General features: G+C 66.3%; 49 protein-coding genes and 1 pseudogene (1 of these 50 cut by a window edge). 23 read left to right on the top strand and 27 right to left on the bottom strand.

All coding sequences use genetic code 11. The annotated features are described in order from the left end of the window. Positions 1 to 207 precede the first annotated feature (207 nt). Positions 208 to 1,365, bottom strand: coding sequence for an acyl-CoA desaturase (locus A5733_RS22480; protein WP_076241716.1), 1,158 nt, complete (start codon positions 1,363 to 1,365; stop codon positions 208 to 210). Between the two features lie 14 nt (positions 1,366 to 1,379). Beyond that, positions 1,380 to 2,462: a ferredoxin reductase gene (locus A5733_RS22475; protein ID WP_076241715.1), complete on the bottom strand. Its 1,083-nt coding sequence runs from the start codon at positions 2,460 to 2,462 to the stop codon at positions 1,380 to 1,382. Positions 2,463 to 2,533: 71 nt separating this feature from the next. Here A5733_RS22475 and A5733_RS22470 point away from each other — a divergent pair, with 71 nt between their 5' ends. Further along, on the top strand, positions 2,534 to 3,199 hold the full coding sequence (locus A5733_RS22470; RefSeq protein WP_067769647.1) for a TetR family transcriptional regulator: 666 nt from the start codon (positions 2,534 to 2,536) through the stop codon (positions 3,197 to 3,199). A 9-nt stretch (positions 3,200 to 3,208) separates the two neighbouring features. Further along, positions 3,209 to 4,006: an enoyl-CoA hydratase/isomerase family protein gene (locus A5733_RS22465; RefSeq protein WP_076241714.1), complete on the top strand. Its 798-nt coding sequence runs from the start codon at positions 3,209 to 3,211 to the stop codon at positions 4,004 to 4,006. Here A5733_RS22465 and A5733_RS22460 read toward each other — a convergent pair. Both A5733_RS22460 and A5733_RS22455 read right to left on the bottom strand, forming a co-directional pair. Further along, positions 3,975 to 4,091 (bottom strand): annotated as a pseudogene (locus A5733_RS22460) (SDR family oxidoreductase); the annotation flags it as partial. The gene A5733_RS22465 and the pseudogene A5733_RS22460 sit on opposite strands and share 32 nt — an antisense overlap. Before the next feature lie 231 nt (positions 4,092 to 4,322). Next, positions 4,323 to 5,738 carry an acyl-CoA synthetase gene (locus A5733_RS22455; protein WP_076241713.1) on the bottom strand — a complete coding sequence of 472 codons (1,416 nt, stop codon included), beginning with the start codon at positions 5,736 to 5,738 and terminating at the stop codon, positions 4,323 to 4,325. A 34-nt stretch (positions 5,739 to 5,772) separates the two neighbouring features. On the opposite strand from A5733_RS22455, the gene A5733_RS22450 reads away from it, so the two are divergent. Then, complete coding sequence (locus A5733_RS22450; RefSeq protein ID WP_076241712.1) at positions 5,773 to 6,321, top strand: NUDIX hydrolase; 549 nt, start codon at positions 5,773 to 5,775, stop codon at positions 6,319 to 6,321. A 7-nt stretch (positions 6,322 to 6,328) separates the two neighbouring features. Here A5733_RS22450 and A5733_RS22445 read toward each other — a convergent pair whose 3' ends face one another. Both A5733_RS22445 and pruA read right to left on the bottom strand, forming a co-directional pair. Beyond that, a complete protein-coding gene (locus tag A5733_RS22445; protein WP_076241711.1) occupies positions 6,329 to 7,312 on the bottom strand; it encodes a proline dehydrogenase family protein in 984 nt (327 codons plus the stop codon). A gap of 2 nt (positions 7,313 to 7,314) precedes the next feature. Further along, a complete protein-coding gene (gene pruA, locus A5733_RS22440) occupies positions 7,315 to 8,943 on the bottom strand; it encodes an L-glutamate gamma-semialdehyde dehydrogenase (RefSeq protein WP_076241710.1) in 1,629 nt (542 codons plus the stop codon). Between the two features lie 83 nt (positions 8,944 to 9,026). On the opposite strand from pruA, the gene A5733_RS22435 reads away from it, so the two are divergent. The 4 genes from A5733_RS22435 to A5733_RS22420 all read left to right on the top strand — a co-directional run bounded on the left by A5733_RS22435 (position 9,027) and on the right by A5733_RS22420 (position 14,039). Next, complete coding sequence (locus A5733_RS22435; RefSeq protein ID WP_076241709.1) at positions 9,027 to 10,625, top strand: CdaR family transcriptional regulator; 1,599 nt, start codon at positions 9,027 to 9,029, stop codon at positions 10,623 to 10,625. 85 nt (positions 10,626 to 10,710) lie between these two features. After that, positions 10,711 to 12,189, top strand: coding sequence for a carotenoid oxygenase family protein (locus A5733_RS22430; protein ID WP_067770282.1), 1,479 nt, complete (start codon positions 10,711 to 10,713; stop codon positions 12,187 to 12,189). A 9-nt stretch (positions 12,190 to 12,198) separates the two neighbouring features. Beyond that, the gene (locus A5733_RS22425) at positions 12,199 to 13,413 is read left to right on the top strand and encodes a sensor histidine kinase (protein WP_076241708.1); all 1,215 of its coding nucleotides are present in this window, start codon (positions 12,199 to 12,201) and stop codon (positions 13,411 to 13,413) included. An 8-nt stretch (positions 13,414 to 13,421) separates the two neighbouring features. After that, positions 13,422 to 14,039, top strand: a complete 618-nt coding sequence (locus A5733_RS22420; protein WP_142254166.1) for a response regulator transcription factor — start codon at positions 13,422 to 13,424, stop codon at positions 14,037 to 14,039. A gap of 71 nt (positions 14,040 to 14,110) precedes the next feature. Here A5733_RS22420 and dapC read toward each other — a convergent pair whose 3' ends face one another. Together dapC and fdxA (A5733_RS22410) are read right to left on the bottom strand one after the other, a co-directional pair. Further along, on the bottom strand, positions 14,111 to 15,214 hold the full coding sequence (gene dapC / locus A5733_RS22415) for a succinyldiaminopimelate transaminase (protein WP_076241727.1): 1,104 nt from the start codon (positions 15,212 to 15,214) through the stop codon (positions 14,111 to 14,113). A gap of 32 nt (positions 15,215 to 15,246) precedes the next feature. After that, on the bottom strand, positions 15,247 to 15,570 hold the full coding sequence (gene fdxA, locus A5733_RS22410; RefSeq protein ID WP_067770276.1) for a ferredoxin: 324 nt from the start codon (positions 15,568 to 15,570) through the stop codon (positions 15,247 to 15,249). Positions 15,571 to 15,832: 262 nt separating this feature from the next. Between fdxA (A5733_RS22410) and A5733_RS22405 the strand changes: the two genes are divergently transcribed. From A5733_RS22405 to A5733_RS22390, 4 genes are all read left to right on the top strand, one after another. Next, a complete protein-coding gene (locus A5733_RS22405) occupies positions 15,833 to 17,848 on the top strand; it encodes an NADPH-dependent 2,4-dienoyl-CoA reductase (protein WP_142254159.1) in 2,016 nt (671 codons plus the stop codon). Positions 17,849 to 18,032: 184 nt separating this feature from the next. Beyond that, positions 18,033 to 20,333 carry a nitric-oxide reductase large subunit gene (locus A5733_RS22400; RefSeq protein WP_067770274.1) on the top strand — a complete coding sequence of 767 codons (2,301 nt, stop codon included), beginning with the start codon at positions 18,033 to 18,035 and terminating at the stop codon, positions 20,331 to 20,333. Beyond that, complete coding sequence (locus A5733_RS22395; protein ID WP_076241706.1) at positions 20,330 to 20,956, top strand: hypothetical protein; 627 nt, start codon at positions 20,330 to 20,332, stop codon at positions 20,954 to 20,956. Before A5733_RS22400 ends, A5733_RS22395 begins: the two co-directional genes overlap by 4 nt. Further along, on the top strand, positions 20,953 to 21,753 hold the full coding sequence (locus tag A5733_RS22390; RefSeq protein WP_076241705.1) for a slipin family protein: 801 nt from the start codon (positions 20,953 to 20,955) through the stop codon (positions 21,751 to 21,753). The genes A5733_RS22395 and A5733_RS22390 overlap by 4 nt, the downstream gene beginning before the upstream one ends. Positions 21,754 to 21,756: 3 nt before the next feature. Here A5733_RS22390 and A5733_RS22385 read toward each other — a convergent pair whose 3' ends face one another. Both A5733_RS22385 and fdxA (A5733_RS22380) read right to left on the bottom strand, forming a co-directional pair. Next, positions 21,757 to 22,446, bottom strand: a complete 690-nt coding sequence (locus A5733_RS22385; RefSeq protein WP_067770267.1) for an ANTAR domain-containing protein — start codon at positions 22,444 to 22,446, stop codon at positions 21,757 to 21,759. Positions 22,447 to 22,613: 167 nt separating this feature from the next. Further along, a complete protein-coding gene (gene fdxA / locus A5733_RS22380; protein ID WP_076241726.1) occupies positions 22,614 to 22,955 on the bottom strand; it encodes a ferredoxin in 342 nt (113 codons plus the stop codon). A 58-nt stretch (positions 22,956 to 23,013) separates the two neighbouring features. Here fdxA (A5733_RS22380) and ctaD point away from each other — a divergent pair, with 58 nt between their 5' ends. Next, complete coding sequence (gene ctaD / locus A5733_RS22375) at positions 23,014 to 24,717, top strand: cytochrome c oxidase subunit I (RefSeq protein ID WP_076241725.1); 1,704 nt, start codon at positions 23,014 to 23,016, stop codon at positions 24,715 to 24,717. Positions 24,718 to 24,743: 26 nt separating this feature from the next. On the opposite strand, the gene A5733_RS22370 is transcribed toward ctaD, so the two are convergent. After that, positions 24,744 to 25,292, bottom strand: a complete 549-nt coding sequence (locus A5733_RS22370) for a YceI family protein (RefSeq protein ID WP_076241704.1) — start codon at positions 25,290 to 25,292, stop codon at positions 24,744 to 24,746. Positions 25,293 to 25,490: 198 nt separating this feature from the next. Then, complete coding sequence (locus A5733_RS22365) at positions 25,491 to 28,070, bottom strand: bifunctional FO biosynthesis protein CofGH (RefSeq protein WP_076241703.1); 2,580 nt, start codon at positions 28,068 to 28,070, stop codon at positions 25,491 to 25,493. 202 nt (positions 28,071 to 28,272) lie between these two features. Here A5733_RS22365 and A5733_RS22360 point away from each other — a divergent pair, with 202 nt between their 5' ends. Then, positions 28,273 to 29,595, top strand: coding sequence for a hypothetical protein (locus A5733_RS22360; RefSeq protein WP_142254158.1), 1,323 nt, complete (start codon positions 28,273 to 28,275; stop codon positions 29,593 to 29,595). A 1-nt stretch (position 29,596) separates the two neighbouring features. Here A5733_RS22360 and A5733_RS22355 read toward each other — a convergent pair whose 3' ends face one another. After that, positions 29,597 to 30,019, bottom strand: coding sequence for a hypothetical protein (locus tag A5733_RS22355; protein ID WP_067770257.1), 423 nt, complete (start codon positions 30,017 to 30,019; stop codon positions 29,597 to 29,599). 83 nt (positions 30,020 to 30,102) lie between these two features. Further along, the gene (gene mshB, locus A5733_RS22350; protein ID WP_067770255.1) at positions 30,103 to 30,999 is read right to left on the bottom strand and encodes an N-acetyl-1-D-myo-inositol-2-amino-2-deoxy-alpha-D-glucopyranoside deacetylase; all 897 of its coding nucleotides are present in this window, start codon (positions 30,997 to 30,999) and stop codon (positions 30,103 to 30,105) included. Positions 31,000 to 31,550: 551 nt separating this feature from the next. Here mshB and A5733_RS22345 point away from each other — a divergent pair. Both A5733_RS22345 and A5733_RS22340 read left to right on the top strand, forming a co-directional pair. Next, positions 31,551 to 32,888 carry a hypothetical protein gene (locus tag A5733_RS22345; protein ID WP_142254156.1) on the top strand — a complete coding sequence of 446 codons (1,338 nt, stop codon included), beginning with the start codon at positions 31,551 to 31,553 and terminating at the stop codon, positions 32,886 to 32,888. Positions 32,889 to 33,273: 385 nt separating this feature from the next. Then, entirely contained in the window at positions 33,274 to 34,533 is a 1,260-nt protein-coding gene (locus tag A5733_RS22340) for a hypothetical protein (protein ID WP_067770251.1), read from the top strand. A gap of 56 nt (positions 34,534 to 34,589) precedes the next feature. Here A5733_RS22340 and A5733_RS22335 read toward each other — a convergent pair whose 3' ends face one another. Then, complete coding sequence (locus A5733_RS22335; RefSeq protein WP_142254165.1) at positions 34,590 to 36,464, bottom strand: ABC transporter family substrate-binding protein; 1,875 nt, start codon at positions 36,462 to 36,464, stop codon at positions 34,590 to 34,592. Positions 36,465 to 37,082: 618 nt separating this feature from the next. Between A5733_RS22335 and A5733_RS22330 the strand changes: the two genes are divergently transcribed. Next, positions 37,083 to 38,378, top strand: a complete 1,296-nt coding sequence (locus tag A5733_RS22330) for a hypothetical protein (RefSeq protein WP_142254155.1) — start codon at positions 37,083 to 37,085, stop codon at positions 38,376 to 38,378. Positions 38,379 to 38,447: 69 nt separating this feature from the next. On the opposite strand, the gene typA is transcribed toward A5733_RS22330, so the two are convergent. Beyond that, positions 38,448 to 40,349: a translational GTPase TypA gene (gene typA / locus A5733_RS22325; protein ID WP_067770247.1), complete on the bottom strand. Its 1,902-nt coding sequence runs from the start codon at positions 40,347 to 40,349 to the stop codon at positions 38,448 to 38,450. Between typA and A5733_RS27770 the strand changes: the two genes are divergently transcribed. Together A5733_RS27770 and A5733_RS22315 are read left to right on the top strand one after the other, a co-directional pair. Continuing rightward, entirely contained in the window at positions 40,315 to 40,599 is a 285-nt protein-coding gene (locus tag A5733_RS27770; RefSeq protein ID WP_076241701.1) for a hypothetical protein, read from the top strand. The genes typA and A5733_RS27770 overlap by 35 nt on opposite strands. Before the next feature lie 74 nt (positions 40,600 to 40,673). Continuing rightward, complete coding sequence (locus tag A5733_RS22315; protein ID WP_067770245.1) at positions 40,674 to 40,940, top strand: hypothetical protein; 267 nt, start codon at positions 40,674 to 40,676, stop codon at positions 40,938 to 40,940. Here A5733_RS22315 and A5733_RS22310 read toward each other — a convergent pair. The 8 genes from A5733_RS22310 to A5733_RS22275 all read right to left on the bottom strand — a co-directional run bounded on the left by A5733_RS22310 (position 40,934) and on the right by A5733_RS22275 (position 51,348). Then, on the bottom strand, positions 40,934 to 41,386 hold the full coding sequence (locus A5733_RS22310) for a pyridoxamine 5'-phosphate oxidase family protein (RefSeq protein ID WP_067770327.1): 453 nt from the start codon (positions 41,384 to 41,386) through the stop codon (positions 40,934 to 40,936). The genes A5733_RS22315 and A5733_RS22310 overlap by 7 nt on opposite strands. Before the next feature lie 5 nt (positions 41,387 to 41,391). After that, the gene (locus tag A5733_RS22305; RefSeq protein ID WP_067770243.1) at positions 41,392 to 42,804 is read right to left on the bottom strand and encodes a wax ester/triacylglycerol synthase family O-acyltransferase; all 1,413 of its coding nucleotides are present in this window, start codon (positions 42,802 to 42,804) and stop codon (positions 41,392 to 41,394) included. A 57-nt stretch (positions 42,805 to 42,861) separates the two neighbouring features. Further along, positions 42,862 to 43,590, bottom strand: coding sequence for a respiratory nitrate reductase subunit gamma (gene narI / locus A5733_RS22300; protein ID WP_067770241.1), 729 nt, complete (start codon positions 43,588 to 43,590; stop codon positions 42,862 to 42,864). Beyond that, positions 43,590 to 44,171, bottom strand: coding sequence for a nitrate reductase molybdenum cofactor assembly chaperone (gene narJ / locus A5733_RS22295; RefSeq protein ID WP_082957712.1), 582 nt, complete (start codon positions 44,169 to 44,171; stop codon positions 43,590 to 43,592). Before narJ ends, narI begins: the two co-directional genes overlap by 1 nt. 81 nt (positions 44,172 to 44,252) lie before the next feature. Further along, a complete protein-coding gene (narH, locus tag A5733_RS22290; protein WP_076241700.1) occupies positions 44,253 to 45,896 on the bottom strand; it encodes a nitrate reductase subunit beta in 1,644 nt (547 codons plus the stop codon). Continuing rightward, positions 45,893 to 49,579 carry a nitrate reductase subunit alpha gene (locus A5733_RS22285; protein WP_076241699.1) on the bottom strand — a complete coding sequence of 1,229 codons (3,687 nt, stop codon included), beginning with the start codon at positions 49,577 to 49,579 and terminating at the stop codon, positions 45,893 to 45,895. The genes narH and A5733_RS22285 overlap by 4 nt, the downstream gene beginning before the upstream one ends. Then, positions 49,576 to 50,757: a NarK/NasA family nitrate transporter gene (locus A5733_RS22280; protein WP_197508291.1), complete on the bottom strand. Its 1,182-nt coding sequence runs from the start codon at positions 50,755 to 50,757 to the stop codon at positions 49,576 to 49,578. The genes A5733_RS22285 and A5733_RS22280 overlap by 4 nt, the downstream gene beginning before the upstream one ends. A 198-nt stretch (positions 50,758 to 50,955) precedes the next feature. After that, entirely contained in the window at positions 50,956 to 51,348 is a 393-nt protein-coding gene (locus A5733_RS22275) for a (deoxy)nucleoside triphosphate pyrophosphohydrolase (protein ID WP_076241724.1), read from the bottom strand. A 27-nt stretch (positions 51,349 to 51,375) separates the two neighbouring features. Here A5733_RS22275 and A5733_RS22270 point away from each other — a divergent pair, with 27 nt between their 5' ends. Further along, on the top strand, positions 51,376 to 51,669 hold the full coding sequence (locus A5733_RS22270) for a 4a-hydroxytetrahydrobiopterin dehydratase (RefSeq protein ID WP_067770235.1): 294 nt from the start codon (positions 51,376 to 51,378) through the stop codon (positions 51,667 to 51,669). On the opposite strand, the gene A5733_RS22265 is transcribed toward A5733_RS22270, so the two are convergent. After that, the gene (locus A5733_RS22265) at positions 51,638 to 52,909 is read right to left on the bottom strand and encodes a mannosyltransferase (protein ID WP_083666384.1); all 1,272 of its coding nucleotides are present in this window, start codon (positions 52,907 to 52,909) and stop codon (positions 51,638 to 51,640) included. The genes A5733_RS22270 and A5733_RS22265 overlap by 32 nt on opposite strands. A 126-nt stretch (positions 52,910 to 53,035) precedes the next feature. On the opposite strand from A5733_RS22265, the gene A5733_RS22260 reads away from it, so the two are divergent. Both A5733_RS22260 and A5733_RS22255 read left to right on the top strand, forming a co-directional pair. Then, positions 53,036 to 53,683 carry a hypothetical protein gene (locus A5733_RS22260; protein WP_076241697.1) on the top strand — a complete coding sequence of 216 codons (648 nt, stop codon included), beginning with the start codon at positions 53,036 to 53,038 and terminating at the stop codon, positions 53,681 to 53,683. A gap of 53 nt (positions 53,684 to 53,736) precedes the next feature. Beyond that, positions 53,737 to 54,735, top strand: coding sequence for a hypothetical protein (locus A5733_RS22255; protein ID WP_076241696.1), 999 nt, complete (start codon positions 53,737 to 53,739; stop codon positions 54,733 to 54,735). Positions 54,736 to 54,826: 91 nt separating this feature from the next. Here A5733_RS22255 and A5733_RS22250 read toward each other — a convergent pair whose 3' ends face one another. Beyond that, positions 54,827 to 54,976 carry a DUF1059 domain-containing protein gene (locus A5733_RS22250; protein WP_003882209.1) on the bottom strand — a complete coding sequence of 50 codons (150 nt, stop codon included), beginning with the start codon at positions 54,974 to 54,976 and terminating at the stop codon, positions 54,827 to 54,829. A 35-nt stretch (positions 54,977 to 55,011) separates the two neighbouring features. Between A5733_RS22250 and A5733_RS22245 the strand changes: the two genes are divergently transcribed. Next, positions 55,012 to 55,665, top strand: coding sequence for a nitroreductase family protein (locus A5733_RS22245; protein ID WP_076241695.1), 654 nt, complete (start codon positions 55,012 to 55,014; stop codon positions 55,663 to 55,665). A gap of 70 nt (positions 55,666 to 55,735) precedes the next feature. Here the strand turns inward: A5733_RS22245 and A5733_RS22240 are convergent, their stop codons facing one another. Beyond that, a complete protein-coding gene (locus A5733_RS22240) occupies positions 55,736 to 56,323 on the bottom strand; it encodes an HhH-GPD-type base excision DNA repair protein (protein ID WP_067770227.1) in 588 nt (195 codons plus the stop codon). A 91-nt stretch (positions 56,324 to 56,414) separates the two neighbouring features. Between A5733_RS22240 and A5733_RS22235 the strand changes: the two genes are divergently transcribed. Beyond that, positions 56,415 to 56,530: the 5' portion of a DUF732 domain-containing protein gene (locus A5733_RS22235; protein ID WP_076241694.1), read on the top strand. Its footprint extends 187 nt past the window's final position; only the first 116 of its 303 coding nucleotides appear in the window; its start codon is at positions 56,415 to 56,417; the stop codon falls past the right edge of the window.

The raw sequence follows: 56,530 nt of genomic DNA, 5'->3' as shown, positions 1-56,530 counted from the left end.
TTGGCCGAAATCAACAACGACCTCGACGTCGAACGCCAATACCAAATCTGGCTCGCCGAAGAATACGGACCACCCCCGCCGTTCTGAGAGTTTCGCGGTCAGCACCTCGGGCTTCCTCCTGCCACCTCGGAGCCCGGATGACCACTCGTGGTTCCGATATTGCCACGGGGTGGGCCAGGAGGGCCGGTGCCAAGGACCGGATTCAGATCAGCAATTGACGAGTTCAGGCTCGCAGATCGGCTGCGAAACCGGTTCGTGTGCAGACTCTTCGACGACAGGCTCTTCTACGGCCGGCTTCGGATCCTTCGGCTTACCGCCCCACGGGAAGGCCAGTCGCACGATCTTGCGCACCACTGACGCGAACTGCTTGTGGATCGGGCCCGTGTTGTACGGCAGACCGTAGCGCTGGCAGATCTCCTTCACCTCACCGGAGATCTCGGCATAGCGGTGTGCCGGGATATCCGGGAACAGGTGATGTTCGATCTGGAACGACAGATTGCCACTGAAGATATGGAACCACTTGCCGCCCGACAGGTTTGCCGAACCCAACAGCTGGCGGAAGTACCACTGCCCGCGCGTTTCGTTCTGGGTCTCCTCGATGGTGAACTCGTGGGTGCCCTCCGGGAAGTGGCCGCAGAAGATGATGGTGTAGGACCACACGTTGCGCATCAGATTGGCAGTCATGTTGCCGGCGAACACAAATGGCGCGAACGGTCCGGCCAGCAGCGGGAAGGCCACGTAGTCCTTGACGGTCTGCTTGCGGACCTTGGCCCACATCTCACGCAGCATGTCCTTCTTGTCCCGCAGCCGGATCTCACCGGAGCGAATGCGTTCGGTCTCCAACTCGTGCAGGGCCACGCCGTACTGGAAGAACACCATCAACAGGAAGGCATACAAGGGATTACCCAGGTAGTACGGGCTCCACTTCTGGTCCTCGCTCATGCGCAGGATGCCGTAGCCGATGTCGCGATCCATGTCGACGATGTTGGTGTAGGTGTGGTGCAAGTAGTTGTGCGAGTGCCGCCACTGATTGGACGGGCAGGCCGAATCCCATTCGAAGTTCTGGCCGCGCAGCGCGGGATCGCCCATCCAGTCGTACTGGCCGTGCATGACGTTGTGGCCGATCTCCATGTTGTCGAGGATCTTCGACAGGCCAAGCATCACCGTCCCGACCGGCCAGGCCGGCGGCAAGAACAACAGCGCTCGGCCGCCGACCTCGAGCTTGCGCTGCATCTTGATGATGTCGCGGATGTAGGTGGCGTCGCGCTCGCCGAGATCGGCCAGCGCGCGCTCGCGGATGGTGTCGAGTTCGCGACCGAACTCCTCGAACTGGTCGGGGGTCAGGGTGTAGGTCTTGTCGGACATGGCACGTCCTTTCGTCAGAGATCGATTTCGACGTCACCGACGGGCGCGGTGACGCAGATCTGGATGTCTTCGCAATCCGCGGTGGACACCGCGCCGGTGATCAAGTTGCGTACTGCGCCGCGGCTCTTGAGCCGGGTGCAGCTGTGGCAGATACCCATGCGGCATCCGCTCTCGGGCGTCAGACCGGCGGCCTCGGCCTGGGCGAGCAGGGTCTGGCCGTCGTCGGTGACGGTCACGGAGCTGTCGGTGAAGGTGACCGTGCCGCCGGACGCCTCCCCGGGCACTGTGAAGGTCGGGGGCACGAAGCTCTCCGAGTGGGCACCCGGGCAGTGTTCGCGGACGGTGTCGACGAGCGCGGGCGGACCGCAGACGAACACGGCGTCCGGCGTCGCGTCCGGGAAAGCAGCCGCCAGATGCGCCGGACCGAAATGGCCGTCCAAGTCGCCGCCGCCGTCGCGCGTGAACCCGTGCAGCACCCGCACGCCGAACATGCCCGCCAGCTCAGTGCGGTAGCAGGCCTCGTCGGCGCTGCGCGCGTAGTGCACGAACACGATCTCGCCGGTGAACGCCTGTGCACGCAAGGTGCGCAGCATCGACAACACCGGGGTGATCCCACTGCCGCCGGAAACGAACAAGATGCGCTGCGGCAGGACCTCCGGAAGCACGAAGTCGCCGCCGACCGAATCGAGACCGAGGACCATCCCCGGATACGCGTGGTCGCACAGGTAGTTCGAGACCAGCCCGCCGTCGTGACGGCCGATGGTCAATTCCAGGTGCCGCGCGCCTTCGGCGTTCGCCGGCGAATAGCACCGCGTGCGACGTCGGCCGTTGATCTCGACGGAGAGGTTGATGTGCTGACCAGCTCGAAACCCGGCGAACGCCGCATTGGGCTCCAGGGTCAGGGTGACGCTGCGCGACGTCTGTCGCCGCACCGCCACCACTTTGGCGCGGGCCTCGCCGCGGGTCCACGTCGGCTCGACCAGCTCGGTGTAACGATCCACGCCGTGCGGTCCGGTGAGCAAGTTCGCGAGCGCACTCAGCCGGGGGCCGGCCAGCAGCCGTCGACCAACGCCTTCAGCCATAGTTTGAGTGAACATGTGTACACAGTGCGCGTGCACAAGCGCATCTGTCAACGATAAAAATGCAGCAAGTGGTAGGGTTCACATCAGTGAACAGACGTACGCCCACTTCACGAACATCTAGCTCCCGCTCGCGGGACACGCTGTCCCGGGAAGAACGCAAGGAAGCCACCCGCCGCGCAATCATCGCCGCGGCGCTCACGCTGCTGAAAGACCGCAGCTTCAGTGCGCTGTCCCTGCGGGAGGTCACCCGCGAGGCCGGCATCGTGCCCGCCGCGTTCTACCGGCATTTCGACTCGATGGACGCGCTCGGACTCGTCCTCATCGACGAGTCATTTCGCTCTCTGCGCGACATGCTGCGCGGTGCGCGTGCCGGCAAGCTCGATCCGCACCACGTCATCGAATCCTCGGCCGAGATCCTGATCGGCAGTGTCAACGACCGGCGCGAGCACTGGCGGTTCATCGCCCGGGAACGCTCCAGCGGCGTGTCGGTACTGCGGTACGCAATCCGCACCGAGATCCGGCTGATCACTTCCGAACTCGCGATCGACCTGGCCCGATTCCCGGCCATGAAGGACTGGAGCAGCGAGGATCTCAACATCCTGGCGACCCTGTTCGTCAACGCGATGATCTCGACGGCAGAAGCGCTCGAAGACGCGGGCGATGCGTCAGCCGTCGAGGCCATCCACCGCACCGCGGTCAAACAACTACGGATGATCGCCGTTGGCGTCAACGGGTGGCACAGCACCGGCTAGTGTCCGCTCATGCCCCTCGCAGAGCCACTCGACCTGGCCTATCCGCGGCCCGACATCGCCGTCATCACACTCAATCGGCCGGACAAGCTCAACGCCTTGTCCTACGAGCTGGTCGAGGCCCTGCACGACACCCTCGGCGCGATCGCCGCGAACAACGAGTGCCGCGTCATCGTACTCACCGGCGCCGGACGCGGATTCTGCTCGGGCCTGGATCTGAGCAACCCCAATCCGCCCGAGGCCGGTGGCGGCACCGAGTTTCCCCGCTCGGGCATGCGCTGGCAGGAACGCATCGCCAACCTGACGGTCACACTGCACCGTCTGCGCCAGCCCGTCATCGCCGCGGTCAACGGCGCGGCCTACGGCGGCGGCTTCGCCCTGGCCGCGGCCAGTGACATCCGCATCGCCGGACCGGCGGCGAAGTTCTGCACGCAGTTCATCAAGCTGGGCATCGGCGGCTGTGACATCGGCGTGAGCTACACGCTGCCCCGAATCATCGGCGCGGGTCCGGCATTCGATCTGATCCTCACCGCCCGCGCCGTCGACGCGGCCGAGGCGCTGCGGCTCGGTTTGGTCACCCGCATCGTCGACGACACCGCCGACCTGCTCGACGCAGCCCTGGAAATCGCCGAAACCCTCTGTGGCTACGGCAAATTCGGTCTGGAATCGACCAAGCAGGTCCTGTGGGCCAACCTCGACGCCGGCTGCCTGGAGACGGCACTGCACGTGGAGAACCGCAGCCAGATCCTGTCGGTTGGCACCGGCAGTCTTGCCGATGTCACCGAGGCGTCCCGCCACCGTCGACGATGATCACCTGCCCGGTCATGTAGCTACCGGCGTCCGAACACATCAGCAGCGCCGCGCCGACCATCTCGTCGGGACGGGCCAGGCGTGCCGGTCGACCCAGCCCGGTCCCGGCACCCACGGAATGTTCGGGCCGGGGTCGGCTATGGCCGCTCCAGCGCCCAACCCGAGGGATCCGGCTCCCAACGCACCGGCAATCATTGCTGTTCCCGCGAACTTCTTCAGATTCACGTGTGGCCTCCAAACATCGGTAGGTTGACGTGCACTTTCTGACCCCTCTATCGCCCACGGTACGCCTTTCGTTACCGCCTGGCGCGTCACCTCAACCGTTCTGGACCAGCTCCTTCTTCATCACCTTGCCCATCGCGTTGCGGGGCAGGCTGTCCACGAGCCGTACTTCCCGTGGCCGCTTATGCGCGGAAAGTTGTTGGGCGACAAACTCGATCAGGGCATCCGGTGCGGCGTTGCCCACCACGAACGCGACGATCCGCTGCCCGAGGTCGTCGTCGGGCATACCGACCACGGCCACCTCGTCGACGCCGTCGTGGCCGAGCAACACGGTCTCGATCTCACCCGCGCCGACGCGGTATCCGCCGGTCTTGATCAGATCCACCGATTCACGGCCCACGATGCGGTGCATGCCGTCGCCGTCGATCACGGCGACGTCACCGGTGCGGTACCAGCCCTCGGCATCGAACGCGTCGGCGGTGGCCTCGGGCCGGTTGAGGTAGCCGTCGAACACCATGGGGCCCTTGATCTGCAGCCGGCCGATGGTCTCGCCGTCGTGCGGCACCGGGGCACCCTCGTCATCCACCAGCCTCGTCTGCACCCCGGTCAGCGGCAGCCCCACCCAGCCGGGCCGGCGTTCCCCATCGACCCGGGTGCTCAGCGTGATCAGCGATTCGGTGCTGCCGTAGCGCTCGACGGGCGCGTGCCCGGTCAACCGGACCAACTCGTCGAACACGGGCACAGGCAGAGGTGCGCTGCCGGAGACCAGCAGGCGTGCGGTCGACAACGCCAACGCCGAGTCCAGATCCTTGACCACGCGCGACCAGACCGTCGGCACACCGAAATACATCGTGCCCTGCGCCTGCGCGTACGCCTCGGGCGTCGGTTTGCCGGTGTGGACGAAGCGGTTTCCGATCCGCAAGGAGCCGAGCAGGCCGAGTACCAGCCCGTGCACGTGGAACAGCGGCAGCCCGTGCACCAGCGTGTCGTCTGCGGTCCATTGCCATGCCTGCGCCAGCGCATCGATGTCGGCGGCGATGGCCTGCCTGCTGATCGGCACGCCCTTGGGCATTCCGGTGGTGCCCGAGGTGTACATGATGATTGCGGTGGATTCGGGTGCGGGTTCCTGATAGCGGTGCCAGGACCGGGCATGCAGCCGTACCGGGATGTGCGGCAGCCCCGCAGGATCATCGCCGTCGTCCGGCTTCTCGCCCAGCCAGGCCTGGGCACCGGAGTCGGTGAGCATGTGGCGACGTTCGGTGGCCCCGACGTCGGCGGGCACCGGGACCACCGGCACCCCGGCGATCAGGCATCCGATGATCGCCAGAACCGTTGTGGCACTGGGGGTTGCCCGGACAGCGACGCATCGCGCCACCGCGACGCGCTCGGCGACCGAAGTGGCTGCACCGATCAGATCGCTGCGGCTGAGCACCGCACCGTCCATACGGACAGCGTCGTCAAGATCGGCTCCGGCGGCGATCGCCGCGGGGTTCAGGGAGGCCAGCAACACGCCTTGAGGTTACCCGCGCGGATAATCTCGACCGGTGAGTGTCATCCGGCAGTTATCCACACGCGAGGTGTACCGGAACGATTGGTTGACGCTGCGCGAGGACGCCATCGTGCGGCCCGACGGCAGCCCCGGTGTCTACGCCGTCATCGACAAGCCGACGTATGCCCTGGTGATCCCGCGCGATGGGGACCGGTTTCATCTCGTCGAACAGTTCCGGTACCCGTTGGGGCTGCGCCGCTGGGAGTTCCCGCAGGGCACTGCACCCGACAACGCCCATCTCGACCCGACGGCGCTGGCCCAGCGTGAGCTGCGCGAGGAGACGGGGCTGCGCGCCGTGAGCATGGAACGGCTGGGGCTACTCGATGTGGCTGCGGGCATGAGCAGTCAGCGCGGTTGGGTGTTCCTGGCCGGCGGCCTGACCGAGGGCGAGCATGAACGCGAACAGGAAGAACAGGACATGCACAGTGCGTGGTTCTCCCGCGCTGAGCTGGAGACCATGATCCGTGCCGGTGAGATCACCGATGCCCAGAGCATCGCGGCGTGGACGCTGCTGTTGTTGCGAGAGAACGATATTCGACGCTGAGGTCGACCTAACGACGCTCGGTGAGCGCCCGCAGGAAGAACATCAGGTTGGCCGGCCGTTCGGCCAACCGCCGCACGAAGTAGCCGTACCACTCGTAGCCGAACGGCACATACACCCGGACGTGGTTACCGGCCTCGGCCAGCCGGCGTTGTTCGCCGTCGCGGATGTTGTACAGCATCTGGTATTCGAAACCGTCGACGCCCCGGCCGAATTCCGCCGTCAGTGCGGGCACCGCTTCGATGACCGCCGGGTCGTGTGAGGCCACCATCGGATAACCGGATCCGGCCATGAGTACCCGCAGGCACCGCAGATAGGAGTCGGTGACCTCCTCGGCATCGCGGTAGGCCACCGAAGCAGGTTCGTCATAAGCGCCTTTGCACAGCCGGATCCGGGCTCCCGACGCGGCGAATTCGCGGCAATCGTTTTCGGTCCGACGCAGGTACGCCTGCAAAACAGTGCCCAGCCAGTCGAATTCGGTACGCAGGTCCCGCACGATCGACAAAGTGGAGTCGGTGGTGGTGTGATCCTCGGCGTCCACCGTCACCCAGGCGCCCACCTCGCGGGCCTTGGTGCAGATGGTGTGTGCGTTCTCGTAGGCAATCTTTTCTCCGTCACGGGGCAGCGCCTGGCCCAGTGCGGAGAGCTTGAGCGAAACCTCTAGCGGCCGTACCGCCGAGCCCGCCTCGTCGCGCTGGGCCAGACCGTCGAGCAGCGCCAGGTACGCCTGGACGGTACGTTCGGCGTCCTCGCCACTCGTGGTGTCCTCTCCCAGGTAGTCGACGCTGACCAGTCTGCCCGAATCCCGTAACGCCCCAACGGTGTACAGCGCATCGGGGATGGTCTCCCCCGCCACGAAGCGGTCCACCACCTTGCGGGTGATGGGGAGTCTTTCGGCCGTCTGACGCAACCGCGGTGAACGGGATGCGGCCAGGATCGCCGGCCGGGCGACGCGCTGAAAGCTTGTTTCGATGACTCCTCGGGTGCGCGTCATGGTCAGGCCCCCATGTGCGGGTAGGTGTGGTCGGTGGGCGGCACGAAGGTCTCTTTGATGGAGCGGGCCGAGGTCCAGCGCAACAGGTTCTGCGCCGAGCCCGCTTTGTCGTTGGTGCCCGAGGCGCGGGATCCACCGAAGGGCTGCTGACCGACCACCGCGCCGGTCGGCTTGTCGTTGATGTAGAAGTTTCCCGCGGCGTTGCGTAGCCGTTCTGCGGCGGTGAGGACGGCGGCGCGGTCGTCGGCGATCACCGCCCCTGTCAGGGCATATCGCGCACCGGTGTCGATCACGTCGAGGATCTCGTCGTATTCGGCGTCGGGGTAGACGTGCACGGCCAGGATCGGCCCGAAGTACTCGGTGCCGAACGCCTCGTCGGTCGGATCATCGGACAGCAGCACCGTGGGCCGGACGAAATAGCCTTCGCTGTCGTCGTATTCACCACCGACCGCGATCGTGACACCCGAGGCTCCCTTGGCCCGCTCGATCGCCTTGACGTTCTTGGCGAACGCGCGATCGTCGATCACGGCGCCGCCGTAGTTGGTCAGGTCGGTGACGTCACCGTAGGCGAGTTCGGCGGTGGCCGAGAGGAAGTCGTCACCCATCTGCTGCCATAGCGACCTCGGGATGAAGGCACGCGACGCCGCCGAGCACTTCTGCCCCTGGTAGTCGAATGCCCCACGAATCAGGGCGGTACGCAACACATCCGGCCGCGCCGAGGTGTGTGCGAGGACGAAATCCTTGCCGCCGGTCTCGCCGACCAGCCGCGGATAGGTGTGGTAGTGGTCGATGTTGGCACCGACCTCCCGCCACAGGTGCTGGAAGGTGGCGGTGGACCCGGTGAAATGGATACCGGCCAGGCGGGGATCGGCCAGCGCCACCTCCGACACCGCGATTCCGTCACCGGTGACCAGATTGATCACCCCGGGCGGCAGCCCGGCCGCCTCCAGCAGTTGCATCGTGAGGTAGGCCGCGAAAGTCTGTGTGGGCGAGGGCTTCCACACCACGGTGTTGCCCATCAACGCCGGCGCGGTGGGCAGGTTGCCGGCGATCGCGGTGAAGTTGAAGGGTGTGATCGCGTAGACGAAGCCCTCCAACGGCCGATGATCGGTGCGGTTCCAGACGCCGGGGCTGCTGATCGGTTGTTGGGCCAGGATCTGGCGGGCAAACGCGACATTGAACCGCCAGAAGTCGATCAGTTCACACGGGGCGTCGATCTCGGCCTGATAGGCGGTCTTGGACTGGCCGAGCATGGTCGCCGCAGCGATCTTCTCCCGCCACGGCCCGGACAGCAGGTCGGCCGCCCGCAGGAACACCGCGGCACGTTCGTCGAACGGCAGGGCGGCCCAGTCGTACTTGGCCGCGAGGGCGGCCTCGATGGCCGCGCCGGCGTCGGTGTGGTCGGCATTGGTCAGTGTGCCCAGCCGCGACGAATGGCGGTGCGGCTGGACGACGTCGATACGCGCCCCGCCACCCATGCGGTGTTCGCCGCCGATGACGTGCGGCAGGTCGATCGGAGCGTCGGCCAGGTGACCGAGCTCGGTGATGAGCCGGGCGCGCTCCGGCGAGCCGGGGGCATAGTCATGGACCGGCTCGTTGGCCGGTAGCGGCACGTCGGTGATGGCATCCATGATTCAAGAATCGCGGACGTGACCCACACAACACTTGTCCGATCAGATAACAATCGGCAGCGCTAACCGTAGAATCGAACAACATGCGATCCACCGGCGTCAGCCTGGGCCAACTGCTGTTGGCGCTGGATGCCACGCTGGTCCGGCTCGTGCAGGCACCCCGCGGCCTGAACCTCCCGGTCGCCTCGGCCACGTTGGTCGACGCCGACGATGTCCGGCTGGGCCTGGCCCCGTCCGCTGGATCGGCCGACGTGTTCTTCCTGCTCGGCGTCTCCGAGAGCGACGCGCTGCGCTGGGTCGAACAGCAGAGCGGGGGCCGGACACCGGCCGCGGTGTTCATCAAAGAGCCGTCGAACGCCGTCGTCGAACAGGCGGTGGCAGCGGGCACCGCGGTGGTGGCCGTCGATCCGCGGGCCCGCTGGGAGCGGCTCTACCGCCTGGTCAACCACGTTTTCGAGCACCACGGCGACGGCGCCCTGCATGATTCGGGCACCGACCTGTTCAGCCTGGCCCAATCGGTCGCCGAGCGCACCCGCGGCATGGTCAGCATCGAAGACGAAACCTCGCACGTGCTGGCCTACTCGGCCTCCAGCGAAGAGGCCGACGAGTTGCGTCGGCTGTCGATCCTCGGGCGGGCCGGCCCGCCGGAACACCTGGCCTGGATCGCGCAGTGGGGCATCTTCGACGCGCTCCGTTCCCGACCAGAGGCCGTGCGGGTGGCCGAGCGTCCCGAGTTGGGGCTGCGCCCGCGGTTGGCCATCGGCATCTTCCAGCCCGCCGCCGACGACCGCCAGGCGCCGACGTTCGTCGGCACCATCTGGGTACAGGAGGGCAACCGCCCGCTGGCCGAGGATGCCGAGGACGTGTTGCGTGGTGCGGCGGTGCTGGCCGCGCGGACCATGGCGCGGCTGGCCGCGACCCCGTCGACGCACGCGGTGCGGGTACAGGAACTGCTGGGGTTGGGCGACATCGACGCCCCGGTGGAGGTTGCGCTGATCGCCCGGGAACTCGGCGTGGTCGTCGACGGCCGGGCCGCGGTGATCGGTTTCGACAGCCGCGCGTGCGGCGCGAGAACTACGGGTGGCTCGACCAGCTCTCGGCTTGCCGATGCTCTGGCCTTGAGCGCCAGCGCTTTTCGTCATGACGCACAGATGACCTCGACGGGTTCGCGGGTCTACGTGCTGTTTCCCAGTACCGGCAAGGCGGTGACGTCGTGGGTGCGGGGCACGGTGGCGGCGTTGCGCGCGGAGTTGGGGCATGAGCTTCATGCGGTGATCGCCAGCCCGGTGGCCGGCTTGGCCGGGGTGGCCGCTGCCCGCGTCGATGTGGACCGGGTGCTCGATGCCGCCGAACGGCATCCCGGGACGCTGGCCGAGGTCACCTCGCTGGCCGAGGCGCGTACGACGGTGCTGCTCGACGAGATCGTCACCGCGATCGCCGCGGATGACCGGCTGATCGATCCTCGGGTGCAGACCTTGCGCAGTGACGAACCGGTGCTCGCCGAAACGCTTGGCGTGTATCTGGATTGCTTCGGCGATGTCGCGGCCGCCGCGCAGCACCTACATGTACACCCCAACACCGTGCGCTACCGGATCCGCCGGGTCGAGCACCTGCTGGCCACCTCACTCAACGATGCCGACGCGCGGCTGCTGTTGGCGCTGAGCCTGCGCGCCACCGCGTGAGACGCTCCCTGTCCATCGTTCGGTTGACATACGAATCAGCCGTGAAGTCGTCGCACGGAGGCCTTCACAGCGGCACCCTGAGGGTATGACTACCGCACCGGTTCAACAGGCATCCGAGCATCCGTATCTGAGCGGCAACTTCGCTCCGGTGCATGACGAGGTCACGATCACCGACCTCACGGTCACCGGGCGCATCCCGGACTATCTCGACGGCCGCTACCTGCGCACCGGCCCCAACCCGCTGCGCGCCCCCGATCCCCGGCACTACCACTGGTTCCTCGGCGACGGTATGGCACATGGGATCCGGCTGCGCGACGGCGCGGCGACCTGGTACCGCAACCGGTGGGTGCGGTCGAGTTCGGTGGCCCGCGAGCTCGGCGAGAAGTGGGCCGGTGGCGCTCACCGTGGCGGGTTCGATTTCGCCTCCAACACCAATATCATCGGCCACGCCGGCAAGACCCTGGTGCTCACCGAGGCCGGCGTGCGACCCTACGAGCTGACCGATGAACTCGACACTGTGGGCCCGTCGGACTTCTGCGGCACGTTGTTCGGCGGGTTCACCGCGCACCCCAAGCACGACCCGAAAACCGGGGAAATGCACGCGGTGTCGTACAACCCGTTGCGGGGAAACCTGGTGCAGTACACCGTCACCGACACAGAAGGACGAGTCCGGCGCACCGTCGACATCGCCCTACGGGCACAGACCATGATGCATGACTTCACGCTGACCGAAAAGTACGTCGTGCTCTACGACCTGCCGGTGATCCTGGATCTGACCACCATGGCCAAGAGTGCGCCCGCGCGTGCCGCGGCGCGGTTGCTGACAGGATTCGTCACCCGCCATGCCGCGCCGGATTTCGTGTTGCGCGCGGCGATGCGCGGTTCCGAGCGTGCCACGTTGCCGACCACGGGCATGCCGTATCGGTGGACACCGGAACATGGTGCCCGGGTCGGGGTGATGCCGCGGCAAGGCAGCGCCGCCGACATCCGATGGTTCGACATCCCCCCGTGCTACGTCTTCCACGCCCTCAACGGCTACGACCACATCGGCCCGGACGGTGAGCAGATCGTGCTCGACGTGGTCCGGCATCCGGCGGTGTTCACCACGGGCGATCAGCTGTTCACCGAGTCAATCACGTTGGACCGCTGGACGATCGACCTGCGCACCGGCCGGGTGGACGAGCAACGGATCGACGACGACGCCCAAGAGTTCCCCCGGGTCGACGAACGCGTCGTCGGCCTGCCCCACCGGTACGGCTACACCGTCGGATTCGCCCCGCGGCCGGACGGGGCGGCGGCCGCCATCCTGCGCCACGACCTGCGCGACGGCACCACCCAGCGGGTCGACTTCGGTCCGGGACGCGAGCCCGGCGAGTTCGTGTTCGTGCCGGCCGGCCCGGACGCCGACGAGAACGACGGCGTGGTGATGGGTTTCGTCTACGACCACGCCGAGAACCGCAGTGATCTGGTGCTGCTCGACGGCCAGACTCTGGCACCCGTTGCCACCGTGCACATTCCGGTGCGGGTGCCGCACGGCTTCCACGGCAATTGGGTCGCCGGTTAGCATCGGCAGATGACCGAAATCGGTCCACCCCTGCCCCGCAGGCCGGCCCAGCGTGAACCGTCGGACTGGCACTGGATGTGGGAGACCTACGTCTGCGCGTTATGCGTGGCAGCGATCGTCGCGGTGATCCTGCTGCGCGATACGCTCGGCGGCAATGTGCCGGTGGCGTGTGCGGCGTTGGCGACCATGCTGGTGATCGTTCTGCTGTTCGGACGCAACGTCATTCGTGAAGTCGATCCGATCGCCGGGCCGGTACGGCCGCGTGCGATCGCGTTCGTGGCCGGGGTGATCATCCTGTGGCTGGTCGCCATCCTGGCGGCCTCGCCTGCCGTGGCGGCGATCCCGGCGCTGTACCCGCTGATGTTCGCCACCCTGCCGCTGGCTGCGGCGTTGGTCCTGACGTTCGCGGTGACCTTGGCCCCCTTGATCCTTGCCGTGGCGCTCCACGGGCTGAGTTGGCCGAGCCTGCCTGCGGTGGCGGCGGTGACGCTCGTCGCCGCGGTGGCGGCCCCGATCATCGGCACCACGATCATGACCACCCTGCGGCAGCGCCAGCAGCTGGCCGAGACTGTGGCCGAACTCGCCGACAGCCGGGCCGAGAGCGCGCGGTTGTCGCGCGAGGCGGGGGTGGCCGCCGAACGGGAGCGACTGGCCCGCGAGATTCACGACACGCTGGCACAGGGGTTCACCAGCATCGTCGCCCTCGCCCAGGCGGTGCAGGCCGAGCGTGACACCGACCCGGCCGCGGCGGCCCGCCACGTGGAGCTCATCCGCAGCACGGCCCGCGACAACCTGGCCGAGGCGCGCGCCATGGTCACCCAGTTGACTCCGGCGGTGCTGCAGGAAGGTTCGCTGCCGGCCGCGCTGCGCCGGCAGTGCGACACGCTGTCGGCCGAGACCGGCATCGCCGTCGAACTGCGCATCGGCGATGACGTGCCGCCGCTCGGCATGGCCACCGACGTGGTGCTGCTGCGCACTGCACAGGAGGCGATGACCAACGTGCGCAGGCATGCCCGGGCGAGTCAGCTGCACGTCGAGCTGCAACGCACCACAGGAGGAGCCCGACTTTGCTTGGCGGACAACGGTATCGGGCTTTCCGATGATCACATGGACGGTTTCGGTCTGCGCGGCATGCGGGCGCGGCTGGATCAGGTGGGCGGCACCTTGACGCTGTCGCGGGCCGACGGTGGCGGGCTGCTGGTTGTCGCGACGGTGCCGGCATGACCGCGGACCTGACGACGGTGTTGCTCGTCGACGATCATCCGGTGGTCCGCGAAGGCCTGCGCGGCATGATCGATGCCGAGGACGATCTGAGCGTGGTCGGTGAGGCCGGATCCGGAGCCGAGGCGATCGTCCTGGCGGCGAAACTACGGCCCGCGGTGATCCTGATGGACCTGCGGATGCCCGGGTTGGACGGCGTGGCGGCGACCGCCCGAATCCTCGCCGATGACCCGTCCATCCGCATCGTCGTCGTCACGACCTATGAAAGCGACACCGACATCCTTCGTGCGGTCGAGGCCGGGGCGACCGGTTACCTGCTCAAGGACGCCTCCCGGGCCGAGTTGGCCAGCGCGGTGCGGGACGCCGCGCGCGGCAAGACCGTCCTGGCGCCCGGGGTGGCCGACCGGCTGGTGAATGCGGTCCGCGCGCCGTCGGTGACGTTGTCGGCCCGCGAGGCCGAGGTGCTGGCGCTGGTCGCCACGGGCGCCACCAACGCCGATATCGGCCAGGTGCTGCACATCAGCGAGGCCACGGTGAAGACCCATCTGCTGCGGGCGTTTCACAAGCTCGGGGTGTCCGACCGCACCGCCGCGGTGACGACCGCGATGTCACTGGGACTGCTGGGGTAACCCCTCCCCGCGAGCAGACGCAAAACCGTACATTTTCAGCGAAAAAGGTACGGGTTTATGTCTGCTCGGCGTCAGGAAAGGCGGGCGACGGCGGCGTCGATGCGCTCGTCGGTCGCGGTCAGTGCCACCCGCACATATTCGGCTCCGGCCGGGCCGTAGAACTCCCCCGGCGCCGCGAGGATCCCGCGTTCGGCCAGCCACCTGACGGTGTCGCGGCACGGCTCGCCGCGGGTGGCCCACAGGTACAGCCCGGCCTCGGAATGCTCGACGGTGAACCCGGCCTGCTGCAAGGCGGGCAGCAGTACTGCCCGGCGCCGTGCGTAGCGCTCGCGCTGGACGGCCTCGTGCTCGTCGTCGTCGAGGGCGGCCACCATCGCCGCCTGCACCGGTCCGGGCACCATCATCCCGGCGTGCTTGCGCACCGCCAGCAGCTCGGCCACCAGCGCGGGGTCGCCGGCGACGAACCCGGCGCGGTATCCGGCCAACGACGAGGTCTTGGACAGCGAGTGCACGGCCAGCAGCCCGGTGTGGTCACCGTCGCAGACCGACGGGTGCAGCACGCTGAGCGGCTGAGCTTCCCAACTCAGGCCCAGGTAGCACTCGTCGGAGGCGATCAGCACGCCGCGCTCGCGCGCCCAGGACACGACCTTGCGCAGGTGGTCCTGTGGAAGCACCTTCCCGGTGGGGTTACTCGGCGAGTTCAGGTAGATCAAAGCCGGCCGTTGCGGCCCCAGCTGGGTCAGCGAGTCCGCGCGCAACACCTGCGCGCCGGCCAGCAGGGCGCCCACCTCGTAGGTGGGGTACGCCAGTTCCGGGACGACGACGGCGTCGCCGGGGCCGATGGCCAACAGCGTCGGCAGCCAGGCGATCAACTCCTTGGTGCCGATCACGGGCAGGACCGCGTCCGGCGCCAGGCCGGTGATGCCGTAGCGGCGCTCGAGCGCCGCCCGAGCGGACGCACGAAGCGCCGGGGTACCCGCGGTGGTCGGATAGCCGGGAGCGGAACTGGCGGCGGCCAGCGCGTCCCGGATCACCGGGGCCACCGGGTCTACGGGAGTGCCTACCGAAAGGTCGACGATTCCGTCGGGGTGCGACCGGGCCAGGGCCGTGACGTCGGCCAGGGTGTCCCATGGAAACTCGGGCAGCACCGCCGAACGACGCTGTCGCTGTCGCACCACGTCAGTCTCGAAGTCCGTTTCTGACGTACTCAGTCCTCGGCCTTGGCCGGGAGTTCCTTGATCATCGGCGGATCGTTGTCGGTCTGCCCGACCTTGGAAGCGCCGCCGGGCGAGCCCAGCTCGGAGAAGAAGTCGGCGTTGGCCTGCGCGTAGCCGCTCCACTGGTCCGGCACATCATCTTCGTAGTAGATGGCCTCGACCGGGCAGACCGGCTCGCATGCGCCGCAGTCCACACACTCGTCGGGGTGGATGTACAACATGCGTCCGCCCTCGTAGATGCAATCGACGGGGCATTCCTCGATGCATGCCTTGTCTTTGACGTCGACGCAGGGTTCGGCAATGACGTACGTCACTGATGTCTCTCCTGTCCAGTGGGCTGCTGGGCTCGGTATCGGGACTCTGTTGAGTTCGACGTCACAGTATGCGTTGCCCATACTTGGACGCTCGTCTCAGTGTGTCCTAACTTCACGCGCCGCCCATTTAAGGGTGGCGCGTAGTAACAGATACTAAACGTTGCACATACACCTTCACTAGTCGCCACGGCGATGAACCGGCGCCCAATGACATACATGCAACTAGTTGCCTAGGACCGGCGGTCCCACTTACTCTGCGGGCATGGGGTTGGCCTATCCGAAGCTGGTGTCACCGTTGGATCTCGGCTTCACCCAATTGCGCAATCGGGTGGTGATGGGCTCCATGCACACCGGCCTGGAAGACCGCGCCGCCGACACCGCGAAACTGGCCGAGTATTTCGCCGAGCGAGCCCGCGGCGGCGTGGGGCTGATCATCACCGGCGGTTACGCACCAAACCGGACCGGCTGGCTGCTGCCGTTCGCGTCCCAGCTGGTGTCCTCGTCCGAGGCGCGGCGGCACCGCCGCATCACCCGCGCGGTGCACGAGGCCGACGGCAAGATCCTGTTGCAGATCCTGCACGCCGGACGCTATGCCTACCACCCCTTTTCGGTCAGTGCCTCGTCGATCAAGGCCCCGATCAACCCGTTTACGCCGCGACGACTCCGTAATGTTCAAGGCACCATCGACGATTTCGTCCGGTGCGCACTACTGGCCCGCGAGGCCGGCTACGACGGCGTCGAGATCATGGGCAGCGAAGGCTATCTGCTGAACCAGTTTTTGGCGCCGCGCACCAACAAGCGCACCGACGCGTGGGGTGGCACGCCGGAAAGGCGCCGACGCTTCCCGGTCGAGATCGTGCGCCGGGTCCGCAAAGCCGTCGGCTCCGATTTCATCATCAGCTACCGGATGTCGATGGCCGACTACGTCGAGGACGGCCAGAGTTGGGAGGAAATCGTCGCGCTGGCAACCGAAGTCGAGGCCGCCGGAGCGACGATCGTCAACTCCGGGTTCGGCTGGCACGAGGCGCGAGTGCCCACGATCGTCACCTCGGTGCCCAACAGCGCGTTCGTCGACATCAGCAGCGCAGTGGCTGAGCACATCTCGATCCCGGTCGTGGCATCCAACCGGATCACCATGCCGCAGCGCGCAGAACAGATCCTCACCGAGACACACGTGCAATTGATCTCGATGGCCCGGCCCCTGCTCAGTGATCCGGACTGGGTGCTCAAGGCCGCCGAGGAGCGCGCCGACGAGATCAACACGTGCATCGCCTGCAACCAGGCCTGTCTCGATCACGCCTTCGTGCATAAGAAGGTGTCCTGCCTGCTCAACCCGAGAGCCGGGCGGGAAACCTCGCTCGTGCTCAGCCCGACGCGCCGGGCCCGCTCGGTGGCCGTGGTCGGCGCCGGGCCGGCCGGGCTGTCCGCCGCAGTCAGCGCGGCCCAACGCGGGCACCGGGTGACCCTGTTCGAGGCCGGACCGGCAATCGGTGGCCAATTCGATCTGGCCAGACGGATTCCCGGGAAAGAGGAGTTCAACGAGACGATCCGCTACTACACGACGATGCTGGCCAAGCTCGAGGTCGACGTACGGCTCGGCGTGCGGGCCGGCGTCGACGATCTGACCGGATTCGATGACGTGGTGCTCGCCAGCGGGGTCACGCCGCGGCTGCCCGCCATCCCGGGCATCGACCATCCGAAGGTGCTCTCCTACGCCCAGGTCATCACCGGCGCACCGGTGGGACCGACGGTGGCGGTGATCGGCGCCGGCGGAATCGGTTTCGACGTGGGCGAATTCCTGACCACCAACGAGAGCCCGACGTTGAATCTCAAGGAATGGAAGGCCGAATGGGGCGCGGCCGATCCCCAGGAAGCCCGCGGAGCACTCACCACCGCGATGCCCGCGCCGGCCGTCCGCGAGGTGTACCTGCTCCAGCGCAGCAAAGGTCCGCAGGGCCGGAATCTGGGCAAGACCAGCGGTTGGGTTCATCGTGCTTCACTGAAAGCCAAAGGGGTGCACCAGCTTTCCGGAGTGAACTACGAGCTGATCGACGACGACGGCCTGCACATCAGTTTCGGGTCCGATCATCGCGATCGGCGCGTGTTGCCGGTGGACAACGTCGTGATCTGCGCCGGACAGGAATCCGTGCGCGATCTGGAAGACGGCTTGCGGCGCAACGGCATCGAGCCGCACGTCATCGGCGGCGCGGCATTGGCCGCCGAACTCGACGCCAAACGCGCCATCCGCCAAGGCACTGAACTCGCCGCCCGTCTCTGACCCAGCCCCGCCTTCCCAGCCCCGCCTCCAGGCACCGCGAGCGTGCGGGTCTGTCGGCCGACACGCCGTTGATTCCCAACGTTTTGCGCACGCTCGCGCCGTCGCGGTGTATTTTGACACCACCGACGATTCCGCGTGTGCGGGTCAGCCCTCGCCCCGCACCTGCCTTGGGGGGAGTCAGCGCATGGCAATCGAACAGTCGACCAAGCAGCCGATGATCGGCAAGGGCTGGGTTCAGGGCGTCGCCCTGGTGATGATCTTCGGATTCTTCGTCATGGGCCTACTGGCCTACCGCACCTACACCGCATCGATGCCGATGCCCGACAAGGTGGTCACCGAGTCGGGCCGAGTGCTGTTCACCGGCGACGAGATCACCCGGGGCCAAGAGCTTTACCAGGCGCGCGGATTGCACGAGTACGGCTCGGTGGTCGGCCACGGCGCCTATCTGGGCCCCGATTACACCGCCGATTACCTACGGCGGGCCACCGATGACGTGGCCGCACAATTAAAAGCGGGCGGCATGGGCGACACCCACGACGCCGTCGTCACCGAATTCCGCACCAACCGCTACAACCCGGACACCCGCACCCTGGTGTTCACCGATCGGCAGGCCGTGGCGTTCGACCGGATCACCCGGCACTACGCGGACTTTTTCGGCGAGAACTCGACGAAATACGGTCTGCTGCCCCGGCTCATCACCGATCCGGCCGAAATCCATGATCTGACCGCGTTCTTCGCCTGGACCGCGTGGGCATCGGCCGCCGAACGGCCCGGCCACAATTACAGCTACACCAACAACTGGCCCAGCGAACCACGCGTCGACAACGGGCCCACCGCCCAGCTCATTGTGTGGTCGACGCTGTCGCTGATCATGTTGCTCGGCGGGACAGGCATCATGTTCGCCGTCTACGGGCGGTGGAGCCAGAAGATCGGCTGGCACAGCGCGGAAGCACCCACGCTGTCGTTCCGTCAGCCCGGCGAGGTATCGCTGACTCCGGCACAGCGCTCGACCATCTGGTTCTTCGCGATCGTGTCGGTGCTGTTCCTCGCCCAAGCCCTGCTCGGCGGCGCCGTTCAGCACTACCGGGCCGACCTGTCGAACTTCTTCGGCCTGGACCTGGCCGCGATCCTGCCCTACAACCTGGCCCGCACCTGGCATCTGCAACTGGCCCTGTTCTGGACCGCCGCGGCGTTCCTGGCCGGGGGAATCTTCTTGACCCCGTTCATCTCCCGTCGTGAACCGCGCCGGCAGCACTGGTTGTCGTACGGTCTGCTCGGCGCCGTCGTGGTCGTGGTCGTCGGCTCACTGATCTCCGAGGCGCTGTCCATCTACGGGATCATCCCGTCGGGCACGCTGTTCTCCCAGCAATGGGAGTATCTGGACCTGCCGCGGCTGTGGCAGATCCTGCTGATCGTCGGCATGTTCCTGTGGATCGCGATCATCTGGCGCGGCATGCGGGCCCGTCTCAAAGACGAATCGAAGCTGAACATGCCGTGGGTGTTCTTCTTCTCGGGCTTGGCGATCCCGATGTTCTACGCCGTGGGGCTGCTCGCCGGCAGCGACACCCACCTGACCGTGGCCGACTTCTGGCGGTTCTGGGTCGTGCACCTGTGGGTGGAGGACTTCCTCGAACTGTTCACCACGGTGATGGTGGCCTACATCTTCGTGATGCTCGGCGTCGTGAGCCAACGCATCGCACTCGGCGTGATCTTCCTCGACGTGATCCTGTACTCGGCCGGCGGCGTCATCGGCACCATGCACCACCTGTATTTCTCCGGAACCCCGGTCGAGCACATGGCACTCGGCGCGTTCTTCTCCGCGGCCGAGGTGATCCCGTTGACGTTCCTGACCGTCGAGGCCTGGGCATTCCTGCAACTGGGATCGCGGCAGACCACCGGCGACTCCAAACCGTTCCCGCACCGGTGGGCGGTGATGTTCCTGGTGGCGGTGGGCTTCTGGAATTTCGTCGGGGCCGGCATCTTCGGCTTCCTGATCAACCTGCCGATCGTGTCGTACTACCAGATCGGCACCGCGCTGACCGCCAATCACGGCCACGCCGCCATGATGGGCGTCTACGGCATGCTCGCCGTCGGGTTGGCCATGTTCGCCTTCCGGTATGTCATCCCCGCGGACAAATGGCCTGAGAAGTGGGCCCGAGTATCGTTCTGGGGCCTCAACATCGGGTTGGCATGGATGGTGTTCGCCAGCCTGTTGCCGCTTGGCGTGCTGCAGCTGTATCACTCGGTCAACGAGGGCTACTTCGAGGCGCGGTCGCTGGGCTACATCGCGCAACCCGGTAACTCGGTGCTGGAATGGCTGCGCTTCCCCGGCGACGTCATCTTCATCATCGGCGGAGTGCTGCCCTTCGTCTGGATCGCGTGGCAGGCACTGCGGCACTTCAAGTCCGGTCCCACCACCGACGAGATCCCCGAGAATCCGCTGTACACCGAGGTGAGCCCGACCCCCGCCACGGAGTCGTCATGACTCCTCCGACCACCGCGGCATGGCTCATGGCGGGGTACGCCCTGGCATTGGTTGCCGTGGCCTGGGGGTTCGACGTGATGGCTCGACGGGCTTCGATGCGCGCAGCCCGTTGGCGCACCGGCAATTTCACCTACCACGCCGATCACGATGCCTGGTTGTGTCCGCAGGACCAGTGGTTGTGGCCGACGTCGTTCGACCCGGGCAATCGGGTGATGCGCTATCGGGCGAAACCCTCGGTGTGCAATGCCTGCCCGGTGAAGTCCACCTGCACCAGCTCCGAGCAGGGACGCGAGATGACGCGGGAGATCGACCCCTGGCCATACTCCGAGGCCGGGCAATTCCACCGCGGGATTGCCTGTGCGGTTGCGGGTTTGGCGCTGGTCATGCTGGTGGCGATGCTGATCGGCCAGCACGGCGCCGGTGACGTGGTGGTGCTGACGGTGACGGCGCTGATCGTCGTCGGCGCCGCAGTGCCGCTGGCCCGTCATCTCTGGGCGAGCCCGGCCAACGCCCCTGACCACCTGCCCCACCGCACCGGTGAACAGGACATCACAGCCGTCAGCGCCGATCGCTACTCCACCCGGTGGGGCGGCGGCTGGTCTGACCGGAAGGAGATTCCATGACCGCATTGTGGCTCTTCCTCGTCGCGGCAGGTCTGATCGTGGTGGGAGTGCTGGTCGTCACGTCGGTGAAAGTGCTGCGCGAGTACGAGCGTGGTGTGGTCTTCCGCATGGGCCGCGCCCGCCCGCTGTACGGGCCGGGCCTGGTGGTGCTGCTGCCGTTGGCCGACCGGATGGTGCGCGTCGATCAACGCGTGGTCACGCTGACCATCCCGCCGCAAGAGGTCATCACCCGTGACAATGTGCCGGCACGGGTCAACGCCGTGGTGATGTTCCAGGTCACCGATCCGCTGAAAGCCATTCTGGCCGTGGAGAACTACGCGGTGGCCACCTCCCAGATCGCCCAGACCACGCTGCGGTCACTGCTCGGCCGTGCCGATCTCGACACTCTGCTGGCACACCGCGAGGACCTCAACGTCGACCTGCGGGCCATCATCGAAACCCAGAGCGCACGGTGGGGTGTCGAGGTGCGAGTCGTCGAGATCAAGGATGTCGAGATCCCCGAGTCGATGCAGCGCGCCATGGCCCGCGAGGCCGAGGCCGAGCGCGAACGCCGGGCCAAGGTGATCAACGCGCGCGGTGAACTGCAGGCCTCAGACGAGTTGCGGCAGGCCGCCGAAACCCTGTCCAAGAATCCGGCGTCACTCCAGCTCAGATACCTGCAGACCCTGCTCGAACTCGGTGCTGACCAGAATTCGACGGTGGTGTTCCCACTGCCGGTCGACATCATCACGCCGTTCCTGAAGAACCCGACCCTGGGCGACGCACTCGCCAACGGGCTGGCCAGACACCAGGATTGAGCGCTACCGCTCACTGCGCGTGTCGATGACCTGCTGGGCCACGTCGATCAGCTTGGTGTTGCTGTCCTGCGACAGCCGCCTCAACATCTCGAATGCCTGCACATCGTCGACGTGGTAGCGCTCCATGATGATTCCCTTGGCCTGGCCGATGCGATCACGCGTCGATAACGCCGAGGTCAGCTGTTCGGTGTGCCTGCTGGCCAACAGAGCCGCAGCGGCGTGCGCAGCCAGAACCGTGCCGACGGTCTCGGCTTCGGTGTCCCACACCCTGGGCTGGAACCCGAACAGGTTCAGCGCCCCCGCGGTCTTTTCCGCGGTATAGAGCTTGTACGACATTCCGCTGAGCACGCCGATCTCCACGGCGGCCTTCGAATAGCTCGGCCAGCGCGTTTCTTCGCGGAAGTCGTCGGTGCACACCACCAGGTCGTCGAGCGCCGCCTGCACACACGGCCCCTCCTGGAACATCATCTGCAGTTCGTCGAGCTTGCTCGGCAGGTCGCTGGTACCCGCGATCGATTCGAATTTGCCACCGCCGCCGATGAGCAGGATGCCCGCGGTGTCCACCCCACGGATCAGTTCGGTCGCCGCTTCGGTGACATCGGCGAGAATCTGCTCGACCGTGCGCGGGGCCGCCACAGTGCGTGCAAGCTCTGCCATGCGGACGGCCAATTCGTGACGCGGTAGCTCTGTCATCGCCCTATGGTTCCCATTTACGTCCCCGACCACACGTTTATCGCGCGCGAGGACGGGCAACCGGGTCCAGTAGGTGACAGCAGCGGCCGGCCACTGCTGTCATCCAGGTCTCGTCGGTTCAGACATCGAGCCGGCGGGGCCACCTTGGTCGGCCCGTCAAAAGTCCGTCATTGCTGCGGCGGCAGGCTGGCGACCAAGGGTGCGTCGGCGTCCACGGGCCCCAGCTTGGCCGCCCCGCCAGGTGAGCCCAGCGGCGCGTCCCGGCCGGGCAGCGTCTCCGCGAAGAACGCCGCGTTGTCGTCCTGGTAGGGCACCAGGTCGTCGGGCAGGTCGTCTTCGTAGTAGATGGCCTCCACCGGGCAGACCGGTTCACAGGCCCCGCAGTCCACGCATTCGTCGGGGTGGATATAGAGCGCTCGCGCGCCCTCGTAGATGCAGTCGACCGGGCATTCCTCGACGCATGCGCGGTCCATGACATCTACACATGGCTTGCCGATTACGTACGTCATGGCCCATAGTTTATCCAAGAACAGTTTGTAAAAACTGGTGGAGGCGCACATGAGCCCGATGACCAGAGCGGAGAACCGCCCGACGGCCACACTTGCCACGCTGACCGCCACGCGGCCCTTCCCGGCACGGATGGGACCCCCGGGCAACCTTGTCTACAAGCTGATCACCACCACCGATCACAAGCTGATCGGCATGATGTACATGGTCGCCTGCTACGTGTTCTTCTTCACCGGCGGACTGATGGCACTGTTCATGCGCTCCGAACTCGCCGAGCCAGGTCTGCAATTTCTGTCCAACGAGCAGTACAACCAACTGTTCACCATGCACGGCACGGTGATGCTGCTGTTCTATGCCACCCCGATCGTGTTCGGTTTCGCCAACCTCGTGCTCCCCCTGCAGATCGGCGCGCCGGATGTGGCCTTCCCGCGGCTCAACGCCCTGTCGTTCTGGCTGTTCGTCTTCGGTGCGCTGATCGCCCTCTCCGGCTTCATCACCCCAAGCGGCGCTGCCGATTTCGGTTGGACGGGCTATGCGCCGCTCAGCGAGGCCATCCACTCGCCGGGTGCCGGCGGCGATCTGTGGATCATGGGTCTGGCGGTGGCCGGTCTGGGCACAATCCTCGGGGCGGTCAACATGATCACCACCGTGGTCTGCATGCGCGCCCCAGGCATGGTGATGTTCCGGATGCCGATCTTCACGTGGAACATCCTGGTCACCAGCGTTTTGGTGTTGATGGTGTTCCCGCTGCTGACCGCAGCCCTGTTCGGCCTTGCCGCTGACCGCCATCTCGGCGCCCACATCTACGACCCCGCCAACGGCGGAGCGATCCTCTGGCAGCACCTGTTCTGGTTCTTCGGCCATCCCGAGGTCTACGTCGTGGCACTGCCGTTCTTCGGCATCGTCACCGAGATCATCCCGGTGTTTGCCCGCAAACCGCTGTTCGGCTACACCACCCTCGTGTATGCGACGATCAGCATCGCCGCCTTGTCGATGGCGGTGTGGGCACATCACATGTTCGCCACGGGAGCCGTTCTGCTGCCGTTCTTTTCGCTGATGTCCTACTTCATCGCGGTGCCGACCGGAATCAAGTTCTTCAATTGGATCGGCACCATGTGGAAGGGGCAGTTGACGTTTGAGACGCCGATGCTGTTCTCGGTGGGTTTCATGGTGACGTTCCTCCTCGGCGGGCTATCGGGTGTGATGCTGGCCAGCCCCCCGATCGATTTCCACGTCACCGACACGTACTTCCTCATCGCGCACTTCCACTACGTGCTGTTCGGCACGATCGTGTTCGCCTCGTTCGGCGGGGTGTACTTCTGGTTCCCGAAGATGACCGGACGACTGCTCGACGAACGTCTCGGAAAGGTGCATTTCTGGTTGACGTTCATCGGTTTTCACACCACATTCCTGGTGCAGCATTGGCTGGGAAACGAAGGCATGCCGCGCCGCTACGCCGACTATCTACCCAGCGACGGCTTCACCACCCTCAATGTGGTGTCCAGCATCGGCGCGTTCATCCTCGGCGTTTCGATGTTGCCGTTCGTGTGGAACGTGTTCAAGAGCTGGCGCTACGGTGAGCCGGTTGTCGTCGACGATCCGTGGGGGTACGGCAACTCCTTGGAGTGGGCGACCAGTTGCCCACCGCCACGGCACAACTTCACCGAACTGCCCCGCATCCGTTCCGAGCGGCCGGCTTTCGAGCTGCACTACCCGCATATGGTGAAACGGATGCGAGCCGAGTCACACATCGGTCGACATTGAGCCAACGAGCCCGTGTGCCCGCCAGGTCAGGCCTGCTTGAGCGCCTCGATGTCGAGGGTGATGGTCACCTTGTCGCCGACGACGGCACCGCCGGTCTCCAACGGCATGTCGATGTCGATGCCGAAATCCTTGCGGTTCAACACAACAGAGGCCTCGAACCCGGCGACGGCGCCGTGACCCATGCCGGGGTTCACGCCGTTGTACTGGAGTTTGAGCGATACCGGTTTGGTCACGCCCTTGAGGGTGAAGTCGCCGTCGACGATGTAGTCGTCGCCGTCGGGACGCACGCCGGTCGAGACAAAAGTCGCGGTGGGATGGTTCTCGACGTCGAAGAAGTCGGCGGACCGCACATGTGCGTCACGTTGCTCGTTGCGCGTGTTGACGGAGTTGACGTCGATGGTGGCGCTGACGGCTGCAGTCCCGTCGTCGGCGACGGTGATCGCGCCGCTGAACGACTCGAAACTGCCGCGGACCTTGCTCACCATCAGATGCCGCACCGAAAAGTTGATCGACGAATGAACCGGGTCGATGGTCCAGGTGCCTGCGGTCAGGTCGGTGGCTACTGCTGCGGTCATAATGCCTCCTTGGTTGTGCGGCGCGGTCGTTCCGGCGCCCTCGTCTACCAATAAGCGGACCATGGTCCGATTTAATTCCCGCAGCGTTGTCCGCGCACACCCACGCCCGACGAGTGCGACGAAAATGCCGACAAAATACGGCGTGGCGGGCAGCAGACACGCACGCTCGCGGGGCAAGAGGGACCCCGCGGGGTGGGGTCAGGCAGCCAGAGGTGAGTAATCGGTGGTGCGTTGACGGGCGGGGCGGCCGATGCCTTCGGCGATCGCGACCAGCTCGGCCACGGTCTTGGCCGAGCCGTTCTCCGAGCCGGCCATCCGCGAGATGGTCTCCTCCATCAACGTCCCGCCCAGATCGTTGGCACCGCCGCGCAGCATCACCTGGGTGCGCTCCACGCCGAGCTTGACCCACGACGTCTGGATGTGAGAGATCCTGCCGTGCAACATGATCCGAGCCAGCGCATGCACGGCCCGGTTGTCGCGGTGGGTCGGGCCCGGCCGCGCCCCACCGGCCAGATACAGCGGCGAGGACTGGTGCACGAACGGCAGCGGGACAAACTCGGTGAACCCACCCGTGCGGTCCTGGATCGACCGCAGCACGTTGAGATGCCCGACCCAGTGTTTGGGGGTGTCGACGTGGCCGTACATCATCGTCGACGACGATCGCAGCCCCACCTCGTGCGCGGTCGTCACCACGTTGATCCACTCCGAGGTCGGCAGCTTGCCCTTGGTGAGTACCCAGCGGACCTCGTCGTCGAGGATCTCGGCGGCCGTGCCGGGAATGGTGTCCAGGCCCGCCTCTCGCAGCGAGGTCAGCCACTCCCGCACCGACAGCCCGCTGCGGGTCACGCCGTTGGCGATCTCCATCGGCGAGAAGGCGTGCACGTGCATCGACGGCACCCGGGCCTTGACCGCGCGCACCAGATCGGCATAACCGGTGACCGGCAGCTCCGGGTCGATGCCGCCCTGCATGCAGACCTCGGTCGCCCCGGCGACGTGTGCCTCCCAGGCTCGGTCGGCAACTTCGTCGGTGGACAGCGAATAGGCGTCGGCGTCACCTTTTCGTTGGGCGAACGCGCAGAACCGGCACCCGGTGTAGCAGATGTTGGTGAAGTTGATGTTGCGGTTGACGACGAACGTCACGTCATCGCCGACCACGTCGCGGCGCAGCGAATCAGCCAGCGCGGTAACGGCTTCCAACGCCGGGCCGTCCGCGGTGGCCAGCGCGAGGTACTCGTCGTCACTGCAGCCGCCCGGATCGCGCTCGGCGGATCGCAGGGCGGCCAGCACATCGGTGTCGATGCGTTCGGGGGCGCGGGCGGCCAGCTCGTGCACCTTGGCGCGGATCGACTCCCAATCGCCGAACGCGCTGTCGAGGTCACTGCGGGTCTCGGTGAGCCGGCCCTCGGAGTCGATCGCGGCATGCAGATCGATGCGGCCCAACGATTCGGAGGCCTCGTCGGGCTCCTGCCACGGCCGCCCCACCGGGTTGACGTCGAGGGCGAATCCGGTGTCGGGGTCGGCCAGCGCGTCGACATGCCCACGCACCCGCGGATCGATCCAGGCCGCACCGGCCTGCACATACTGCGGTTGGGCGGTGAGCCGCTGCACCAGGTCGTACCCGGCCTCGGCGGTGACGTCGGCCAGATCGTCCAACGCGGGCCAGGGGCGTTCGGGGTTGACGTGATCGGGGGTCAGCGGGGACACCCCACCCCAGTCGTCGACCCCGGCGCCGATCAGCGCCAGGCATTCGTCACGGGACACCAGGTTCGGTGGGGCCTGGATCCGCATCTTGGGCCCGAGCACCAAGCGCGTCACCGCGATCGTCGCCAGGAAATCGTCGATCCCGGCATCCGGCGTCGAGGCCATCGCCGTGTGGTCCTTGGCCCGGAAGTTCTGCACGATGACTTCCTGGACATGACCGAACTCTTTGTGGGACTTGCGGATCGCGTGCATCGTCTCGGCACGTTCGGTCAGCGTCTCGCCGATACCCACCAGCAGACCCGTGGTGAACGGAATCGACAACCGGCCGGCATCATCCAACGTGCGCAGCCGCACCGCCGGATCCTTGTCCGGGCTGCCGTAGTGCGCCTCGCCCTTGACCTCGAACAGGCGCCGCGACGTGGTCTCCAGCATCATGCCCATCGACGGTGCGACCGGCTTGAGGCGAGACAGCTCCGACCAGCTCATCACGCCGGGGTTCAGGTGCGGCAAGAGGCCGGTCTCCTCCAACACCCGAATCGCCATCGCCCGCACATAATCCAGCGTGGAGTCATAGCCACGCTCGTCGAGCCACTGCCGAGCCTCGTCCCAACGCGCCTCCGGCCGGTCCCCCAGGGTGAAAAGCGCCTCCTTGCAACCCAACTCCGCGCCGCGCCGGGCCACGTCGAGAATCTCGTCGGGCTCCATGTACATGCCCACGCCCTGCGCCCGCAGCTTTCCGGGCACGGTGACAAAGGTGCAGTAATGGCAGGTGTCGCGGCACAAATGCGTCACCGGGATGAACACCTTGCGCGAGTAACTCACCGGCAACCGCCCCGTGGCGCCGCGGCGGCCGGCCGATTCCAAGCCGGCGTCACGCACCCGGGCCGCACTGGCGCACAGATCGGCCAGATCCTCACCACGGGCCGTCATCGCGATGGCGGCCTCGTCGACGTTGAGGGTCACGCCGTCGCGGGCGCGGCGCAGCACGCGCCGCAGGGCCCCTGATGTAGGCGCTGCAGACTTCGGTGGGACGGCCGGGGTGGGCAGATCGGCGCCGTGCTGGGGGTTCAGAGCCACTCCCGTGTAACCCCGTCGGTGTGCACAATCATCCACGCGTCTCACATTCTGAAACCAATGCGCCCGCCATATCGGCCACAGTAGACCCAGGCCATCAGGCGAGTGCGGGGCCCTTCCGGGACACAGACTCTAAAGGAGCAACGAACAGGTTGGCGACCAAGTAAGTTGTTTCCATCGGGAAGGGGAGCCGAGGGGAGCCGCGATGCCCATATCCGTCCGTTCGTATCTGGTTGCGGGAGCCGCCGCGGCCACCGCGACAGCCATTGCTGTGACCCCGATTCACGTCGCTCCGGCCGATATCGCCGTCCCCGCTCACCCCACCTCCACGCAGCCCCAGCTGTCCCAAGCCATGATCGATCTGCTCGCCGCGGCAAGCCGGATGACCGCCGCGGTCACCCCCAAGCCGTCCTCCGGCGGTGCCCCGGCGTTGAGCGTGGCCCCGGCTGCCGGGACGACGCCGGTTACCCCACAGCCCACGGCGATTGCCATCGCGCCCAATCTGGCCAACACGATCGATCAGCTGTACGGGGATATCGAGCCGTGGGTTCAGTACGGCTTCGAGGTGGCGGCCTCCATCCTCGGCTGGGTCCCATGGGTCGGCTGGGTCGCAGGCGGCCTGCTCATGGATGGCTACACATTCGGTGAGTCCCTCGTCGCCAGTGGCGTCTACAACTTCACCGACTGGCTGCGCGGTGACGGCGGGATCGTGACCAACCTCGCCGACTTCGGCGCCGATGCCGTCCTGGCTGTCGCGTGGCTGGGCCTGGATGTGGTGAACACGTTCATTCCGCTCCCGCCGATCCCGTTGCCTCCGCGCCCGCCGTTGCAAGGGCCGTTCCTGGCCAGCACCCTGGCCGCACCGGCGACCACGCTGGCGGGAGCGATCCAGAATCCGCTCGCCTCCCTCACCGACGCGCTCACCAAGGCCGGTGAGGACTTCGCCACCGCGATCAAGAATCTTCCTGGCCGGCTGGCCGAGGGCACCACCGCAGCCGATGAGAATCCGGTCGTCCAAGCCGTCGGGAACGCCGTCGAGGGCACCGAGGAAGCTTCGAAGAAGCTCGCGACCGGCGTGGCCGACACCATCAAGGCCGTTTCCGGCTACGCCGATGCGCAATTCGAACAGGCCACCGACGCCGTGAAGCTCAAGACCGCACAGAAGCACGGTGCCGCCGTCGTGCCAGATGTCGTCAGCCAGTCTCTGCGCGGCGCCGGGCCGGACGCAGCCGTCGACAACACCCAGTCCGAATCGGACACCGTCGTCACAGAGATCGAGCAGACGGGGCCGGACACGCGGCGAGCCCACGTGGTGCGCTCCGGGCGCGATGGTCTCCGCGGCGCCGTCGGCAACACCGCGGCGGACGTGAAAAAGGCCACCGACAGCGTGCGTTCGGCGTTCAAGGCTGCCCGCGACAGGTCGGGCGCGCACCGGGCCGACAGGACCGACACCAACGCGAAGAAGGCCACGTCGGAGCGCGGCAAGTCCAAGACCGCCGGCGGCAAGAAGTCCGGCGACAACAAGTAAGTCAGCGGCGGTGACGCCGGCGCAGCATCGCCACCGCCGGCAAGGCACCGACCACGATGAATATCAGTGAGCTGTAGGCCATCAGCCCGCGACCGGCGAAGATCAGGTCTTCCCCGGGGCCGCCGAATGTCATCAAAACGACGGTGGCCAGCCAGGTCCACAGCGGCAGTGCCGCGATTCGCATGGAATCGGTCCAGTGCATGGCCGCCCACACCAGCGCGGCGTTGAGTGCACCGGAGGCCAGTGCACTAACCGGAAACGGGATCGAGCCGACGTATGACGGCAGCAGTAATGCACCTACGACGGCGGAAATGACGCCGTCAACCGCGAGCAGTGCCAGGACGATGCGACCCAGCACGAGGTCTGAGGGCGGAGTCAGGTCGGAATGCTGTCGAGCAGACCAACCAGCGAACCCACCACCCACTGGAAGTTGTCCGCACGGTCCTGCCAGTGCTGCAGGTTCGGATCCAGATCGGGGTCCATGAATGTCCCTTCGACGCCTCTGATTCAGGAGGAGCTTACCGCGTCCGGTTTCGTCCATTCCAGGTTCAGTCCGGCCAGCAGGTCGGTTTCCCAGCCCTGACCGTTCCGCTCCCCCGCCTCGCCCGAAACAAGCACGTAGTGCTCCTCACCGAGGATCGGCAGGGCGAGTTTGTTGGACAGAGCGAAAGCCTCACCCGTAGTGGCGACGGTGACCTGCGTGGCGTGCGCGCGCATCGCGGCCACCTTGGCCGGCAGCTGCGCGGTGACGTCAACGACGGCGTCGATCCGGTCGTCCGGGTAACCGAACGGAACATCGCCGACGTCGATCCGAATCCAGTCCTCGGGCACATCGTGCAGACCTGTGAGTCCGGCCCGCATGGCCGTGCTGGCCATGACCGTCCAGTAGAACTTCGGAACGGACCAGCCGCTTTCGGCAGCCGCCGCGACCGCCGCCGTGGTGACGCGATGGGCTTGTTTGTGGTCGGGGTGTCCGTAACCGCCGTCGGGGTCGTAGGTGACGACGACGTGCGGACGCAGCTCTTCGATGATCGTCACGAGTTCACCGACGGCCTCGTCCATGTCGGCATCGATGAAACGACGGTGTTTGCGCCCCGGCGTACCTTCCATACCGGAGTCACGCCAGTGGCCCGGGCCGCCGAGGAATCGTGGCGCTTCGAGGCCGAGTGCGCCCAGCGCCTTGGTGAGCTCGCTGATCCGGTACCCGCCGAGTTGGTCGGCGTGGTCGACGGCCAATTGCGCGTACTGGTCGCCGATCACCTCACCCTCTTCCCCGAGGGTGCAGGTCACCACCTGCACATCGGCGCCCAGGGCGGCGTAATGCGCGATTGTGCCGCCGGTGGTGAGGGTTTCGTCATCCGGGTGAGCGTGGACAAAAAGCAGGCGTGGCGCTTCGTTGGGCATCGTGAAGAACGATAGTCGCGTATCGGCGGCCGCCGCGGGACCGGGCGGAAGCCACAACGAAATCCGTATTTTTTGTACCTGACCGACGCTGCCAGTTAGTTGCTGATGCAAGCGCTGGCGGAGGCGACTCGCCCCGGCATCGCAAGTGCTCTGCGTCGCATCGCCAGGTCCGTTGTTTTACACGTCACACCCTTATGTCTAATGTGCTCGCGCTAACTGTCGAGCCGGCGAGACGCTCCCATTACCGCTGGGTAACCTGATCGCACCTATTCGCGGGCCGTTCGCTGGCAAATTGTTGTCAGCTTCAGTCATGTATTTGCTACACAGCCCATCCAGGGCGCCCACATATCGATACTTGCGGTATCGCAACAATGTGGTATGTCGATGTAAAATCCCGGCTACCTGCGGTACAGCCGGTGGTTTCGCGACGTTTGCCGAGCAGTACGACCGTTCTGGTAAGCAAGGAAAAAGTTTCAAGTCTTTGCAGACAACTGAACTTACTTTCGGGTAACTTCTGCGCCGCCCTAGTTACGCTCCCGTAAGGAGATTCAATGCAACTCGCTGCTCGGTCGTACTTGGCCGCGGGGGTGGCACTCGTCGGTGCCAGCGCCATCGCAGTCAGCCCCATGGCGCCGCCTGCGCCAGACGTCCACCTTCCGGCGATTCAGGTGTCATCGGCCTCGGTAGCGCTGTCCGCCCAGGCCAATCCCCTCGAATTGTGGGCCGAGGTCATCGGAGCAGCCTTCGAGAACATCGACGGCCTGGGCCAGCAGATAGCCGCCGACCCGGCCCCGATTCTCACGCAGATCATCGCCAACCAGCTGCACACCGTGAATGTGCTGAACGGGGCGGCGCAAACAACGATCAACGGACTCAAAGAAGCCTTGGGAACTGAGGGGTGGGCCAGCTTTACCAACGCGTTCAAGGACTCCCTCGATCTGATCGCTGCCGGCGATTTCGAGAACGGCCTGGGCGGCGTGGTATCGAGCCTCGTGCTGCTGGCCCTGCCGCTCCAAACAGGAATCGGCCAGGCGTGGCCGGCGATCGCCCAGCCCTTCGTCAACCTGGGCCAGTTCGTCGCCAAGGTGAACGACAATGTGCCTGCGCTGCTGGCCAACGGACTCCTGACTCCGTTGATGGCCACCGCCGCCGCCACCGGCCACAGCATCGACAGCATCGTCAGCGCGGCGAAGTCCGCCGACTTGGCAGAGTTCGCCACGGCGCTGCTCAATACGCCAGCCACAGTCACTGGCGCCTTCCTCAACGGATACGACGTCGCAGGCTCTCACTCCGCCGGCTTCCTCACGGCCGCAGAAGGATGGCTACCCGGCGGCGCGGTCGCCACGATGATCAAGACACTGTCCAACATCGCCGACTCGATCAAGACACCCGGCGCGGACCGCGGCAACCTCTTCCGCAATCTTCCGGGCCTGACGGCTACGCCCGAGGCGGCTGCGGTGAACACGACCCTGGTCGCCGCCCCCACCGCAGTGACGCTTGATGTGGCACCGGCCAAGGCTCTGACGGCCCGCGTCGCTGACGCACCCGCCGCAGCGATCACCACCGAATCGAAGCCGGCCGCCGCCCAGGCCGAGAAGGCGGAGTCTGCCCCGATCGCTAAGGCCGACGCCACTTCTGACACCGACGCCGCCGCCGAGGGCGACACCGCCGACGATGCCACGACGGGCGTCACCAAGCTGTCGACTAAGGCATCGCCTAAGGCCGTCAAGGCACAGACGAAGGCGACCTCCGCCAAGGCCGTTGGGGACCAGGTGAAGTCGGCGGTCAAGAAGTTGACCAGTGGACTGAAGAAGGACAAGATCACCAAGAAGGCCACGGAGAAGAAGGCTTCGTCGAGCGCCTCCGCCAAGGGCTCCGACGACAAGTAACCACACGCGCCACCCGCAGGCCCCTCCGCAAGCGCGGAGGGGCCTGCGCTTCTTCGGAAGATCTCAGCCGCGACTCAGGTTTGGGCGGCATCGGAACGCTGCCGGCTCCCATCGAGGCAAAATGGCAACTCACGACATTTGCTTGCTCAGACAATCACCTGGCGAAGTCGCAGTCATGGATGACGGCAGGATCAGCGCTGGTTTGCCACCGCCATCCCCGATGCACCCCTAAATTCCTTGCGCGCCTAGCTATTTCACGTTGCGTACGACTCGATTAGCCGGTCGGCGATCGCCAGATTTCGGTTTTCAAAATCTATGAATTTGTAAACTTACTCTCAGGTAGCTTCTCGCCCGTCGGGGATTGCATCTATCTGGAGGAGAAGCCATGCAAGCCGCAGCCCATCCCTATCTCGCCGCCGGTGTCGCGCTGGTCGGGGCCGGCGCCATTGCCATGAGTCCGGTGGCGCCACCGATGCCGGACATCTCCGTTCCGGCCATCACCTCGGCTCAGGTGAACCTGTCGGCAGCGGCCGACCCCATCGAGGCCTACGCGCAACTGTTCTCGAACACCATCGCCAACGTGTCTACCCTCATCGACACCGAGATCACCGACCCGGCACCGGTACTGTTGCAGGTCATCTCGAACCAACTCGCCACCGCCAGTTCGCTCTTCGAAGGACTTCAGGGAGCCGGCGAGGGACTTGCGGCCATCCTCGACCCGGCCAATCCGGTCGGGATCCCGGCCCAATTGCAGCTTGCCGTGTCAGATTTGTTGGCCGGCAACATCAACGGCGCGGTGGCGAATGCCTGGAGTGCACTTCTCAGTCCCGTGTTGAACGCGGCGCTACCGCTACTGGAGCCGATCACCGCGGCCATCAGGCAGCCGATACAGAACTTGCTCAATGTGGTGGACACCCAACTTGCCATCCTCTATCCGGTGCTGGGGGCGATCAACGTCGGCTACGTGACGGTCACCGCCGCGGGCAATGTCGGGCAGGACATCCTCGACTCGATCCGGACGGCCGATCCGATCGGTGCCGTCAACGCGCTGCTCAGCGGCCCCGCCGTCATCACCGACGCGCTGCTCAACGGCGACGCGTTCGGCGGCGGTGTGCTCGGTCCGGGTCTCGGTCTGTTGTCGACCCTGCGGCAAGCCCGCGACATGATCGCCGCCGCGATCACTCCCCCCGCCGCCGACGCGACCGTGCGGTCGACAGCCAAACTGGTCACCCTCGACGTCGCCCCGGCAGTCGCAAAGACCATCCCGGCCGCCGAAACCGGCGGCGCCCTATCGCAATCCGCAGCCGACAGCGAGGCGGTCAGCAAGGCGTCCGGGGCCTCCGAGGACTCCGAGGCGCCCGCGACCCCGACGGCCGACGAGACGGGAGAGGCGAAGCAGAGCCTCGAAACTGAACCGGGCAAAACCGCAACCATGATGAACAAGCGCGTGAAGATGGTCACCGGAGTACGCGAAGGCATTCAGGGCACCGTCAAGGGGATGACCAAAGGGTTGAAGAACGCTGCCGAAGGGTTGACCGGCAAGTCCGGTAAGACGGACAAGGCGGGCAAGGCGGACAAGAGCCGGACGACGAAGTCACGGTCGTCGGCCAAGACCTCCAGCTCCCGCTCCGGCGACGCGGCCTGATTCACGACCGGTTCAGCGGGCCTCGACGGATCGATTCCGCGGGGCCCGCTGAGCTGTCATCTGGTCTTGGTCCAGTCGCCGGCATCACCGACGATGCCGACGGGTACAGCGCCGGTCAGGCTCACGTTCTGCACGCTGGGGCCGGCCGCGACGATCGTGGTGTCCTGCAGGATCGGCAATACCGTCGACATGTTCCACAGCCGTGGCTCGACAGCCTGGATGACCTCGGCGATGTTCTCCGAACCCTCCAGTGCGGCATCGATTTTCGGCTGCATGCTGCGATCGCAGATGCCGGTGATGTTGCTCGGCGCCTGCACCAGGGCATCGGAATCAGGGGCCGGCGCCGGTTGGGTCGGCGTCGGGGTGGTAGTCGGTGTGGCGGGCGCAGCACTGGTGGTCGGCTTGGAAGTCGGCGACGGTGGCACCCCGGGCACCGCGGTCGAGACCGCTGTCGCCTCCAGGGCCCGGCAGCCGTAGCGCGACGCAAGGCTGGTCGCCAGATCCCCTCCGGCCTGACGCCAGCCGACGACGGCGTCCACCCGGTTGTTGGTCAGCGCCTCGCCATACAGCGCAACGGGATCGAGGGCCAGCACCGAGGCGTCGATACCGACGTTGCGCAGTTGGTCGGCGGCGGTGTTGGCCACCGCTATCGAGGTCGGATCATTGGATGCCACCCCCAGGACCAAAGACAAGACCGCACCGTCCTTGGTGATGCGCTGCCTCTCGTTGGCCGGTTCGGCCGGCGCGCCAGGCGCCGGCGGCTCAGCCGGCTCCACCTGGTAACCCGAGGCGCGCAACAGATCCAGTGCGGCCTCCCGCGACATCGCCGGAGGCGCCGTCGGCACGTAGCCCGGATCCGACGGGGAGCGCACCTGGGCCTGCGCCAAGGTCACGGTGTTGTCGTCCCCCGCACCCACCGAGGCCAGCAGGTCGACGTCGATCAGACCCAGGATGGCCTTCCGCACCTGGACTTCCGCCAAGGCGGGCTGCTGGCCGCGCAACGTCAGCTGCATCACCCGCGGGGTGACGATCCGCGCGGTACGGACATCGGGGATGGCACTCAGCTGCGCGAAAGTAGCTGCGCCACCGTGGACTTGGGCCACCTGGGTATCGCCGTTGCGGATCGAGTCGGCCAGTGCGGCCGGTGCGCCGCCCCGGCGGAACAACACCAGATCCGGCTTGGCCGGCACACTCCAGTACCGGTCGTTGCGGGCGAGCAGGATCTCGTCGCGCTGTGGGTCGATACTTTCCACCCGGAACTGTCCGCCGGTGACGGGCAGCGCCCGGGCCAGCCCGGCACCGAAGCCACCGGGAATGTCCTTGACGATGTGGGCCGGCAGGATGTCATTGAACAGCTCGCGCCAGGCCGGATAGGGCTGAGAGAAGGTCACCACGGCCTGTTTGCCGCCCTCGACCGATTGCACGCCGGTGATCAGGTCGTACCCGGCCGGATCGACAACGCCTGGCTGGCTGACCATTTGACGCCACAGATACCAGTAATCGTCGGCAGCGATCGGCGCGTTGTCGGTCCACTGCGCCTCGGGACGGATCTTGTAGGTGACGGTGAACGGATTCTCGCTCGTCACTTCAGCCGATTCGAGCAGGGTGGGATCGAGTTCCCAGCGCGAACCGGTCGGGGACTTCGGGTCGGGCACCGGGCGGAAGGAACTTGGCAGCACCATCGAGGCCACCGCGGCGTTCACCGGGGACTGATCGGACAGCAGGTGCGGGTTGAACCCCGGCCCGATCGAATCGATGGCCATGATGATCTGCGTCGCCTTCATCGGCGGCGGCGGCGTGACCTCACTGGTCTCGGTGCTCTGCGGGGCCGGTGGCGGGCTCACCGTGCAACCGCTGAACAGGAGCGCCGGCACCGATACGAGCGCCCCGATCGTCAGATGGGCGCGGCGGCGGGGGGTCGGCACGCCAATCAGGGTATCGACCGGCTCAAGCCACCCGTGCCGCGCACCGACAGTCCGTCCCGATCTCTCGATCCGCAAAATGGTGGCCAGCATGCATCGCGCGTGTGAACGCGCTGCGCAAAATCGCCCGACACATCACCATGGATTCACTTTGACCGCCCGGGACTGGACCGGTGCGAAACCTTCCCCGAGGTTGCTGTGCATCAGCACAGGGCGCCCCGAGCGGGCCTATGGCTCGACACCGCAAACATCCGCAAAGAGCGATCAACCCGCTTCAGGTGGCGGCGATGCCGGCGCACCCTCCTCATCGATGCAGATATTTCCAGCAGATTTAACGGGGCATTGCCGAGCCGTGCTGACCGGCGAATCACGCCCCACACGAAGTTTCCGCGTACCCCTTGTTCTCCAGCTAAACCGATGACACCGGGGTCCACGCCTTTCCGTTGCATGACGCAACTTGCCAGACGACCTGAACAACCGGACGGTGCTTCTGTATGCAAAATCTTTAATTTTCCTGAGAAATTCTCAGGTTGACACTATCGTCAGCTCCGTCAGCTTCGGACCAGAGCAATCCGAGCAACCAAACCACCAGGGGGACGCACTATGCACGTCGGCGTGAAGCACTCGATGACAGCAGCAACAGCGTTACTCGCGGCAGGCGCGATTACCATAGGCCCGGCCGTCGGACCGGGCAGCGCGCAGGCCCCGGATGCGCTGCGAGCCGCGCATGTTGCGGACATCAACCTCATGGCGACACCGGATCCGATCGCGGCGCTCGAGGGTTTCACCGAATCGGGTCTGCGCCTCGTCCAAGGCATCGCTCAGCTGCCAGTGGCCGCCATCGCCGCTGCCCTCGCCATCGCCGACGGCGACCCACAGGCCTTCTACAACTCGATCCGTCAAGTCATCGACGCCCCGCTATGGGCCATCGATCCCGCCCTGGGCATCAACCAAACGTCACTCACCGGCAAGGGCCTGGCGGCGCTGTTCCCCGACCAGGCCGACGATATCCAGAGCTTCCGCAACGACGTGCTGTGGGCTGCGACCGAAAATTTCCGATCATCGATCGCCGACCTCATCGGGGTCGCGGACACCGACGCTCCCCTTGACGTGATCACCCCGCTCGCCGGTTTCGCTGCGGGCGCCCTCGACTCCGGGTATCGACTGGTGGAAGGCCTCGCGCTGGCCCCGTTCGGACCGCTCAAGGCGATCGTCGACATCGCCGGCGGCATGGAGCCCAACCTCGCGGTCTACAACATGCTCGACAGTTTCATCAGCGCACCACTGTGGGTGGCCGACTCGTTCATGGGCACCGGCCCGACCCAACAGGCCATCCCCATCGGGCTGAAGGCGCTGTTGCCCAACCGGGCCGACGGTATCCAGGACTTCCGGGACGACGTGTTGTGGAAGGCGACGAACTCTGTCCGTGAAGTCGTCCGCGAGGCGCTCGGGGTGGACCCGAGTGCGAATCCGAACAATCCGCCAAACCTCTCGGTCACCAGCAAGGTGAACGAACCTCCCGCGCAGAAGACGTTCGTCAGCCTCGATGTCGAAACGGCACCGCCGGCGTCGGAAGACATCACGAAACAGGACGTCACGACGGAGAAGGTGGAGGTCAAGAAGCCCGCGATCGAGAAGGCGATACCGCTGGTGAAGACGCGGAGTCAGCTTCGCGAGAGCCTCAACTTCAGCACGCACCAGGCCCGAACCGCGGTGTCCGCGGGCTCGGACACGTCGACAACGACCAAGCCCGAGACCAATCTCCAAACGACCGTCGATCAGCTCAAGGAGAAGTTCGGCTTCAAGGGCGGCAATGACAGCCCGGCCCCGGGCAAAGCCACCACCGCCGACGACTCAACCGGTGCCGCCGCCACGAACGACGGCGCCGACAAGAAGACCGACTCCAAGAGCGACGCGGCCTGAGAACTGGTGCGCCAGTAGCGATATCGCGGGGATTATCGCTACTGGCGCATCACAAAATGCCCGAGAAAACTATCCGCGCGCCTTGGCCCGCGCCTTAGCCCGGGCCCGCAGCGAGGCGGTCAGCTCCACCTTGCGCACGCGGACGACCTCGGGGGTGACCTCGACGCACTCGTCCTCGGCGCAGAACTCCATGGCCTGCTCCAGGCCCAATTCCAGTGGCCGGGCCAGGGTTTCCATGACGTCGGCGGTCGAGGACCGCATGTTGGTCAGCTTCTTCTCGCGGGTGATGTTGATGTCGAGATCCTCGGCCCGCGGGTTGATCCCGACGACCTGGCCCTCATAGGTGTCCTGGCCGGGTTCGACGAAGAACTGTCCACGGTCGGCGAGTTGGATCATCGCGAACGGGGTGATCGACCCGGAGCGGTCCGAAACCAGCGAGCCGGTGTGGCGCGCCCGGATCTCCCCGGCCCACGGCCGGTAGCCCTCGAACACCGCGTTGGCGATACCCGTGCCGCGGGTCTCGGTCAGGAAGTCGGTGCGGAAGCCGATCAGCCCGCGGCTGGGCACCACGAAGTCCATCCGGACCCAGCCGGCGGCGTGGTTGGTCATCTGTTCCATCCGGCCCTTGCGGTTGGCCATCAGCTGGGTGATGGCGCCGACGAACTCCTCGGGGCAGTCGATGGTCAGCTCTTCGAACGGCTCGTGCAGCTTGCCGTCGATGTTCTTGGTGACCACCTGCGGCTTGCCGACGGTCAGCTCGAAGCCCTCGCGGCGCATCTGCTCGACGAGGATGGCCAGCGCCAGCTCGCCACGGCCCTGGACCTCCCAGGCGTCGGGGCGGCCGATGTCGACGATCCGGATGGACACGTTGCCGACGAGCTCGGCGTCGAGGCGGTTCTTGACCATGCGGGCGGTCAGCTTGTGGCCCGACACCCGGCCGGCCAGCGGCGAGGTGTTGGTGCCGATGGTGACCGAGATGGCCGGCTCGTCGACGGTGATGCGTGGCAGCGCGTGGGAGTTGTCGGGATCGGCCAGGGTGTCGCCGATCATGATCTCGGGGATACCTGCCACGGCGACGATATCGCCGGCGACGGCTTCCTCGGTGGGGTTGCGGTCGACGCCCTCGGTGGCCAGCAGCTCGGTGATTTTTGCGTTGGTGATCACCGGCGAGCCGTCGACCTCACGCATCCAGGCCACCTGCTGGCCCTTCTTGATCTTGCCGTTGTAGATGCGGATCAGCGCCAGACGACCGAGGAAGGCCGACGCGTCGAGGTTGGTGACGAGCGCCTGCAGCGGGGCCTCCGGATCGCCCGACGGCGGCGGGATGTGCTCCATCAGCACGTCGAACAACGGGTCGAGGTTCTCGCCGTCGGGGTTCTCACCGTTGGCGGGCTGGGTCGTGGACGCGATGCCGGCGCGGCCCGACGCGTACAGCGTGGGCAGGTCCAGCGCCTTCTCGGCCGCGGCCTGGGCTTCGTCGTCCAGATCGGAGGCGACGTCGAGCAGCAGGTCGTGGCTTTCCTCGACCACCTCGGCGATCCGCGCGTCGGGCCGGTCGGTCTTGTTGACCACCAGGATCACCGGAAGGTGCGCGGCCAGCGCCTTGCGCAGCACGAACCGGGTCTGTGGCAGCGGGCCTTCGGAGGCGTCCACCAGCAGCACCACACCGTCGACCATGGACAGGCCGCGTTCCACCTCGCCACCGAAGTCGGCGTGGCCGGGGGTGTCGATGACGTTGATCACCGTCATGGTGCCGTCGGGGTGGTGGCGATGTACTGCGGTGTTCTTCGCCAGGATGGTGATGCCTTTTTCTTTCTCCAGGTCACCGGAGTCCATCAGGCGTTCCACGGCGTCGTCGCCGCGGTGCGTCAACGCACCCGACTGCCGCAACATCGCGTCGACTAGGGTCGTCTTACCGTGGTCGACGTGTGCGACGATGGCGACGTTTCTGAAACTGGGCCGTGAATCCACCCTGCGATTCTCGCAGGTAGGCCGGTCGATCACGAAAACGAGAGAGCACCGTCACGTTTGTGCGCACGCGAGGAGCAATAAACTGAAGGCCGCCAAGCTCGCCGCGTTGAAGCCCAAGAAGAAGTGCTGTCGCAGCAAACCGCGCTGCAAACGGTGCCCCGTGGTGCTGCACAAAGTAGCCAAGGCCGAACGCCATGGCCTGCACGGTATAGAGCTGGAAAAGGTCTTCAAGCGGGCGCGAAAGGCATGACGAAGGCATAGCTTTCGCGAGTACCGTTTCAGGTATCCGTCACGTTGCGATGGGCGTGCTTGGAGGTACCAGTCATGACGGTTTACGAAGCGCTCACAGTCGCTTTGATCATGGTGCTCGCCGCGGGGACAACGGTGGCGATCTATGTGGGCATGGCCAACTGGATCGGCGCCTGTTACATGGTCCGGTGCAGCGAGTGTCACCACCTCACCTTCGCGTCGGCCAACCGGCCGCAGGCGTCGTGCGCGCACTGCCGCCACCCGATGTTGCTGCACCCGCTGTATGCGACGCAGCATCCGGGTCACTCGGTGCGGGTGGTCGGCGACCGGCTGCGCTACTGATCCCCGGCGGCGGTCTGGTCGCCCTGGTAGTGCGGCACGCCGCGACTGCGGAACTGACGGCCGGTCACCTTCTCGGTGCGGATGCGGATGAAGTGGTCGCGTCGACCGTCCACCCACGGCTGCACGAACGTGCCGGCCACCTCCACCATCTCGTCCACATCGCTGATCGTCTCGGCATGCCCGACGACCGTCACGCTCCAACCGGTATGTAGATCGGCGTCGAGTTCGTCGGCCTGGAAGGCGACCACCTGATGGTCGGTGGCGGCAACCAGCTTGGGCCCCCCGGCCACGCGGATCACCACGTCGTCGTGCCAGAGCCGAAAGTTGACCGGCTGCACCGCAGGCAATGCGTCCTCGGTGAACACCAACCGGCCAACCCGCACCCGCTCCAGCAGATCCAGGCACTGCCTGCGAGTCAGAACGTCGAGTTCGGATCCTTTGGTCACGATGGTCAAACTCCTTCGACGAGCAGCAGGGTCCCTACCGGGGTGGAGCGAAAGTGGCCGGTGCTGATGGCGGTCAACCGCTCGATCGCCCGGGCGATGCCGTCGGCGAGTTCGTCGACATCGGGAGCTGCGTCGTAATCCCCGATGACGCCGAACACCAACCGATCGGCATAGCTCATGATCGCAATACCGGTGCGCAGATGCAGCGCCAACGGCGGAATCGGCAACAACCGCACCACCTCACGTCCCATCACCCGCAACGTGATCCGAGGGCCGGCCACGTTGGTCGCCAGGGTAACCACACCGCGCTGAGGCAAACGGGTGAGCAGGCGCACCGTCCACGCCGTCAACGGAAATGGAATCGCCTTCGCCGCGGACACCAACAGGTTTCCAGCCTGGCGCTGACCGCTGCCCTTGGCCCGGGTCAACCGATCGTGCACGCTGCGCAGCTGGGCGACCGGATCCTCCTGCTCCACCGGCAGGTACGGCAGCATCACCGACACCCGGTTGTCCAGCGCGTCGCCGGCACCTGATGCCTCGGCCGCCCGCACCGACACCGGGACGAGAGTGCGCAAGCTGTTTCGGCGTGGGCGCTCCCCGCGGCGGATCAGCATGGTGCGGAAGCTGTCGGTGATGGCGGCCAGGGCCACGTCGTTGACCGTGACGTCGAACCGCTTGCGCACCTTGTCGATGTCGTCCATCGGCAGTTCGACCGTGGCGTAGCGGCGCATGGTGGTGATCGGACCGGTCAACGACGAGGCGGCCGCGGGCCGCAGCAGCCCCTCGGCGAGATCGAGCGCACCGTGCACGGCCTGTACCGCCGCGCCGGGCAACGCCATGGTGGTGCGCAGGGCGCCGGTGAACCATTCGACGGGGTCGAGACCGGACCGGTTCGGCGCCTCGGCGCGCTCGGCCGGCTCGGCCGGCTCGGCCGGCTCGGCCCAGTTCTCTTGCTCGTCACAGAGCTGGCTGAGCAACCGGGTGGCGGCGACGCCGTCGGCGACACAGTGGTGCACCTTCATCAGGATGGCCCACCGGTTGTGCTGCAGACCGTCGATGATCCAGCACTCCCACAGCGGCCGATCCCGGTCCAGACGACGTTCCATGATGTCGGCGGCGAGCCTGCGCAACGCCGCCTCGTCACCGGGCCGCGGCAACGCGGCACGCCGAATATGGTGGCCCGCATCGAAATTCGGGTCGTCAGCCCATCGCGGCGCGGCGAGGTCCAGTGGCTGGGTGCGCAGCACCTGGCACAACCGCGGCACCGCCGTCGCGCGGTCGGTCAGTGCGGCAACGACGGTGTCGGCGTCGGGCATCGGGCCGGCGAGCACCGCGATGGCGCCCATGGCCAGGCTGGCATGTGGGTCGGAATCCTCGGCTTCCAAGAACCCGGCGTCAAGTGCGGTCAACTGGTCCATACGACCATCGTCTGCCTGTCGCGACGGGCTTGGACAGGGCCAAAAGTCCTCTGCTGGTCACCAACCACGTCGGTGAGGCTGGGATCCGACGAGCTCGCCACGTCCGGCCGCGTCGCGACTGCGGTAGACGATGTAGGGCCGGAACAGGTAGCCGATCGGCGCGCTGAACACGTGGACCAGCCGGGTGAACGGCCACAGGCAGAACAGCACGAGCGCGATCATCACATGGATGTGGAAGTACACCGGCGCCTGGGCCATCAGGTCGCCGCGCGGCTGCAGGATCCAGATCGAGCGGAACCACGGCGAAACGGTTTGGCGGTAGTCGTGTTCAGCGCCCTCGGGAGTGGCCCCGATCGCCGTGCAGGCGAACCCGGCCACCATCGCGGCCACCAGGACCAGGTACATCGTCTTGTCGTTGACCGTGGTGGCCATGAAGACGGGACCGGTGGTGCGGCGGCGGTAGATGAGCAGTGCGATACCGACCAGGGCCGCGATGCCGGCGATGCCGCCCAGGATCACCGCCTGCAGGTGGTACACGTGGTCGCTGATCACCAGATCCATCCACGATTCGGGGATGAACAACCCTATGACGTGTCCGACGAATACCACGAGCATGCCGAAGTGGAACATCGGGCTGGCGATCCGCAGCAGCCGCGACTCGTACAGCTGCGAGGAGCGCGTGGTCCAGCCGAATTTGTCGTAGCGGTACCGCCACCACGTGCCGACCGCGACCACGGCCAGCGTCACATATGGCACGACATCCCAGAAGATCTCCCAGCCTGACATCAGTGCACCTCCTGCGCCCGGCGGGGCGGAACGGTCAACTGGAATGGCTGCAGGCCAACGGATTCCGCCGGCGGACCGGACATCATGAGACGCGAGACGTCATCTCCCGAGGCCGGCGACGGCAGCGTGGCGTCCACCGCTGCGACGACGGGCGCATAGGGTGAGTGCGACTCGGCCAACGCGCGGGCCACCACCCCGATGGGCACCCGGTATTTGGCGAGCAATCGCCGGCCCGCTTCCGGGTCCACGGTGGCGGCGAACTCCAGCACCACCGGAAGATGGTCGGGGGCTTCACCTTTCGGTATCGCGACACCGGCGGCGCGGTAGGCCTGGGTGAACTCGACCATGTCGGCGCCGCGGTTGCGGGTGTCCCCGGACGTCCAGTAGGTCAACAGCATCGTGCACCGCTTCTGCAGGTCGAAGGTCTCGACATATTCCTGTGCCAACTCCATCTGGGGCCGAAGGCTCAGTCCGGCAACGGTTTCGCCGAGGAGCACTCGTGGCGCTCCGGTGAGGTGATCTAGCAGGCGCGTCGCGGCCTGCAGCCGCTCGGCATGGTTGTCGTCCGGGTAGGCGAGCATCAGCGACGCGGCCTGCCATACCAGGCGGTCCTGCAGGGTGTGCTCGGATCGGGTCCTACGCTTTTTCACTGGCCCTCCAGATCAATCCTGCGGGAACATGCCCGAAGGCACTCCCCTGCCGTCCCAGTTGAGCAGGTTGACCCGCGATGGTCGGTCGGCATTGGCCGCCATGCCCCCGGTGGTCTGGCGGTGCTGCAGCGCGTGGAAGGTCTCCACCGCCACGGGCACCGGCCCGCCGCTGGCCTCACCGAACGGGCCCGATTCGTACATACCCGGGCCACCTTCGAAGGACAGCGAGCATCCGGGTTCCTCGGCCCCGGGTATCGCCTCGGCACTGTAGGCGGTCGGGATGACGTAGCGCTCTTCATATTTCGCCAGTGCCAGCAGCCGGTACATCTCGTAGATCTGTTCCTCGGTCATGCCGACGGCCGCCGGGATGTGCGGTTGGGTGTCGCGGCCGAGATTGATGTCGCGCATGTACGACCGCATCGCGGCGAGCCGGCGCAGCACTCCCTCGACGACGGCGGTGTCCCCGGCGGTGAACAGCCCGGCCAGGTACTCGATCGGGATGCGCAGTGCTTCCAGCGCCCCGAACAGATTGCCGACGTCCTCCCCGTCGTGCCCGTCGCGGCTGACCGCGTCGACGACCGGCGACAGCGGCGGGATGTACCACACCATCGGAACCGTCCGGAATTCCGGATGTAGCGGCAGCGCAACGCCGTAGGTGTGGATCAGCTTGTACACCGGGGAGCGTTGCGCGGCCTCGATCCACTCGTCGGAAATACCTTCGGCCCGTGCCCCGGCGATCACCTCGGGGTCGGTCGGGTCGAGCAGGATCTGCCGTTGCGCCTCGTAGAGGTCTTTGTCATCCGGTACCGAGGCCGCGTCCAGCACCCGGTCGACGTCGTAGAGCACCAGCCCCAGGTAGCGCAACCGGCCCACGCAGGTCTCCGAGCACACTGTCGGCAATCCGACCTCGATGCGCGGATAGCACAGCGTGCACTTCTCGGCCTTACCGGTCTTGTGGTTGAAATAGACCTTCTTGTAAGGACATCCGGACACACACATGCGCCAGCCCCGGCAGCGGTCCTGATCCACCAGGACGATGCCGTCCTCCGACCGCTTGTACATCGCCCCGGACGGGCAGGACGCGACGCACGACGGGTTCAGGCAGTGCTCACAGATCCGCGGCAGGTAGAACATGAAGGTCTGCTCGAGTTCGAGCTTGATCTGTTCGCTGACCTGTTTGAGGATCGGATCGCCGGGGACGATCTCCGGCGAACCGGCCAGATCGTCATCCCAGTTGGCCGACCACGACACCTTCATGGGCTTACCGGTGATCAGGCTGCGCGGCGGCGCGGTCGGGATGTGCTCGCCGAGCGGTGCCGAGGTCAGGTTCTCGTAGTCGTAGGTCCAGGGCTCGTAGTAGTCCTCGATCGAGGGCAGCTTCGGGTTGGCGAAGATCCTGGCCAGTTTGGCCAGCCGGCCGCCGTCGCGAAGCCGCAGCCGGCCGCGCGGGTCCAACTTCCACCCTCCGCGCCACTTCTCCTGATCCTCATAGGTGCGCGGATAACCTTGTCCGGGCCGGGTTTCGACGTTGTTGAACCAGACGTACTCGGTACCGGCCCGGTTGGTCCAGGCCTGCTTGCAGGTCACCGAACAGGTCTGGCACCCGATGCACTTGTCGAGGTTCATCACCATCGCCATCTGGGCCATGACCTTCACTGGTACTTCACCTCCTGCGAGCGGCGGCGGACCACCGTCACTTCATCACGCTGATTTCCGGTGGGGCCCAGATAGTTCCAGGCGAACGAATGCTGGGCATACCCGCCGGCGAGATGGCTGGGCTTGACCAACAGCCGGGTCAGCGAATTGTGGATGCCGCCACGGGTTCCGGTGGTTTCGCTCAACGGCACGTCGATGGTGCGTTCCTGGGCGTGGTAGACGTACACCACGCCCTCGGGCATGCGATGGCTCACCACCGCACGGCACACCAGCACCCCATTGCGGTTGACCGCCTCAATCCAATCGTTGTCTTTCACGTCGATCTTCGCGGCGTCCAGTGGGCTCATCCACATCGTCGGGCCGCCGCGGGACAACGAGAGCATGAACAGGTTGTCCTGATACTCCGAGTGGATCGACCACTTCGAGTGCGGGGTCAGGTACCGCACGGTCAGGCCGATACCGTCGCGGCCGAGCTTGGATTCGCCGAACAGCCGCGCCATGTCCAGCGGGGGACGGTAGATCGGCAGCTGCTCGCCCAGCTCCTCCAGCCAGTCGTGATCGACATAGAAGTGCATGCGGCCGGTGAGGGTGTGGAACGGCTTGAGCTCCTCGATGTTCACCGTGAACGGGGCGTAGCGTCGGCCCCCGGTCTCACTTCCCGACCACTCCGGGCTGGTGATCACCGGCACCGGCCGGGCCTGGGTGTCGGCGTAGGTGATCCGGCGTTCCTCGTTGCCGACGGCCAGATGGATGAGTTTGCGTCCGGTGCGCCGCTCGAGTTCGCGGAACCCCTCGACGGCCAGCCGGCCGTTCGACGTGCCCGACAGGGCCAGGATCACATCGGCCATTCGTTCGGCCGTGGTAACCGCCGGACGCCCTTGTGCCGCACCGGAGTCCATCACCCCGAACTTCGCGGCGAGCTCGGCGACCTCCTGGTCGGGATGCGTGGTGACGCCCTTGGTGGTCAAGCCGAGCGTGTCGACCAACGGTCCCAGCGCCGACCACTTCTGGGCGATCGCGGTGTAGTCGCGCTCCACCACCACCAACGGCCCCATGGTCTTGCCCGGCACCGGTGTCTCCCCGGTGGTCCGCCAATCATGTTCGGTGCCACCCGGGTACGCCATCGCCCCCGGCGTGTCGTGCTGCAACGTTCCCATCACCACATCGGTGCGGGTGCCCAGGTGCCGGGCGGCCAAGGTGCTGAACGTCCGGGCGATCGCGCCGAACGCGTCGAAGTCCGAACGGGTTTCCCAGGGCGGGTCCACGGCCGGGCTGAACGCGTGCACGTAGGGGTGCATGTCGGTGCTCGACAGGTCGGCCTTCTCGTACCAGGTCGCCGCCGGCAGCACCACATCGGAGAGCAGTGTCGTCGAGGTCATCCGGAAGTCGATCGACATCAGCAGATCGAGCTTGCCCTCGGGGAGGTCCTCGGTCCAGGCCACGTCGTTGGGCCGCAGGTCTGGACCGGTGGGCTCGGCCTGCACATTGGAGGTCGTGCCCAGCAGATGGCGCAGGAAGTACTCGTTGCCCTTGCTCGAGGAGCCCAGCAGGTTGGCCCGCCACACGTTGAGCACTCGCGGCCAGTTGGCCGGATTGTCCGGGTCGGTGACCGCGAATTTGAGTCCACCACTGGCCAATTGCTCGGCCACGTAATCGGCCACCTCCTGGCCGGCGGCCTTGGCCTCGTCGACCACATCCAGGCTCGAGCGGTCGAACTGCGGATAGAACGGCGTCCACCCCATGGCCACCGCCGAACTCAACACGTCCATGGTGTGCTTGTCGCGGAACCGGCCGCGGCCCACCGGGCTCGACAACGCGTCGGCACGGTAGCCGTCATAGCGCCACTGATCGGTGTGGACATACCAGTACGACGTCCCGGCCATCTGCCGCGGCGGACGCGACCAGTCGGTGCCCATCGCCATCGCCGCCCACCCCGTCACCGGACGGCACTTCTCCTGACCCACGTAATGCGCCCAGCCGCCACCGTTGCGGCCCATCGACCCGGTGAGCAGCAGCAGCGCGAGCACCGCGCGGTAGGTGGCGTCACCGTGGAACCACTGGCAGATACCGGCTCCCATGATGATCATCGAGCGGCCGCCGGATTCCTCGGCGTTGCGGGCGAATTCACGGGCCACCCGGATGGCCTGGGCCGCTGACACCCCGGTGATCGGTTCCTGCCAGGCCGGCGTGTAGGGCCGGGTGGCGTCGTCGTACCCTCCTGGCCAGTCGCCGGGCAGGCCGGGGCGGTGCACGCCGTACTGGGCCAACATCAGGTCGAACACCGTGCACACCAGATGGTCGCCGACGCGACGCACCGGCACACCGCGGCGCAGCGTCGCGCCGCTGCCGTCGACGGTGTCGAAGCGGGGCAGCGTGATCTCGGCGGTTTCGAAAAGGTCGCCCAGGACGGTCAACGCCGGAGACAGGTTCTCCAGATCCAGGTTCCACTTGCCCAGGCCGTCGTTGCCGTAGCGGAATCCGAGCGAGCCCTGCGGTACTGCGACACTGTCGCTGGCGCCGTCGAGCAGCACCGGCTTGAACGCCGCGTTCTCCTGCTCGGCGATCTCCCCGCCGAGATCGGCAGCGGTGAGGTTCTTTCCGGGAACCAGCGCGCCGTCGCGCTCCTCGAGCTTGACCAGGAACGGTAGATCGGTGAACTGGCGGACGTAGTCGACGAAGTACGGAACCCGTTTCTGCACAAAGCATTCGTCGAGGATGACGTGGCCCATCGCCATCGCGAGTGCCCCATCGGTGCCGGCCGCACACGGCATCCACTCGTCGGCGAACTTGGTGTTGTCGGCGTAATCGGGGCTGACCGTGACCACCTTGGTGCCGCGGTAACGGACCTCGGCCATCCAGTGCGCGTCAGGCGTACGGGTGACCGGAACGTTGGAGCCCCACATCATCAGATAGGCCGCGTCCCACCAGTCCCCGGATTCGGGCACGTCGGTCTGATCGCCGAACACCTGCGGGGAGGCCACCGGCAGATCGGCGTACCAGTCGTAGAACGACGTCATCACCCCGCCGAGAAGTTCGATGAACCGCGAGCCCGCCGCGAAGGACACCATCGACATCGCCGGGATCGGCGAGAACCCGGCCACTCGGTCGGGGCCATAGGTTTTGATGGTGTGCACGTGCGCGGCGGCGATCATCTCGGTGGCCTCGGCCCACGTCACCCGGACCAGCCCACCCTTGCCGCGGGCCTGGTGATAACGCTTGCGCCGCGCCGGATCGGCCTGAATGTCGGCCCAGGCCAACACCGGATCCTTCAGTCGGGCCTTGGCTTCGCGGTACATCTCCACCAGCACGCCACGCGCATAGGGATACCGCACCCGCGTCGGCGAGTACGTGTACCACGAGAACGCCGCCCCGCGCGGGCAGCCGCGCGGCTCGTACTCGGGGCGGTCGGGCCCGACCGACGGATAGTCGGTCTCCTGGGTTTCCCAGGTGATGATCCCGTCCTTGACGTAGATCTTCCACGAGCACGATCCGGTGCAGTTGACGCCGTGGGTGGAGCGCACCACCTTGTCGTGGCTCCACCGGTCGCGGTAGAACACATCCCCTTCCCGCCCGCCGGTTCGGGTGACCGTGCGCAGGTCCCCGGAGAACTCACCGGCGGTGAAGAACCGTCCACTGCGTTCGAGCAATTCCTCGATCGATCCGCCGATGTGCGGCTTCGTCATCGATACGCCTCCTCGGGCTGCGCCGGCTCCCGGGCATGCAGTCGCAGCGCGGTATAACCGAACGCCACCAACGCCGTTGCCACCAGCAGCACAAGCCCTACCGTGTAGTCGTTTTCAATCGGATCGTAGGACGCCCCCATCACCAATGGTGGGAAGTAACCGCCCAAACCGCCTGCTGCCGCGACAATCCCGGTCACCGAACCGACTTCCTTCGCCGGTGACCGCCGGGCCACCCAGGCGAAGACCCCGCCGGTGCCGATGCCAAGGAAGATCGCCAGCCCGATGAAGGTTGACGCCGACCATACATCGGGCGGCGGCTGGAACATCGCTACGAACGCCAGCACCGCCGTACCCGCAAAAGAGGTCAGCACCACGTATTTGGGGGCGATCCGGTCCGACAGCGCGCCGCCGACGGGGCGGGCGAGCACCGCGGCCAACGCGAATCCGGCTGTGCGGGAGCCCGCTTCGACCGAGGAGAACTCGTAGATGGTCTTGATGTAGGTCGGCAGGTAATTGCTGAACGCCACGAACCCGCCGAACACCACGGCGTAGAGGAACGACATCTCCCACGTGACAGGCAGTTTCAGGGCGGATTTGAGCTTCGGCAGCACCGGGTCGGTGTTCGGCTGGAACACCGGCGAGTTCCGCATCGCGACCAGGCACAGCACCGCCGTGAGCGCCAGGGCGACCGCGATGATCAGGTGGGTGGTGAACAACCCGAACCATCGGACGAACCTCGGGGTGAAAAACGCCGACAACGCAGTGCCGACCATCCCCATGCCGAATACGCCCGTGGCATAACCGCGGCGGCTTGCCTCGTACCAGTTGTTGGCGAACGGGATGCCGACGGCGAAGATGGTGCCCGCGATGCCGAGGAAGAACCCACAGATCAGTAGCAGCGGATAGGACTTGGCCTCACCGGCCGCCCCGACCGCCAGCACCGGCACGATCGAGGCCAGCGTCACCGCGAGGAACATCGTGCGACCGCCGAACCTGTCGGTCAGCGAGCCGATGACGATGCGACCGAGCGATCCGACCAGAATCGGCGTGGCCACGAGCATCGAGGCCTGCGTACTGCTGAGCCTCATGTCACCGGCATAGGTGGTGGAGAGCGGGCCGATCATGTTCCAGGCCCAGAAATTGATGGCCGAGACCCAGGTGGCCAGCGCAAGATTCATGCCCTGGCCCCGGAGTGGCGTGGTAGCCGTGCTCACCACACCAACAAAACATCATCTTCGACGGGACTGCGTCATTTTGCCGGAAACGTTGCAAGCAGTTTCACAGAAATGTAATCCGCAACAACAACGTGCCGAAATTGTGCGGCAGGCTCCCTGCCTGCTGAAACAGCCGATATACCAACCCAATACACCGACCGGTTATACCGATCGCAGCACCTGCGCCAACTCGCCGAGCCAGGCCCGATCGGCCGGTACCCATGGCAGAGCATCGAGTTCGTCCACGCTCACCCACCGCAGGGCCCGGTGATCGTGTGGTCGCGGACTTCCCGCCGTCAGCGTGACCCGGTACGCGCGCAGGATCATTCCCGCGTGCAATTCGACGTCGACGCCCAGGCGTGCGCCGACGGCCACGTCGACACCGAGTTCTTCGTGCAGTTCCCGGGCCAGCGCGTCGGCGTCGCTCTCCCCCGCCGCCACTTTACCACCGGGCAGCTCCCACAATCCGGCCAGCTCGGGCGGCCGCTGTCGTTGGGCGACCAACAGCCGGTCCGCCGAGAACAGCGCACCGGCCACGACGATCTGCTCACTCATCGCGCCCGACGGTATACCGTCGGGCATATGGCCGTGTTATCGAACGATCAGGTCGACGCCGCACTGCCCGATCTGCCGGGCTGGGAACGTGCGGAGGGCGCCCTGCGCAGATCCACCAAGTTCCCCACATTCCTCGACGGTATCGAGGCGGTGCGCCGCGTGGCCGAGTTCGCCGAACAGAAGGATCATCACCCCGATATCGACATCCGTTGGCGGACCGTCACATTCGCTTTGGTGACGCATTCCGCCGGTGGCATCACCGACAAGGACGTCCAGATGGCGCGGGAGATCAACCGGATTCTGTCCGACCAGCCCGAATAGACGCGATCCACCCCAGCGTGGCCAGCGTCGCCACGATGTAGATCAGCCCGGCCCAGGCCAGATACCAGGGCCGGCCGATCTCCCAGATCGTCGGCTGCGCGAAGCTGAGCAGCCACGGCACTCCGATCAGGGTCAGCGCCAACCAACCCCAGCCGAGGACTCGCGCACCGAGCCGGTCGGCCAACGGCCCGTGCAGCAACCAGATCATCAACGGGATCAACCACACCCAGTGGTGCGTCCACGAAATCGGAGAAAGCAGCAACCCGAACAGGCTCACGATCACGATCGCGCCGAGCCGGTCGGCACTGCCACCGATGGCCCGCCAGGCCAGCACGGCCAGCACCGCGGTGACGGCGATGCCGAGAAGCACGGCCAGACCGTACCCGGCGTCATGGCCGAGGATGCGCGAAATGCCGCCCCGCCACGACTGATTGAACGACGTCCCGATCGGCCCGATCCGGTCGGCGTCACCGAGCAGTTCGGTGAAATACCGGCGCGCCTGATCCCCGATCACCAATGCCGAGACCGCGATCGTCGCGAAGAACACCACCGCCGAGAACACCACGGTGGCCCACCGACGCGCCCCGACGAAGTACAGCCCCGACACCGCCGGCGTCAGCTTGACACCGGCGGCCACGCCCACCAGCAATCCCGACAACCACCAGCGGTTGCTGTAGACCGCGTAGAGCACGGCCAGCACCAGGACGACATTGACCTGGCCGTAGTCGAATGTGCTGCGCAGCGGTTCGGTCCAGATGCCGACGGCGGTCCACAGCATCGCGACACGCCGGTCGTCCTGGCCCAACAGTCGCTGACTGATCCGCACCACGCCGTACAGCGCGGCGATGATGCCGAGCTGCCAGCAGAACGCCACGAGCCCGAAGGGCAGCAGATGCAGCGGATAGAACACCACCGCCGCGAACGGCGGATACGTGAAAGGCAATGGGAAATCGGGCGTCTGATCGGCGTAGACGTAGTCGTAGAGCGCACCGGGGCCGTCGAGCGTGGCGGCACCGCCGACGTAGACGTGGAGGTCGACGAAGTTGGCGCCGTTGGGCACCAGATACGTCCAGGCCAGGCGCGCCGCAATGCTGAGGACCAGCAACAGCGGGGCCAGACGGTAGAGCCGCGCGGTTGCCGAGACGTGGGTGGCCGGTTCGGTGTTAACGGTCACGACTTTAGCGACCCGCTCTGTGCCACCCGGCGCGCCCGCCCGCCGGCCCGTCGCATCACGCGCCAGGCACTGCCCGATAACGAATTCAGACGGTGCCGTAACGGTTGAATAACCGCCACACGTGTCCCTTGAGTCACACCAGTAACTCGATAGTTTCGGGCTCAGACGTGCAAGCAACCGATTGGGAGAACCATGATCTTCACCTGGAAAACAGTTTCCACCAGCGTGATCGCGGCCGCCGGCGCAGTCCCGGTCGCGTTGGCGCTCAGCGCAACAGCGAACGCCGATCCGGTGGCCCCGGCCCCGGCGCCCGCACCGGGCCTGCCGATCGTCAACCAACTCGCCGGCGTGCCGGCCGCCGCGCCGCAGCTGCTGCAGGATGTCGGCTCGGCGCTGTCGGGCACACCTGCCCCCGCCCCGGCACCGGCCCCGATGGCCACCGCGTCGGTGACGCTGCCGCAGACCGCGGCCACGGCGCCCACCGCAGCTTCGGCCAACGCACCCCTGGGGTCTCTGGTACCGGGCCTGCCCTCGGCCCCGGCCGTTCCGGCTGCCGCCCCGGCCGCCACGACGGCTCCGGCCAACGGCCTGGCTTCGTTGGTGCCTTCGGCCGAGGTGAAGATCCCGCAGGTTCCCGGCATGCCGCTGCCGCTGCCCCAGTCGGTGAACATCCCGGGTGACCTCGCGTCGCTGGTTCCGGTCGCGGCCCAGACGGCCTTGCCTGCCGGTGCCCCGGCCGTTGCGGCGGCTCCGGCAGTCGCAGCGCCTGCGGCTGCTGCCCCGGCGACCGCGCCGGGTGTCGCAGCGTTGGCTCCGCTGCTGACCGCCGGCCTGCCCTGATCCACCGAACTGGTCTGACCGCCCGAAACGATGGGAAAGCCATGTCATCGCGTATGTCACTGAAAACGTTGTTCGGCACCGCCGCGGCAATCGGGTCCACCACCCTGTTGCTGTTCAGCACTGCCGTAGCCAACGCCGATCCGGCACCGCTGCCGATCGACGCGCAACAGGCACCCGGATTGTCGGCGGTATCGGAGTTGAGCCCGATCATCCAACAGGCTGCGGCCGACCCCGCCGGTGCGGCTCAGCTGTTGATGGCTGCCGCTCAGGCGTTCGCGGCCAACAAGTCGGAACCGGCCGCGTCCAACAACATCGCCACGGCGGTCAACCAGTTCGCCTCCCAACCCGTCGCCGCGCCCGAGCACATCCCGGCCGCGGGCGCGGGTCTCGACGCGCACCTGCCTGCGGGCGTCGACCCGGTCCATGCGGCCGGGCCGGCCCCCGAGGCGCTGCCCGCGCCTGCCCCGGAAGCTGCCCCGGCACCGGCTCCCGCGCCGGAAGCGGCCCCCGCTCCTGAAGCGGCCCCGGCTCCTCCGGCACCGCCGGCCCCGGGGGCAGTCCCGGCCGCTGTCACGATCCCGGCGCCTGCGCCCGCGCCCGCACCGGATGCCGCGCCGGCGGGCGCACCGAACTTCGGCCCGGACGCGCCGACGACGCAGGACTTCATGTACCCGTCGATCAGCAACGGGTGTCTCAAGGACGGCGGAAACGTTCTGGCGACGGCGATCTCAGTGGCGGGTCCGGCCACGATTCCGCTGCCGGGGCCGAAGGCCGGGCAGACCGCCTACGTGTTCACCGCCATCGGCACCCCGGGTCCCGCCGCCGAACAGAAGCTGCCGCTCAACGCCACGTGGGTGAACCTCACCACCGGCAAGTCCGGGAGCGTGACGCTGCAGCCGCGCTCGGACATCAACCCCGAAGGCCCGACCACGCTGACCGCCATCGCCGACACCGGCTCCGGCAGCATCATGTCGACGATCTTCGGGCAGGTCACCACGACCGAGAAGCAGTGCCAGTTCATGCCCACCATCGGATCCACGGTGGTGCCCTGACCACACCATATGAATGGGGAAACGAAATTCCCGGTCGCTGGCCTCATGGCCGGCGACCGGGAATTTTGTGTAGGGGCTGAAAGTCGGAGGCTCAGTAAGCCATGAAGAGAATCATCTCCCGGTCGTATTCGCGGCCGGGGTGCTGCTGGGCCAGATGCGCCTGGGCCTTCTCGACAAGGTCGTCCTCGTCGGTACCGCTGATCGCTTCGCCACACGGGCAGTTCAAATGTGTCTTCGCCATATCCTCACTTTCGCATATGTGAGATAGATGTAGCCATGGACTTGTACGACGTCATGCGCACCACCGGAGCCGCGCGCCAGTTCACCGACGATCCGCTGCCCGACGACGTGTTGGGACGAATACTCGACAACGCCCGCTTCGCGCCCAGCGGCGGCAACCGCCAAGGCTCACGCGTGGTGGTGATCCGCGACCGCACCACCCGCGAGGCCCTCGCCGATCTCGGCGTCACCGGATCGCGTCGCTACATCGCGCAGCAACGCAACGGCGAAAGCCCGTGGAACCCGGTGCATCCCATGCGGGTATCGGATGCCGACGTCGCCGCGGTGAAGGTTCCGCGAGCCACCCACCTCGTCGACGCCGCGGTGGTCCTGGTGGTGTGCGTCGACTTGGGGGTCGTCGCGGCGTTCGACCAGGATCTCGACCGGATCGGCGTCGTCTCCGGGGCTTCGGTGTATCCGTTCGTGTGGAACATCCTGCTGGCCGCGCGCAACGAAGGTTACGGAGGTGTGCTCACCACCATGGCCGTGGCCGAAGAACCCAAGGTGAAGGCCCTGCTCGGCATACCCGGGGATTACGCGGTCGCCGCAGTGCTGCCACTCGGCAAACCTGTACGCCAACTCACCAAGCTCACACGCAAGTCCGTGGCCGAGATCGCCACGCGGGAACGGTTCGACGGGCCGGCGTTCTGACGCGTCGTCGACGGTGCATTCAGATCGCGAATCCGCGCCGAAACGCGATCTGAACGCACGCTCGACGTGGCTAAGCCTTGGCCTGCTTGGCCATTTTCGCCGCGGCCTTCATTTCCTTCTTGTAGGCCCGCACCTTCTGCAACGATCCGGGATCGACCACATCGGCCACTGACATGAAGCTGCCTTCGTTGCCGTAATCACCCGCGGCCTCACGCCAGCCCGCCGGCGTCACGCCGTACTGCTTGCCCAACAGCGCCAAGAAGATCCGCGCCTTCTGATCACCGAACCCGGGTAGACGCTTGAGCCGGCGCAACACCTCTTTGCCGTCGGGATCGCCACCGGTCCACAAAGCCGTCACGTCACCGTCGTACTCGTCGACGATCGCACGCGCCAACTCCTGCACGCGCTTGCCCATCGATCCCGGAAACCGGTGTATCGCCGGGGTTTGGGACACCAGGGCGATGAACTCGTCCGGGTGGTAGTCGGCGATCTCGCGGGCGTCGACGGCACCGAGGCGGTCGGCGATCTTCTTGGGGCCGGCGAACGCCGTCTCCATCGGGATCTGCTGATCCAACAACATCCCCACCAACAGCGCGAACGGGTTGGCCTCCAGCAGGGCGTCGGCCTCCGGATCTTGGACTAGCTGCAGTTTTCCCACGTCGTCAGTCTAGGACCAGCCACGTTTTTGACGCCGGTGTCGGTCCAGTGTGGGAAAGTACTCGCGATAACCGGTGGTGTGCCCATAGGAGATGGACATGAGACGCGTCGTTGTACCGCTTTTTGCCGCGGTGGTTACCGCTATTGCCTTGGCCGCGACAGCCAACGCGATCCCCGACCAGGGCACGCCGGAGTTCGACAACTACAT

The sequence above is a fragment of the Mycobacterium sp. NS-7484 genome (assembly GCF_001953975.1).
In the GTDB taxonomy this organism is placed as follows: Bacteria; Actinomycetota; Actinomycetes; order Mycobacteriales; family Mycobacteriaceae; genus Mycobacterium.
The sequence above is the reverse complement of the archived record's forward strand: the minus strand, read 5'-3'. Positions and strand labels throughout refer to the sequence as shown.

Excerpts from the sequence above, each read along its gene's own strand:
- A5733_RS22445 (WP_076241711.1), bottom strand. The coding sequence starts at position 7,312 with ATGACGCGCACCCGAGGAGTCATCGAAACAAGCTTTCAGCGCGTCGCC.
- pruA (WP_076241710.1), bottom strand. The coding sequence starts at position 8,943 with ATGGATGCCATCACCGACGTGCCGCTACCGGCCAACGAGCCGGTCCAT.
- A5733_RS22305 (WP_067770243.1), bottom strand. The coding sequence starts at position 42,804 with ATGGACCAGTTGACCGCACTTGACGCCGGGTTCTTGGAAGCCGAGGAT.
- A5733_RS22475 (WP_076241715.1), bottom strand. The coding sequence starts at position 2,462 with ATGTTCACTCAAACTATGGCTGAAGGCGTTGGTCGACGGCTGCTGGCC.
- A5733_RS22280 (WP_197508291.1), bottom strand. The coding sequence starts at position 50,757 with ATGAATCTTGCGCTGGCCACCTGGGTCTCGGCCATCAATTTCTGGGCC.
- A5733_RS22345 (WP_142254156.1), top strand. The coding sequence starts at position 31,551 with ATGCAACTCGCTGCTCGGTCGTACTTGGCCGCGGGGGTGGCACTCGTC.
- narJ (WP_082957712.1), bottom strand. The coding sequence starts at position 44,171 with ATGCTCGCCTACCCGGACGACAACCATGCCGAGCGGCTGCAGGCCGCG.
- A5733_RS22430 (WP_067770282.1), top strand. The coding sequence starts at position 10,711 with ATGACTACCGCACCGGTTCAACAGGCATCCGAGCATCCGTATCTGAGC.
- A5733_RS22390 (WP_076241705.1), top strand. The coding sequence starts at position 20,953 with ATGACCGCATTGTGGCTCTTCCTCGTCGCGGCAGGTCTGATCGTGGTG.
- fdxA (WP_076241726.1), bottom strand. The coding sequence starts at position 22,955 with ATGACGTACGTAATCGGCAAGCCATGTGTAGATGTCATGGACCGCGCA.
- A5733_RS22285 (WP_076241699.1), bottom strand. The coding sequence starts at position 49,579 with ATGACGAAGCCGCACATCGGCGGATCGATCGAGGAATTGCTCGAACGC.
- ctaD (WP_076241725.1), top strand. The coding sequence starts at position 23,014 with ATGACCAGAGCGGAGAACCGCCCGACGGCCACACTTGCCACGCTGACC.
- A5733_RS22435 (WP_076241709.1), top strand. The coding sequence starts at position 9,027 with ATGCGATCCACCGGCGTCAGCCTGGGCCAACTGCTGTTGGCGCTGGAT.
- narI (WP_067770241.1), bottom strand. The coding sequence starts at position 43,590 with ATGTCAGGCTGGGAGATCTTCTGGGATGTCGTGCCATATGTGACGCTG.
- A5733_RS27770 (WP_076241701.1), top strand. The coding sequence starts at position 40,315 with ATGGCGACGTTTCTGAAACTGGGCCGTGAATCCACCCTGCGATTCTCG.
- A5733_RS22395 (WP_076241706.1), top strand. The coding sequence starts at position 20,330 with ATGACTCCTCCGACCACCGCGGCATGGCTCATGGCGGGGTACGCCCTG.
- A5733_RS22340 (WP_067770251.1), top strand. The coding sequence starts at position 33,274 with ATGCAAGCCGCAGCCCATCCCTATCTCGCCGCCGGTGTCGCGCTGGTC.
- A5733_RS22465 (WP_076241714.1), top strand. The coding sequence starts at position 3,209 with ATGCCCCTCGCAGAGCCACTCGACCTGGCCTATCCGCGGCCCGACATC.
- A5733_RS22260 (WP_076241697.1), top strand. The coding sequence starts at position 53,036 with ATGATCTTCACCTGGAAAACAGTTTCCACCAGCGTGATCGCGGCCGCC.
- A5733_RS22400 (WP_067770274.1), top strand. The coding sequence starts at position 18,033 with ATGGCAATCGAACAGTCGACCAAGCAGCCGATGATCGGCAAGGGCTGG.
- A5733_RS22250 (WP_003882209.1), bottom strand. The coding sequence starts at position 54,976 with ATGGCGAAGACACATTTGAACTGCCCGTGTGGCGAAGCGATCAGCGGT.
- A5733_RS22405 (WP_142254159.1), top strand. The coding sequence starts at position 15,833 with ATGGGGTTGGCCTATCCGAAGCTGGTGTCACCGTTGGATCTCGGCTTC.
- A5733_RS22370 (WP_076241704.1), bottom strand. The coding sequence starts at position 25,292 with ATGACCGCAGCAGTAGCCACCGACCTGACCGCAGGCACCTGGACCATC.
- A5733_RS22425 (WP_076241708.1), top strand. The coding sequence starts at position 12,199 with ATGACCGAAATCGGTCCACCCCTGCCCCGCAGGCCGGCCCAGCGTGAA.
- A5733_RS22270 (WP_067770235.1), top strand. The coding sequence starts at position 51,376 with ATGGCCGTGTTATCGAACGATCAGGTCGACGCCGCACTGCCCGATCTG.
- A5733_RS22275 (WP_076241724.1), bottom strand. The coding sequence starts at position 51,348 with ATGAGTGAGCAGATCGTCGTGGCCGGTGCGCTGTTCTCGGCGGACCGG.
- A5733_RS22315 (WP_067770245.1), top strand. The coding sequence starts at position 40,674 with ATGACGGTTTACGAAGCGCTCACAGTCGCTTTGATCATGGTGCTCGCC.
- A5733_RS22245 (WP_076241695.1), top strand. The coding sequence starts at position 55,012 with ATGGACTTGTACGACGTCATGCGCACCACCGGAGCCGCGCGCCAGTTC.
- A5733_RS22480 (WP_076241716.1), bottom strand. The coding sequence starts at position 1,365 with ATGTCCGACAAGACCTACACCCTGACCCCCGACCAGTTCGAGGAGTTC.
- mshB (WP_067770255.1), bottom strand. The coding sequence starts at position 30,999 with ATGCCCAACGAAGCGCCACGCCTGCTTTTTGTCCACGCTCACCCGGAT.
- A5733_RS22360 (WP_142254158.1), top strand. The coding sequence starts at position 28,273 with ATGCCCATATCCGTCCGTTCGTATCTGGTTGCGGGAGCCGCCGCGGCC.
- A5733_RS22330 (WP_142254155.1), top strand. The coding sequence starts at position 37,083 with ATGACAGCAGCAACAGCGTTACTCGCGGCAGGCGCGATTACCATAGGC.
- A5733_RS22385 (WP_067770267.1), bottom strand. The coding sequence starts at position 22,446 with ATGACAGAGCTACCGCGTCACGAATTGGCCGTCCGCATGGCAGAGCTT.
- A5733_RS22255 (WP_076241696.1), top strand. The coding sequence starts at position 53,737 with ATGTCACTGAAAACGTTGTTCGGCACCGCCGCGGCAATCGGGTCCACC.